We start from the raw sequence: 56,253 nt of genomic DNA, 5'->3' as shown, positions 1-56,253 counted from the left end.
CGATGGGAACGTAGACCAGTTTCGTCCCGACGACGGGAACGAGGCTGGCGACGCCGGTCAACAACCCCAGCAGGGTCGGCAGCGGGACCGAAAGCCCGGACGGCGCGAAGACGTTGGCGAGGTTGTACACCACCGCGGCGGCGAGTCCGACGACGAATGCGTTGAGGATGTTGCCGAAATACACCGTCTGCAGGCTCCGGTCAACCGCCTCGACGTAGGTGTACGCCGTGCTCCGTTCGCCGCCGATATCGCTGACGAACCAGCGAACCAGTTTGTCGTCGTCCCGAAGCAGGTAGAAGGCGAACGCGAGCGCGACGAACAACTGCAGAAGTCCGGTCCCGAACGCCGCCACCACGTTCGCGACGGTTGTGAGCAGTTCCGGACCGCCGAAGCGCATGAACTCCCCCTGACTCTGCTGGGCCAGTTCGAGGATTCGTTGCGGATGGACCGTCAGCGACGACAGGTCGAAATACGGCCGGAGCACGCCCTCGTACCCCTGTAACGACTCACCGGCGATTGCGGCGACCTCGACCGCGCTCACGGCGACCGCGTATGAGACGAGGAGCACGACGGGGAGCGCGACCGTCACCAGCGCCGCGGCCGCCGTCAGCCCCGGATGGCCGAGTCGGTGCTCCAAGCGGTCGTATATCGGCCGCGTCGCGTAGTACATGAACAGGCCGAGCACGAACGTCCCTTCGAACGAGTAGAATACGAACAGGACGACGACGCCGAGAACGAGGCCGACCACCCACCACGCGAGGCGCGACCGCCCTTGCAGTAGCGTTAGATTTTCATCCATCGTATCGTTGGGTCCCCACCCATTACCGTCCGTACGCGGGCCGACGCTATATCGGTCGGGGTCCCCGAAAGACCACCCCGACTTTTATCCGGGCAGGTTGTACTGCCACCGATGTACGAACGGATTCTGGTCCCGGTCGACGGGGGAAGCGAATCGCGGGAGGCGGTGAGCCACGCGCTCGACATCGCCGACAAATACGACGCGACGATGTACGTCCTTCACGTCGTCAGCGAACAGTTGGTCGGCGACGCGGAGGAACTCGAAGCGGCGGGCGAACAGGTCACCGACGAAATCGTCGAGCGGGCGACCGAACACGGCGTCGATGTCGTCGCCGACGTCACCGACGGTCGTCCCTCCGACCGCATTCTCGGCTACGCCGACGAACGGAACGTCGACCTCATCGTGATGGGGACGCACGGTCGAACCGGCGTCGGCAGGGTGCTCCTCGGGAGCGTCGCCGAGCGCGTCGCGCGCCACTCGGACGTTCCCGTCCTGCTGGTTCGGTCCGCCGGTGTGCGAACGGTCGAGTCCGCCGAGCAGGCGACCGGCGTCGCCGGCGACGCCCTCGCGGCCGAGGGGTACGACGACGTGTCCGTCACGGAGCAACCCTACCGGGCGGCCAACACCTGGATAGTTCGGGCGTCGGCGGAGGGTGAGACGTTCAACGTCCACGTGGACCCGGTGACGGGCGAGACGAGCGTGGCGCGCATCCGTCCGCGGGACTGAGCCGCTTCGTTCATTCGGTTCGTTCCCGTCCGGGCGTCGCCGGGTGCCTCCGTTTGTGATGGGTTTCGACGTGGCCGTTGACGATTTCCCAGACCGTTTCTATCGGGATGTCGAGTTCCTCGGCGACCGTCTCGGCGCGATACCGGCGGTCCACCACGTAGTGAAGCACGGCGTCGATGCGGTCGTACGAGGCCCCGAGTTCGTCTTCGTCGGTCTGTTCGGCCCACAGCCCCGCAGTCGAGGGTTTTTCGACGATACGGCAGGGAAGCCCGACGTGACGTGCGAGCGCCCGAACCTCCGTCTTGTAGAGGTTCGCCAGCGGTAGCAAGTCACAGCCGCCGTCGCCGTGTTTCGTGAAGTAGCCGAGCAGTCGCTCCGACCGATTGCCGGTTCCGAGGACGAGTTTGGACCGCGTGTTCGCCGCGTAGTAGAGACAGGTCATGCGCAGTCGCGCGGTGGCGTTGCCGAGCGCGCGAGTCCGTTCGTCGCGGTCCTCGTCGCCGACGAGGAGGTCCTCGAAACAGCGAACGAGCGGTTGGAGGTGGATTTCCCGGTAGTCGATGCCGAGCGCCTCGGCCACGGTCAGCGCGTCGTGACTCCCCGCCTCGGCGGTCAGGTTGCAGGGAAGCAACAGCCCGAACACGCGGTCGGGTCCGAGCGCGTCCACCGCGAGGGACGCCGCCAGCGTGGAATCGACGCCGCCGCTCATCCCGACGACGACGCCGTTCGCGTTCGACCGCTCGACGTACTCCTCGATGAACAGGGTGAGCTGTCGGTACGTCGCCGCCACGTTCTCCTCGTCGGTCAGCAGCTCGGTCGGTGGGAGGGTCGATGTCGTCACGTTTTCACCTCGTGGTAGCAGGGACACCCCCACATTCGTCCACGCCGAGCTGTCTTGTTGGGGAGATATTGTCTTTTGAGGCGAATTTTGGAAACGTTTGTGCTCGTATTCACATCTAATCGAAACATTCTGGCACTATAAAACGCTTCTCGTGTGTGAATTCATACTTTTTGGATTGTGTTTTAGGTGTTTAATGACAGCCCCATCCACCACTCAAAATCACTGTGCACGTCGAGGCGCACCCTCTCAATTAATGACAAAATAATTCTCTTTTCCTTTGTTGACGAACGTCCGGTTATTCACTTTTCAAACGCTCACTTCTGGACGCTTTATGACCTTATACAGAATATATATGATTGTAAACTGACTGCACGTCAACAACTATCGGTATAATCGGACATTTGTAAACGCTTAGGTTTATGTTCTTCTGAATCACGATTCTACACCGTGACTTGGATTACAAATGCGGCGGAAATGGGTGAAAAGGTAAACAATTCGGTTGTGTTGGTCCGTTCGGGACTGACCGAGGAGCGTGGTCGCTGATGGTCGATTTGAACGCCATCGCGTCGGGCGTCAACAGCGTGTGGGTGCTCACCGTCTCGTTCCTCATCTTCTTCATGCAGCCGGGCTTCGCCATGCTGGAGGCCGGACAGGTTCGTGCGAAGAACGTCGCCAACGTGCTGATGAAGAACATGATGGACTGGTGTCTCGGCGTCCTCATCTACTTCCTCGTCGGCTCCGGAATCGCCTTCATCGCCGGTGGACTCACCTCGCCCGGGGGCTTCTCGTCGGGGTTGTTGGAGTCGGCGTTCGCCTACGTCAACAACCCCAACGATTGGGTAAACTGGCTGTTCGGTGCCGTCTTCGCCATGACCGCCGCCACCATCGTCAGCGGCGCGGTCGCGGAACGGCTGAAGTTCAAGGCGTACCTGTTCTACTCCATCGCGCTAACGGCGGTCATCTACCCCGTCGTTCAGGGCTTCGCGTGGGGTGGCGGCCTGCTCTCTGCGGGCGGCTACCTCGGACAGGCCGTCGGTTCCGCCTTCGGCGTCGCGGGTGGCATCGGGTACATGGACTTCGCGGGCGCAACCGTGGTTCACATGCTCGGCGGCATCGCCGGACTCGTGGGCGCGTACATGGTCGGCCCCCGCCGCGGTCGCTTCGATAAGGACGGCAACAGCGTGCCGATTCCCGGCCACTCGCTGACGCTCGTGATGCTCGGCACGTTCATCCTCGCCTTCGGCTGGTACGGCTTCAACGTCGGGACGCAGGCGAGTGTTCTCTCCGTAGAGAACGGTGCCTTCCAGTTCGCGGGTGCCACGCTCGGCCGCGTCGCGCTCAACACCACCCTCGGAATGGGTGCGGGCGCGGTCGCCGCCGCGCTGACGACGACGTACCTCGAAGGCAAGCCCGACCCGCTGTTCACGGCCAACGGCCTGCTCGCTGGCCTCGTCGCCGTTACCGGCGCGGTTCCGCACGTCACGTGGTTCGGCGGCATCGCGCTCGGCCTCATCGCGGGCGTGCAGGTCCCGCTCGTCTACCGTTGGGTCGTCGATACGCTCAAAGTCGATGACGTGTGCGGCGTCTTCTGTGTCCACGGGAGCGCGGGTGCCATCGGGACGTGGCTCATTCCCGTCTTCGCCGTCTCGGGCTTCTCGCTCGCCCAGTTCACCATGCAGACCCTCGGTATCGCGGTCATCACCGTCTGGACGCTGGTCACGACCTACCTCATCTTCAAGCTCGCCGACGTGACCGTCGGCCTGCGCGTCGACGAGAAGGAAGAACACACCGGACTCGACAGCTCCGAACACGGCATCGTCGCCTACCCCGAATTCGTCGAATCGTTCGACGAAACCGGCGGCGGTTCCCCGACTGGGACCGCGGACGGCCCCGCACTGGCGGACGGAGGTGAGAACAAATGAGCGCCGACTCCGGAATCGAGATGGTCGTGGCCATCATTCGCCCCGCTCGACTGGAGAACGTCAAGCGAGCGCTGGTCGAAGCCGGTGCGCCGAGTCTGACCGTCACGAACGTCTCTGGGCGGGGTAGCCAACCCGCGACGAAGAGCCAATGGCGCGGCGAGGAGTACGTCGTGGACCTCCACCAGAAGGTCAAAATCGAGTGCGTCGTCGCCGACACCCCCGCCGAGGACGTCGTGGAAGCCATCCGCGAGGCCGCCTGTACCGGCGAACCCGGCGACGGGAAGATATTCGTTCTCCCCGTCAGCGACGCCTGTCAGGTCCGAACCGGGAAACGCGGCCCGGACGCGGTGTAGCCCGACCTTCGTTCCGAGGAACCGTTTTTCGACCGTGCAACCGTGCCCGCTCTCCGCCGTTCGTCGTCCGTCTCGTTTTTCGGTCCGTCGTCCGACACCGACGAGGTTGCCGAGGGGGTGAACTTTTACCCCGTCTGCTCCGTCTGTCCAACCATGCCGAACGCTTTCGCGGAACGAACTCGCCGGAGTCAACAGCGATTGGAGACGGCCGATGCGGACGCACTCGTCCTCTTTCCCAGTACGAACCTGTTCTACGTCTCCGGGTTCGATGAACACCCAGCCGAACGACACCTCTTCCTGTTCGTCCCGAAGGACGGCGACCCCGCCTTCGTCGTCCCCGATATGTACGGCGAGCAGATAGCCGAGGAGTCGTGGGTCTCCGACGTGCGGACGTGGAGCGACGGCGACGACCCGCTCTCCCTCGTGAAAGACGTCGCCGACGACTTCGACCTCCACGGCGGCCGTATCCTCGTGGACGACACGATGTGGGCGCTGTTCACCCAGGACCTCCGCCGCGCGCTCCCCGACGCGACCTTCGGACTGGCGAGCGAGGTGCTCGAACCGCTCCGAATGCGCAAGGATGAGACGGAAATCGAGGCGTTGCGGACGGCTGGCGAGGTCGCGGACCGAGCCAGCGTCGAAATCCGGGAACTCGGCGAGGACGCCATCGGCATGACCGAAACCGAACTCGCGGCCGAAATCGAGTCCAGACTCGCCGACGCGGGCGGCGACGACCCCGCCTTCGGCACAATCGTCGGATCCGGGCCCAACGGTGCGAAACCCCACCACGGTCACGGCGACCGGAAAATAGAGTACGGCGACCCCGTGGTCCTCGACTTCGGCGCGTTCGTCGGCGGCTACCCCGGCGACCAGACCCGAACCGTCGTGTTCGCCGGTGACCCGCCGGAGGAGTACGAACGGGTTCATCGGGCCGTCCTCGAAGCAGAACAGGCGGGCGTCGAAGCCGCGAAGCCAGGCGTCACCGCCGAGTCGGTGGACCGCGCGGCCCGCGAGGTCATCGAGTCTTACGGCTACGGCGAGGAGTTCATCCACCGGACGGGCCACGGCGTCGGCTTGGACGTCCACGAAGGGCCGTACATCGTCGAGGGCAACGAGTTGGAACTCGAACCCGGCATGGTGTTCAGCGTCGAACCCGGAATCTACCTCCCCGGCGAGTTCGGCGTCCGAATCGAGGATTTGGTCGTCGTCACGGAGGACGGTTGTGAGCGCCTGAACGACTCGCCGCGGACGTGGCAGGCGCTCTGAGGAATCGAGTTTCGCCGCGGTTGTTCACTCGTTTTCGCGGTAGTGCTGTGCGTACATCATGGCGAACACTCCGAAGACCGGAACGAGGTTCGCCACCGTCCCGGCGAACTCGTCCATCGGGACGAGTTGGTACAGCGCGCGACTGATACCGCCGAGTACGAACAGGGAACCGGCCACTAACGAGAGGGTGCTGTCTGTCCCGTGGAAGTACAGTTCCTTGACGCCGAAGAGAACGAACATGGTCGGAAACGCCCACCAGACCACGGTCCCGAACGGTGGATAGAGCACCATCCCTCCGACGAGGACGGCGATTCCGACGACGAGTATCGCTAAACGGCCGAAGGGATGGTCCGCGAGTCGGTCCGCATACTTCACTGCGCTCATGAATTCGTGCCGTTCCGTTATCTACCGGTACTCCTCCTCCGGTTAAAAATGTGCGTCAACCGATCGGTCGCCCGCCGACGACTTCGCCTCTCCGCTTTTCGTCTCGTTGCCCGAACTCATCCACGTCGCATTCAGAGCGGTTGCTGTGGGTTCACTATCGGCCCGTCGGGGCCGAGTCCGACCGTCGCCTCGACGCCGAACACGTCGGCGAGCAGTTCCTCGGTGACGACTTCGCTCGGCGGTCCCCAGTCGTACGGTTCGCCGTCGCGCAAGGCGACGAGGTTGTCGGCGTAGCGCGCGGCTTGCGAGATGTCGTGGAGAACGACGCCGATGGTCAAGTTCTCTTCGCGCGCGAGGGTTTGCACGACTTCGAGCACGCGCAACTGGTGGCGCAAATCGAGGTACGTCGTCGGCTCGTCCAGCAGGAGCACGTCGGTTTCCTGTGCCAGCACCATGGCGATCCACGCCAACTGTCGTTGTCCACCACTGAGGCTGTTCATCGCCTCGTCCCGGAGGTGGGTGACCCCGGCGCGTTCGAGGGCTGTTTCGACCGCTTCGTGGTCTTTCATCGTCTTCGACTCGAAGAACCCCCGGTGCGGATAGCGTCCGTGGTACGCGAGTTCCTCGACGGTCAACCCGCTGGGGGCTTCGTTCTGCTGTGAGAGGAGACCGAGTTTCCGCGCCAACGCCTTCGTTCCCAACGACTGGATGTCCTCGCCGTCGAGTTGGACCCCGCCGCTCTCGGGTTCGAGTTCCCGCGAGAGAGCCTTGAGCAGCGTGCTCTTCCCGCTCCCGTTCGGTCCGACGAGCGCGGTAATTTCGCCCTCCGGGAGGACGATGGAGTCACACTCGACGATGATTCCCGAGTTCGGGTAGCCGATTTCGAGTTCCTCGCCGAACAGCTCGCTGGCTTCGGGGTTCGGTTCGTCGTTCGCTTTTTCTTTCATTCCAGCGTCCGTTTGCTCGTTCATCGTGATTTTTCCTCCAGCAGGTGCGTTCGAAGCAGTTCGCGGCCCCGCTCGGCGCGCGCCGCCCGCTCCTCTTCGTCCAGTTCGAGCGACCGGTACTCCCGCTTGAGCCGCTCTTTCACGTCGGCCAACTCCGCGTCGGTCGCGTCCTCGGGTGCGCTCTCCGCCACGAGCGAGTCCATGCTCTCTTCCCACTTCGGGCCGCTGTAGCGGCCGGGTTGGACCGTCCAGTCGTAGTAGTGGTCCGCGATTCCATCCCACAGTTCCTCGTCCTCGCGGCGAACGTCGCGGATGAGTGACAGCGCGGTTCGCGCCCCGTCGCCCGCGTTGACGATGGCTTGATGTTCCGACTCGTCACCCAGACAGCCAGTCATGTACAGCCCTTCGACCGGCGTTCGTCCGTCCCGGTCCACGTCGGTCAGTTCGTCCTCGAAGTCGGACAGATAGTTGTCGTCGTACAGGGAGGCGGCGATAACCCGGGTCGCTTCCACCGGTTCCTCCTCGCCTTGCGCGTCGATTCGGAACCCGTCGTCGGTTCGCTCGACGTCGAGGACCATCGCGTCGCGCACCGTACACCCCTCCAACGTCGCCTGCTCGCGGCCCAGTTCGAGGAAGGTGTCGGGAGAAATTCCGCCGGGGAAGCCGAGGAAATTCTCCAGATGCACGCACTGACGAATCGCCGAGACGCCGCCGTCGAGGACGACCGTATCGAGACCGTACCGGGCGACGAACACGGCCGCCGAGAGGCCGGACGCGCCGCCGCCGACGATGGCTACGTCCCGCGGCATCAGAGTTCACCCACCTTATGGCGCTTCCGCATGAGATAGAGGAAGTACGGCCCGCCGAGCAGTCCGGTGACGATTCCGACCGGTACCTGTATCGGGTTGAGCGCGAGTCGGGCGCCCACGTCCGCGACGACGACCAGCGCCGGTCCGGCGAACAGGCTCCCGACGATGAGCTTTCGATAGTCGCTCCCGACGACGTTCCGGACGACGTGCGGGACGATGAGGCCGACGAAGCCGACGATTCCGGCGACGGAAATCGCGGCGCTGGCGGCGAGAATCGCCAGCGTCGAGAGCGCGAACCGGACGCGTTCGACGGACATCCCCAGCGAGCGGGCGGTTCGTTCGCCGAGCAGGAGGACGTTCAGTTGGCGGGAGGCCAGCAGCGAAAGGGGGAGTATCACCAGCGTCGGAACGAGGATGATTCGAACCTGCTCCCACCCGGTGCCGGTGAGCGACCCCGTGGTCCACGAGAGGGCCGTCTGCACCACGCCGATGTCCTGCGCGAAGAAGAAGAGGCCGCGCTGGAGCGAGGAGCAGATGGTGCCGACGATGACCCCGGCGAGAACGAGGCGGACGGGACTCGTCCCTCCCTTCCACGCGATGGCGTAGACGACGATGAACGCCGCGATACCGCCGAGAGCGGCGAAGACGGGCAGGAAGACCGACAGGCCGCTGAAGACGACGAGGGTGAGGAGCACCGCCAATCCGGCCCCGTGGCTGACGCCGAGGATGTAGGGACTCGCCAGTTCGTTGCGCGTGACGGCCTGAAATATCGCGCCCGAGACGGCGAGGTTCGCGCCGACGAAGATGCCGACGAACACGCGCGGCAGGCGGAGGCTCCAGATGACCGTCGTGGTGTTGTCGAGCGTCACGTTCTTCGGTATCTCGGAGCCGAGCAGAAGGGCCCCGAGCACGTCCGGGTTCGTGATGACCTTCGGGTCGAATACGGCGTTCCACGCCTGCGTGAGCGTCGTCGAGTACGCTCCGAAGCTGACCTGCACGAGCGCCGAAATCACGACGACAGTGATACAAGCGAGGACGAGCGCCGCCAGCGACCCGTCGAACCGCTCTTCGACCGTCGTTTCACTGTTCTCCATCATCCATGTCCCCTCGTTCTCGATTTTCCATTGATGTCACTGTCCGGCGAGCGTTACCGGGTTCGCCGTCTCCGTTCTATTTTTAGGTTAACCTAAAACAAGATAAGGACTTTGATTCTCGACACGGTTGCCGAGTCGTGGTGATATGGGACGACGCGGGCAGTTGATGCCTACCGTCCCCGCGTCGCACTGACTTCCTACTTCGTCGGGCGGTTCGTGTTCCGGTTCACGTTTCGGTTCGTATCTCGTCCATCTATCGGTCGGGTCCGCGCTTCGAACCCGCCGCTTCGAGCCGCGGGAGCGGCGGCGAACCCGACGGAAATCCGCGTATCCGACCGGGTATCGTCTCGGTTCGCTCGCTCCCGCGCCATTCTTTAGGCTAACCTAAACATACGTAAACCTTCCCCTTTTTCGGCCTACCTAAAACACCGTCGGTCGCCCCCCGATAAATTTTCGATCCGAGCGCGGAACCTGACGGTTCAGTTTCAAGTACGGGCCTGGCGTACTCCGATTCGAGAATGGGGAAACGATACGATGGGGGAACAAGACGACATCGGACAGCGACCAGCACTGCGTTCTCTGTCCGGCAGACGACTCGGAACGATGGGGAGACGGCGGTTCATCACGACGCTCGCGGGTGCCGGATTGGGTTCGATGGCCGCCCTGCTCACGCCGGACGACGTTCGCGCGGCCGGACGGGACGAAGTACCGCTCGTGTACGGCCACGGCCGCGATTTCGAACCGCTCACGACGACGGTTCCGGCGGACTGGTTCGCCGACCTCCGCGCCGCGTTCGACGCACACGACCGCCTCGACCTGCTATCTCGGTCCGGCGTCGTCGGTAGCGCCGTCGTCCCCGGGGAGTTCGGCGGCCGAAACGCCGCCCTCGCGGTGGACGTGACCGACGACGAAGCGACCGGTTCCGTGCCCGAGCGCGTCGGCGACGTCGCCGTCGAAGTGAACCGCGTCGAATCGACCGCGAACGAACAGCGCATCGAATCCGGCGACGCATCGTTCGACGGCAACCACATTCCGGGGAGCGTCGAATGCGGAAGCAAGGACGCGGCTGCGACGCTCTCACCGGCGATGTACGACGGCGAGACGCCGTTTTTCACCACGTCGAATCACCTCTACGGCGACGACGGCGAGCAGCATCGCGGCGAACCGTTCTACGTCAAGCGCCGCGACGGCTGGCGAAAAGTCGGCGAGGTGCGACGTGGTTACGCGTTGGACGATTTCGTCCGCATCGACCCCGTGAACGGTGCGGTTCCGGCGAGCGCCATCGACGGCAGTTCGCCGTCCGTCGTCATGGGACAGTTCACGCGCGCCGGCCTCGCGCGGGTCAAAGCACACGGGTCGAAACTGAAAAAGAGAGCAGTCGTCTCGGGCTTCACGTCCGGCGCGATTCAGTCCATCGACGGAATGACTTGCGCGTACGGCACCGTCTGCAAACACGGCCAACTGAAATGGGGGTCCCAATCCTCGTTCACCGACGGCGATAGCGGGAGCGTCAGTTACCATCCCGACCTCGAACGCCCGGAAGACGGCCTCCTCGTCGCCGGGATGAACAACGCCCGCACGTGGTGGCCCGGCGAAGATTACATCTGGGGGACCGCCGCCTACCGACTCACGGCCAACCACGGGTTCACGTTCTCGCCGCCGACCGCTGGCGCTCCGTGAACTCCAGTTCGACGACGGTCCGGCCGCCGAGTTCGTCGGAAATCCGCGCCGCAATTTCCTTCGCCAATCCGGGATACCGTTTTCCGGACGGGCGTGTCACGAGCACCGTCACGTGCTGTCTGTCGTCCACGAGTCCCATATCGTCGAACTCGACGTTCACCTTCACGAGGTCCAGCGATTTGTACTGCTCTCCCTCCAAGAGCTTCTGTACCTCCCTGTTCGCCGTGTTCTCGGTGTGGACCTGCTGGGCCATCAGCGCCCCCGCCCCGGCGAACGAGACGAGCAGGACGACGACCGCGACGACCGTCGGTGCGGCTTTCCGAAGGGTCGTCCCGTCTTTCGGTCGATAGCCGAGTCCCCAGAGAACGCCGCTTCCGGCGGCGTTGATGGAGACGACGTTCACCACGAGCAGGACGAACGCGCCGAACGCGAGCACCGGCGGTCCCCACGCCAAGCCGACGCCGACCGCGGCGGCCGCGGGGATGAGCGCCGCCGCGATCATGACGCCGACGAGCGACACCGGCAGGGCGGTTGCGAGTCCCAACGCCCCCGCCGCACCGGCACAGAGGCCGACCGCGAGCGAGAGGAACCCGGGCGAGGTGCGTTGACTTATTTGGTTCACCGTCGCCACGTTGAGCGCGGGCGGAATGAACTGAGCAGACTTGAGCGCCCATCCGAAAATCGTCGCGCTGACGACGGCGACCGCGAGTCCGAGCACTTGCGACCACAACCCGTCGCGTATCATGTCGCGGTCGTTCAACACGAGTCCGACGCTCGTCGTCATCGCCGACCCCACTTGCGGGGCGATGACCATCGACCCCACGACGAGCGCGGGAGAATCGAGCAACAACCCGGCGGTTGCGACGATAGCGGACAGCACGGTCATGGCGTAGTACGTCACCGGACTCGGGTTCATCCCGAGCGCCTTCGTCCGGATTTCCTCCGTGGCGATGCTGTCGTCCTCGTCGCCTCCCTTGACGAACCTATCTTCCAACTCCGCGATGTTCGGCGTCCGGGCCGTCTCCAGACTCCCGACGACGGTGTAGCCGTCCTCGTCCAACCCCGCGTCTCGAAGGGCCGTGAGAACGGCGTCCACTGCTTGCGTCGGAACCGGAAACTGAACGACCGCCGCCTCGTTCCCGTCGCTGTCCTCACGGGTGAGCACGTAATCGATGTGCTCGTCGTCGAGCACGGCAAGAACCTCGCTCCGGCAGTCGTCCGGAACGAGCACCTGAATGAGACGCATGCCCGGACCAACCGACCAGGGGATAAAAACCCCTCCGGCCGGAGCGGGTCGCTCACTGGTCGAAAAAGGTCTTCAGCAGTTTCGCCTGTGCGTGTCGGAGGTGCTGGTGGAACGTCGGTGCCGACACGTCGAGCAACTCGGCGACCTCCTCGCCCGTGCTGTCCCGCGGCCACTCGAAGAACCCGGCGAGATAGGCGGTTTCCAGCGCCGTCCGCTGCCGGTCGGTCAGCGACTCCGAAAGCTGCATGCGGAACTCCGTCGCCGTCTTCTCGGGTTTCTCCCGTTCGCGTTGGGCGACGACGCGAGCGCCCGGCGCGATGTTCTTCACCGCCTCGACCACCCCTCTGACGCTCGCGTCCATCGGGAGTTCGACCGTTCCACGGGTGCGGTTTTCGTCTGCTTCGACGTATCCGACCGCCGCCCCCCGGTCAACGAGCGCCTTGACGAACGACGGTCCCTCGTAGGTCACCTCGAAGACGCACTCGTCGTTGCGTTCGCGGATGAGTCGCGTGTTCGATATCCCTTCCGCTTGCGCGGTTCGTTCGATGACGACGCCCGACGACACGCCGGACGCGGTGATGAAACAGTGAATCTCTCCCGTCGGTGCCATCGTCGTCCCCAAGAGCGTGAACGTACAGTCGAGCTCCTGTGGAACGCGGATGAAGTAATGCTCGGCGCTCTCTATCTCCATCTCCACTTCGACCACGCAGTCGGACACCAGCGCCTTCCTGCTCTCTATGGCGGCAATCGCCATCCCCATCGTTTCCCCGAGTTCGACGAGCACTTCCCGCTCCCGGTCGTCGAACGCCCTACTCCTGTCCGCGTGAACCGTGAGAACTCCGTAACAGGTTTCGTCGTATCGAATCGGAATGGCGGCCATCGACTGTGTGTTCCCGACGAGCGATTCGTCCTGCCACGATTCGAACGCCGGGTCGGTCATCACGTCCTCGACAACCTCCGCTTGCCCCGATGTCTGCGCTTTTGCGACCGGACATTCTTGTCTGTCATCCGATGGTTCGAGCGATTCTAGATACGCGGCGTTGCCCGCGTTCGCTACCGCACGGATGGCTTCGACGCTCACCTCGCACTCGCCGACCCACGCGAATTCGTATAGCCCCGCCGACGCCAACCGATTTACGACCGTCTCCTCTATCTCCTCCCGGCTCGTCGCTTGCACCAACGCGCGGTCCACGTCACGGATGACCTCGTTGATTCGGTTCAGTTCTACCAGCTCGGCGCGTTGCGCCGAGAGCGTCTCCTCGCGCTCCGCCCGGTCGAGCGCCGACTGAACGTTCGTCGCCAATATCTCCGCGAAATCCCGGACGTACTCGTCCAACTTCGCCATCGAACGCGACCCCAGCAGGAAGACGCCGTGCTCGGCCAAGGGTATCACCATCTCCTGTTCGGCCGTCAACTCCCGGCCGTCCGCTCCGTACACCTCTGTTCTGTCCTCGAATACTGCAACTTCACCCGACTCGAACGCTCTCCACGCGGGTCCGTTCCCGTCCTCGGAGCGCGGAATCTCGTCCGGTATCTCCTCGGTCGCCTCCGTCACGGCGACCGGCCGGAGGACGTCCCGCTCGTCGTTCACGAGATAGATTCCCGACAGCGACAGTCCCAACTCTTCTCCCGCGGCTTCGACCGCTATTTCACAGATCTCGGTCTTCGTCTCGGCCGTCATGAGTTCCCGCGTCGCCGACCGCAAGGATTCGAGCGTCCGCTCGCGCGCCTTCCGTTCCGAAACGTCCTTGAAGATGCCGTGGATGACTTCCCGGCCACCGAGTTGGGTGCGATTCGCGCTGATTTCGACGGGAATTTGCTCGCCGTCCGAACGAACGACCGAGAGGTGCTCCGAGCTTCTGGATATCCCTCCCCCGTTCGCGTGCTTGTCGAAGATTTTCCGATACCGTTCGTGGTGCTCCGTGGGGTGTACCTCCCACTGATACATCCCGCAAATCTCGTTTCGAGGTCGGTCGAGGAGCTCCTCCGCCGCCGCGTTCGCGTCCACGATTTCCCCCGTTTCGGTGTCGGCGACGAGGATGGCTTCCGGACTCGCGGCGACCAGCTTTCGATAGCGTTCGCGCGACGCTTCCAGTTCCGTCTCCACCGTCCGCCGCTCCGAAATGTCGCGGATGGTTCCGGTTATCAACTCGTCACCGTTGCAGGCTTCACTCCGAAACGACAGCGTTACCGGAATCTCGTGGCCGTCTCGGTGCCGCGCTATCGTCTCCACGGACTCCCAATCGAGTCGTCGTTCACCCGTTTCCACGTACCGCTGCAGCGATTCCTCGTGCACCGGCGCCAGTCGGTCCGGGATGACCCGCGTCAACGACGTTCCGATCATTTCGTCCGGGTCGTAGCCGAGCACCCGCTCGAATCCCTCGTTGACGTAGCGAATTTCGCCCGATTCGTCTATCGTCACGACGGCATCCGCGAGTCCTTCGAGAACCGCCTCCGCCCGTGATAGCATCCGTTCGTTCCGATAGCAGGTGACGGCACGTTCTATCTTCTGTGAGAGGATGGTCCGACTGTCGGGACCAACACAGTCGGTCACATCCATCGAAAACGCTGCTTCGACCGTCCGTTCGTCGTCGGTCACGATGAAAAACGGAAGGCTCGCGTCGCGTTCGCGTACCGCCGCCAGCACGGCGAGCGCGTCGCATTCGGGTGGTCCGTGTTCACAGACGATGCAGTCCGCCGTTTCGAGTCGGTCGAGCGCCTCCTCGGCACTCGTCCTCTCCTCCGCAATCCCCTGGCGCTCACCGTTGCCATCGACGCCAATGTGGAGGATCTGTGGCGTCTCCGGATATCCTTCATGGAGGGGCATGATAACATAAAGTCACCGCGGCCTTCTCTATGTTTCGGTGGAACGCGAACGATTAATAGCCGTCCGTGTCAGCCGACAGGTATGAGGCTGGAGGATTACTGGGGCGTCGGGCCGAAGACGAGCGAACTGCTCGAAGCCGAACTGGGAGTCGAACGTGCGATTCGGGCCATCGAATCGAGCGACGTTCGCGCGCTGACGAACGCGGGACTGTCCCGCGGCCGAGCGACGCGAATCCTTCGACAGGCCAACGGCGGCGACGGGATGGCCGTGCTCGCCACCCGCGACGCCCGCTCGGTGTACAAATCCCTGCTCGATATCGCGAGCGACTACGCCGTCACGCCCGACGCTGGCGACCGAATTCGAGTGCTGACTCCGGTTCGCTCCCGCGAGGAGGCGACCGACCGGCTCGATTCGGTCATGGCCGCCGTCGAATCGTGGGACGCACTGGATGGGGACACGCGCGAGACCGTTCTCGACGCCTTCGACGCGTACGACGGCAGCGAACGAACAGCGGTCGAGACGGCCATTTCCCTCCAACCAACCGGCGTGACCGACGGCGCGTTCGCCACAGTCGCCGACATCGACGCCGACGACCTCGCCGTCGCGGTCGGCGCGCTCGGGAAACTCGACGACGGCTCGGTTGCCGAGGGAGCGGACGAGGAACTCGACCGACTTCGGTCGGCGTTGCGCGCGGCCGAACGCCTCGAAAGCGGTGCGCTGGACGTGATCGAATCCGTCCAGTCCGGCGACGTACGGACGCCCGACGAGTTCCGCGAGAGCTACGTCGAGTACGTCGCCCGCGAAACGGACATCGAACCGCAGCGAATCCGCGACGCGACGGTCGGCGAGGCCACCGACGCGACGGATTTCGTCGGCGGGTCGCTCCGCGAACTCGTCGCGGAGACCGAGAGCGCTGCCGAGGAACGCGAATCGAGAGTGGTCGAAGACCTCGAAACCGACATCGAAACCGCCCGCGACGCCATCGACGCCGCCGTCTCCGCCGTGAGCGACCTCGCGGTTTCGCTGTCGCTCGCCCGATTTGCCGACGCGTTCGACCTCACGCGTCCCGAGTTCGTCGATTCCGGCTTCGCGGTCGACGACGCGCGAAACCTCTTTCTCGCCACCGGGAACGGAGATGTCCAACCCATCACCTACGGCATCGGTGACCATCGAATCGCGGGACCGCCGAAAGGCGACCGGGTGACGGTGCTGACCGGCGCGAACAGCGGGGGGAAGACGACCCTGCTCGAAACCCTGTGTCAGGTCGGCCTGCTAGCACAGATGGGACTCCCCGTTCCCGCTTCGCGCGCGCAGGTGTCGATTTCGGACGCCATCGTCTTTCACCGCCGCCACGCGAGTTTCAACGCTGGCGTGCTCGAATCCACGCTCCGGAGCATCGTTCCGCCGCTCACGAACGACGGACGCACCCTCATGCTGGTGGACGAGTTCGAGGCCATAACGGAACCCGGAAGCGCGGCGAATCTCCTCCACGGGTTGGTGAGTCTGACCGTCGATAGGGGCGCGCTCGGCGTCTTCGTCACCCACCTCGCGGACGACCTGAACCCGCTCCCCGGACAGGCGCGCAAGGACGGTATCTTCGCCGAAGGGCTGAACGACGAGTTGGACCTGCTCGTCGATTATCAGCCGCGGTTCCAGACGGTCGGCAAGTCCACGCCGGAGTTCATCGTCTCGCGTCTCATCGCCTCCTCGGACGACCGGGCGGAACGCGCCGGGTACGACGTTCTGGGGCGCGCCGTCGGCGAGGCGCTGATTCAGGAGACGCTGGATTCGTGGGCGGACGCGGAGTAACTCACCCCTTCGGTCGTTCGAGCGATACCTCCATGCGGACGTTTGGTCCCGGTTTCGCGTATAAACCTTCGCACGTCGAAAATCGTGAGCGTCCCGCTCGTTTCGCGTTCAGTTCCGCTCCAGGTTCCGTTCGCCCCGTCCGAGACGGTCCTCCACGTCCTCGACCGTCTCGTTTTCCACCAGCCGTTCCAGTTTTCGTTCGAACTGCTCGTCCGTGAGTTCGCCGCGCGCGTACCTGTCTTTCAGCGTTTCGAGAGCATCGCGGTTGTTCTCTCCCGCGCCGTGGCGTTCCGTCGGTTCGGCCTTCGTCTCCCGACCGTCCTCCCACGATTCTTCTTCCTCGTCCTCCTCGTCGCCGAACAGCATCTCGACGATGGGAATGACGACGACGTAGCCGACCAACATCGCCGGAAGCCACCAACTCTGGTCGGTGAAGAGGGCGAGGAGCCAGAACCCCGTGACGAGAATCGACGTAATTTCCGTCGCGTTCTCGCGGAAACGCTCGCTCGGAGTGTCGCTCATATCGGTTCGTATCGTCGCCGGAACATAAAACGTCCTTTGTGTTCGTTCGAGTACCTTTTCGGCGAGACCACACGACCTTTGTTCCCGTTCTCACAACGATGGTGCATGGAACGTGACGACGATCCAACCGTTACGCGACTCACTCCCGACGAGGCGTTCGGGCTGCTCGGCGACGAGACCCGGTTCGAAATCCTGCGGGTGTTGAACGGGGCCGACGAGTCGTTGTCCTTCTCCGAACTTCGAACCCGCGTCGGTGCGGACGACCCCGGCGGGTTCAACTACCACCTCGGGAAGCTCACGGGACAGTTCGTGCGGAAGACCGAGGCGGGCTACGACGTCGCACCGCCGGGGGAGCGGGTCGTCGGTGCCATCCTCTCCGGCGGGTACACCGCGGAGTTCAGCGCCGATTCCGTTCCGGTCGGTGGGAACTGTCTCCACTGCGGGGGCCGATTGGAAGCGGTCTTCCGGGACCACGGAATCACCATCGACTGCTCGGACTGTGAGTGGATGTTTACTGACCCCGAAATTCCCGCGGGACTCATGGACGGAATGGACGCGGCGGCGGCACCGAACGTCGTCGCTCGGTGGCTCCGAACCGTGGACGAGGCCGCCGAAGTCGGTATGTGCACGAACTGCCACGGGCGGCTGGATTCGACGCTGTATCTCTCCGACGACGATGACGCTCCAGATTGGCTCGAAGGCAGCGGATTGGTCGGAATGGAGTTCTGCGAATGCACTCGCTGCGGTCACGTGTACAACAGGTCGGTTCAGCTGGCCGTTCTCTCGCACCCGCTGGTCGCCGCGTTCCACTACGAACACGACATCGACCTCCGCGAAACGCCGAGGTGGGAGCTTCCGTGGTTGGAGGCGGACAACGCGACCGTCGAGTCCACCGACCCGCTTCGTATCGCGGTTCCCATGACCCTCGACGGGGAAACGCGTACGTTCGTTTTCGACCGGGGGTTGGACGTCGTGGACCGATACGACGGGGAATAAATGACAACACAGGAGATGACAACCCATGAGTAGAACCGTGCTTCTGTAATCTCGTGCACAGAAATCTCATTCTACAAACACTTATTCCCGGCGCGTCGGTCGTTCCGGCCATGACGAACACGAACGAGAAACGAATCCTGAAGGGATGGCCGGAACCGACGCCCGAACAAGTGCAGGTGATGGTGCTCGGCACCTATCACATGGATAACCCCGGATTGGACGAGGTGAACGTCGATGCCGACGACGTGCTCGCCGACCGCCGACAAGCCGAGTTGCGCGACTTGGTGACCCGAGTTTCGGAGTGGGAACCGGACGTGGTTGCCGTCGAGCGCCCCTACGACCGAAACGAGTCCATAAACGACCGCTATCGGGAGTATCGCTCGGGCGACCGCGCCTACGACCGTGAAGAGACGTTTCCCGCGTCCCACTCGGAACGGAACGAACTGCCGACCGAATGCCGGAGCGAAATCGTCCAGGTCGGTTTCCGGCTCGCCGACCATCTCGACCACGATAGGGTCGCCGCGATAGACGAATATCCCGACGAACCCGATACCGACCCGTTCGAAGACCGTGACATCGATTCGGGTCGAAAGACGGAAGTAGAACTCCCCGACCGCGACGCGGTACAGCGTGAGAGCGATGACCGACTTTCCTCCTCGACGATTCCCGAGTACATCGACTGGATCAACCGGAAGGAGGAACGCAGGTTTAACCACGACTCCATGTTCGATGCGGGAATTCGTGCGGCGGACGGACCGTTCGGGAGTCCGGTCGCGCTCGCCTACTGGTACGAGCGGAACATTCGCATGGTTCACCACCTTTGGCGGGCGATGGATTCCGAAGACGACAGAATCCTGTTGCTCGTCAGGGCTGGCCACGTTCGCGTTCTCCGCCACCTCCTCACCGAAGCGCCGATGTTCTGCCCGGTCAGCCCGCTCCCGTATCTGCTCGCCAGCGGCTGACGTCGCGTCGAAGTCGCCTAGCTTTAACCTCTACAAACGTCTCGGTTGTGGCGTGTCTTTCAGGGTTCCTTCCCGGTCGGTTTCCGTCGCCATCCTCCTCGTCGTCGTGACGAGCGCGCTGGTCGCCGGGTGCACGTCGGTACAAGAGACTCCGACGCCGCAGTCGGGCGAACCGACCTCGAATACGGGGTCCCGGAGCCAGACCAGCCAGTGGACGGTCACCATCACCCGCATCGTGGACGGCGACACCGTGGAGTTCCGCTACGCGAACGGAACGACGGATACGGGGCGACTCCTCGGCGTCGATACGCCCGAGGTGCACACCGAGAACGACCCGTCGGAATTCGAAGGGGTACCGGACGACGCGAGCGGAGAGCGCTGTCTCCGCGACTGGGGGCACAAGGCGAGCGAGTTCGCCAGAGCGGAACTCGTGGACGAACGAGTGACCATCACGCTGGACGCGAACGAGGGACCGCGGGGGTACTACGGTCGATTGCTGATTTACATCCGCGAGTCGGACGGGACGCGGTTTAACTACCAACTGGTCAAGCAGGGCTACGCGCGGGTGTACGACAGCGAGTTCACCAAGCGCGACCGGTTTTACGCCGCCGAGGCGAACGCACAGCAGCACGACGTCGGTCTCTGGGAGTGCACGAACGGAGGGAGGAGTGCGGACGGGAAAGGGAACACGGACGGAACGGTGACGACGGACGAATCGACGACCCGAGTGGCGACCGACGGCGGCACGAGCGGCCTTTCCGTCGCTCGAATCCACGCGGACGCGGACGGAAACGACCACGAGAACCTGAACGACGAGTACGTCGTCCTGAAGAACGCGGCCGACGAAACGCTCGACCTCTCCGGGTGGACGGTTTCGGACGACGGCGGGCACACGTACCGCGTGCCGTCGGGCGTGACGCTCGCGGGCGGGGAGACGCTCACGCTCTACACGGGGAGCGGGTCGGACTCGGCGTCGGAACTCCACTGGAACGCCGACGCCGCGGTCTGGAACAACGGCGGGGATACGGTCGTCGTGCGGGACGCGACCGGAACGGTCGTCCTCCGACGGAAGTACGAGGGCTGAATCGGGTCGTTGTTCCCCGACACGGGCGGAGTAACAACGATTATCGCCGTCCCGCTCCGCCCCGCGTTTCGATAATACATCCTTGTGCGTCGTAGCGATACGACCTTGTGCGTCGTAGCGAGGAATTATCGGCGTGAAGGATGCTCCGGGCTTATTTCGTCTCCCGTGCTTCTCAATGGGGAGTCCATGACACGACCATTCGAACGCCACGGTTCACGGTCGGCGGGACGCGAACACCGCCGACGGTACACACGCCGCGACCTGCTCCGAACGACCGCGCTCGGCGGAACCGCCGCTCTCTCCGGGTTCGCGGGAATCGGCGTGGCGAGCGCGCAAGACGGTGGAAATGGGGAGACGGAGTTCACGGTGGAAATCCGCAACGTCTCCAGCAACGACACGCTCCAACCGCCCGACGGGGAGCGTCAACCGGTCCCGCTCTCGCCCGGCGTCTACGCCGTCTACCGCGGTGGCGACCCCATCTTCACCGCCGGGAAGCAGGGCGGCGCACGGGGACTCGAACGGCTCGCCGAGGACGGCGACCCGACCCGACTGGAGCGGTCCCTCGACGACCAACAGGGGGTCCAAAGCGACGTTTTCGACCGACCGGAGGGGAGTGACCAACCGGGGCCGCTCGAACCGGGGCAGACGTATCGGTTCGACTTCGACGCCCAACCGGGCGAGCGCCTGTCGTTCGCCACGATGTTCGTCCCGTCGAACGACCTCTTTTTCGCGCCGGGCGGCATCGGCATCCCGCTCTTCCGGAGCGGCAACCCCATCAGCGGCAACGTGACGTCGCAGGTGCTCCTCTGGGACGCGGGCACCGAACGGAACGAACAGCCCGGAACCGGGCCGAACCAAGCCCCGCGACAGTCCGCGCCGAACACGGGACCCGACGAGAACGCACCGGTACAGCCGATATCGAGGGTCGACGACGGATTTCGGTATCCGGCGGTCGCCGACGTGATTCGGGTCACGGTCGCATCGAGGAACGCGTGACGGCGTGGGGACCGCGTGACGACACGCGTTCTTTGCGACGTCGTGCGGGTGACGTGAGCGGTCGGCCCGAAGGCCGACCGACGAACTTCCTCTTTCCGGAGCTTTACTTGTACGGGAACGGTGCGTTCGAACATGGAGTACAGAACTCTCGGCTCCACCGGCACGAAAGTTTCAGAACTGTGTTTCGGAACGTGGCGATTCGCCATGGAGTCGGACGGGACGGTCGAAACGGACCGCGAAACGGCCCACGACCTGCTCGATACGGCGTGGGAGAACGGCATCAACTTCATCGACACGGCGAACGTCTACGGAAGCCCGAACGGCACCAGCGAGGAGTGGATCGGCGACTGGCTCGCGGACCACGACCGCGAGGATTTCGTCATCGCCTCGAAGGTGTACTTCCCGTTCGACGGGTGGGGCGAACCCGGCCCGAACGACTCCGGTCTCTCGCGCAAGCACATCCGAGCGCAAATCGAGGGCACGCTCGACCGCCTCGGGACGGACTACCTCGACGTCTACTACATCCACCGCTGGGACGAGGAGACGCCCATCGAGGAGACGCTCTCCACGTTGACTGAACTCGTCGAGGAGGGGAAGGTGAACTACCTCGGCGCGAGTTCGATGGCCGCGTGGCAGTTGACCAAGGCGCTCTGGCAGAGCGACGTGAACGGCCTCGAACGCTTCGACGTGACACAGCCGATGTACCACGCGGCGGCGGGCGACGAAGTGCAGGACTACCTCGACGTCTGCGCGGACCAGGACCTCGCGGTCTGCCCGTACTCGCCGCTCGCTGGCGGGTTCCTGACCGGCAAGTACGAACGCGACGGCGACACGCCGGTCGGGTCGCGCGCGGACCTCGTGGACTACTTCGAGGACTACTACATGTCCGAGGAGGGCTGGGAGGTACTGGACGAGATTCGGGCCATCGCGGACGAACTCGACGCGACCCCGGCACAGGTCGCGCTCCGCTGGCTCATCCAACAGCGCGACTTCTCGTGTACGCCCATCGTCGGCGCGCGAACGGTCGAGCAGCTGGAGGAGAACGTCGGCGCGGCCGACATCGAACTCTCGGCGGGACAGTACGACCGCATCGCCGACGCGAGCTAAGGGTATCTTCCCGGCCGGTCGTCAGTGACAGCGTGGGAAAACATCATTATTCTTCGTCCCGTCTCTTTCCCGAGGTGTGTCCGAGTGGGGGAACGGACCGGCACACCGAATGGGGGATTCAATGTCAGATACGTATGTCGGCGCTATCGACCAAGGGACGACCGGAACGCGGTTCATGCTGTTCGACCACGACGGTCGCGTCGTCGAAAGCGCCTACGAGAAACACGAACAGAAATACCCGGAACCGGGATGGGTCGAACACGACCCGCTCGAAATCTGGGAGAACACGCAACACGTCGTCACGACCGCACTGGACGAGGCCGACGTCGCTGCCGACCAGTTGGAGGCCATCGGCATCACGAACCAGCGCGAGACGACCCTGCTGTGGGACGCCGATAGCGGCAGTCCGATACACGACGCCATCGTGTGGCAGGACCGCCGCACGACCGACCGGGTTGAGCAGTTGGAGTCGGAGGGCAAGGTCGAGGATATCCGGGCGAAGACGGGGTTGGAACCGGACGCGTACTTCTCGGCGACGAAAGCCGAATGGTTGCTCGACAACACCGACCCGATAAAACTCCAACGCGCCCGCCCGGCGGACATCCGGGAGCGCGCCGAGGAGGGCGAAATCCTGTTCGGAACCATCGACTCGTGGTTGATATACAACCTGACGGGCGAACACATCACGGACGTGACGAACGCGTCCCGAACGATGCTGTTCGACATCCACGAGATGGATTGGGACGACGAACTCTGTGAGGAGTTCGGCGTCCCGCGCGAGATGTTGCCCGAAGTCCGCCCGTCGAGCGACGACGAGACCTACGGCTCGACCGACCCCGACGGGTTCCTCGGCGCGGAAATCCCGGTCGCGGGTGCGTTCGGCGACCAGCAGGCGGCGCTGTTCGGCCAGACCTGTTTCGACGCCGGAGATGCGAAGAACACCTACGGAACGGGCAGTTTCTTCCTGCTCAACACCGGCGACGAGGCCGTCGAGAGCGAACACGGCCTCCTCACGACGGTCGGGTTCCAGCGCTCGGGCGAACCGGTGCAGTACGCGCTCGAAGGCTCCATCTTCGTCACCGGCGCGGCCATCGAGTGGCTCGCGGACGTCGGCTTCATCGACGACGCGGCGGCCACGGAGTCGATGGCTCGAAGCGTCGATTCGACGGACGGCGTGTACATGGTTCCGGCATTCACGGGCCTCGGTGCGCCCCACTGGAACCAGCGCGCCCGCGGCACCCTCGTCGGGATGACCCGCGGAACGCGAAAGGAACACGTCGTTCGGGCGACGCTCGAAGCCATCGCCTACCAGACCCGCGACGTGGCCGAGGCGATGGAGGCCGACAGCGGCATCGACATCGAGTCGTTGAAAGTAGACGGCGGCGCGGTGAAGAACAACTTCCTCTGTCAGTTGCAGGCCGATATTCTAGGGGCGGACATCGTTCGCCCCGTGGTGGACGAGACGACGGCGCTCGGGTCTGCCTACGCCGCCGGACTCGCCGTCGGCTACTGGGACTCGACGGACGATCTCCGAACGAACTGGCAGGTGGACCGCGAGTTCGAGCCGAAGATGTCGGAAGCCGAGGCCGACGAGATGTACGACCGCTGGGAGGATGCCGTCGAGCGCTCCCTCGGTTGGGCGCGCGAGGGGGGTGCCTGAGATGACGAGCGACGCGGAAACCGAGGACGTCGAGGCCGTTTCCGGCGATAGTGAAATCGCCACCGACGGCGGAGAAGTCGCCACCGACGGCGGAGAGATGGAGGAATATTGGGGTGCGAAGTACGTCAACGAACTCGTCGGCACGTTCATCCTCATCCTCCTCGGCGACGGTGCGGTCGTCGTCTCGGTGTTGACGGGCGGATTCGACCTGTTCGGCGTGGCCGTCCTGTGGGGATTCGCCGTGATGTTCGCCGTCTACTGGGTCGGCGGCGTCTCGGAGGGTCACATCAACCCCGCGGTGACGATTGCGAACGCCGTTTGGCGCGACTTCCCGTGGAAGCACGTTCCGGGCTACATCGTCTCCCAAATCGTGGGGGCGTTTCTGGCGGCCGGAACCCTGCTCGTCACGTGGTCGGGCTACTACCAGCAGTTCAGTCAGGCGAACAACGTCGTCCGCGGCCAGCCCGGCAGTTCGATAACGGGGATGACCCTCTGGACGTTCTTCCCGAATCCGGCGTTCGCGGGCGTGAAGGTTGGCGACTTCAACACGCTGAAGGAAGCCGCCTTCCTCGTCTCGTTCCCGCAAGCGTTCTTCAGCGAGGTGGTCATCACGGCCATCCTCGTCGGCGTCATCTTCGCGCTGGTGGACGACGACAATCCGATGGGAACGCGGGCGTCGCCCGGCATCGCGGCGTTCCTCATCGGACTGACCGTCGCGGCGCTCGTCCAGTACGAAGCGCCCATCAGCATGGCGGCGTTGAACCCCGCCCGCGACCTCGGTCCGCGGATTCTGGGCTATCTCGCCGGGTGGGGGAGCGTCGCCTTCCCCGGACCGCGCGGCGGCTGGTGGCTCCCGTCCGTCTCGACCATCGTCGGCGGCATCATCGGCGGCGGCCTCTACGACTTCCTGACGCGTCGGTACGTCATCAGGCTGGAAGCCGAGGATATAGAACCGGAGGAACCGGCGGTCCACGACGAGGAACAGGAACGCCCGGCGGGAGGGAGCTAGACGGCCGCCGTGACGACTTCGGACGACCCGGAGCGTTCGACGGGTGCCTACCTCAGACTTGTGTTCCTCGACCCGGTGAGTCTCGTGGGACTGGCGGTCCTCGCGTCCGGGCTGGCGCTCGTCGCCATCTCCGCGCCCGGAACGTCGGTTCACGAACCGCTGCTCGGCGGGTCGCTGATGCTGGTCGGCACCGTGTTGTTCGCGCTCGGCTACACCCGTGCACAGTGGGGGTTGCGGAAATGGCGTTGATGACAGAAATGACGGCGGCGATAGCATGAAGCGGGTTCCGCTCCAATTGTCGGCAATGAGCCGGATGGAACGTACCGTCACCATCGTCCCGGAGGCCGGACTGCACGCCCGACCAGCCGCGCGGTTCGTCACGACCGCGAACGAGTTCGACGCCGACTGTACCGTCTCTCTCGTGGACGGCGACCCGGTGGATGCCCGAAGCATGTTGTCGGTTACGACGCTCAACGCGCGGAAGGACGACGACGTTCACCTCGTCGCGGAGGGCGACGACGCCGAGGAGGCCCTCGACGCGCTGGCGGACGTTCTCACGACCCCGGAGGACGAAGAATCGTGACGACCGAACTTTCGGGAACAGGGGTGACGCCGCGCGCCGGCGTCGGCCGGGTCGTCTGGTATCGCGGGACGACCGACTTGGGCGACCCGCCCGACCCGACGACCGTCGACCCCGAGGAGGAACTCGCGGCGTTCGAATCGGCCCAGGAAGCCGCCCACGAGGAACTCGAACGGGAGCGAGAACGAACGCGCGACCGCCTCGGCGAGGACGAGGCCGAAATCTTCGACGCACACCGGGCGTTTCTGGACGACCCGGAGATAACCGGCGGCATCGAGGCGGCCATCGAGAACGGTCTCCCCGCGCCGCACGCGATTCGACGGGCGTTCGAGGACCCCATCGCCCGCTTCGAGAACTTGGAGGGGTCGATGGCGGAGCGGGCGGACGACCTCCGCGACGTGCGCGACCGACTGCTTCGACTCGTGACGGACGGCGACCGTACCGACCTCGGCGACCTTCCCAACGGCTCGATTCTCGTCGCCGAACGACTCACGCCGAGCGACACGGCACAGCTCGACCCCGACGTACTCGCCGGATTCGCAACCATCTTCGGCGGTCGAACGTCGCACGCCGCGATTTTCGCCCGGTCGCTCGGCATTCCCGCCGTGGTCGGCGTCGGCGATGAACTCGCCCAAGTCGGCGACGGGCGGGAACTGCTGGTTGACGGCGAGGACGGAACGGTCGTCATCGACCCCGACGACGACGCCCGGAGCCGGATTTCGGACGCGGAGGCGGCCGTCGTCGCAGAGCACGTCTCAACGGCGGACGGACGCGAAATCGAAGTCGCGGCGAACGTCGGGACGCTCGCGGAACTCGACGCGGCCGCGGAGCAGGGAGCCGACGGCATCGGTCTCTTTCGAACCGAGTTCCTGTTCCTCGACCGCGACGCTCCCCCGGACGAGCAAGAGCAGTACGAAGCCTACACCGCGGCGCTGACCGCGTTTCCCGGCGAGCGGGTCGTCGTCCGAACGCTCGACGTCGGCGGCGACAAACCCATCCCGTACCTCGACGCGCCCGCCGAGGAGAACCCCTTCCTCGGCGTGCGCGGGATTCGACGCTCGCTCGCTTCCGATTCGGACCTGTTCGACACCCAGTTGCGCGCCCTGCTCCGGGCCGCCGGTGACGACGAGGACGCGGACGGCTCCCTCGCCGTGATGTTCCCCCTCGTCGTCACCGTCGAGGAACTGGACGCCGCGCTTTCCCGCGTCGAATCCGTCGCCGAGGAACTGGCCGCCGAGGGCATCGACTACGCGATTCCCGAACTCGGCGTGATGATAGAGACGCCGGGGTCCGTGTTCGCGGCCGAAGCCCTCGCACAACGGGTGTCGTTCCTCAGCATCGGGACGAACGACCTCACGCAGTACGTGATGGCCGCTTCACGCGAGAACGACCGGACCGCGGACCTTCACGACCCGCTGTACCCCGCCGTCCTCCGAGCGATTCGCCGGACGGTGACGGCGGCCCACGACGGAGACGCGTGGGTCGGCATGTGCGGCGAGATGGCCGGCGACCCCGACCTGACGGAACTGCTCGTCGGCTTGGGACTGGACGAGTTGAGCATGAGCGCCATCACGATTCCCGACGTGAAGGCGAACGTCGGAAACATCGACACCGAGGCGGCACGAGAACGCGCCGAGCGCGTTCTCGACGCAGAAACGCGCGAAACGGTCGTCGAGTTGTTGTCGGCGTAAGTTTGCACGTCGTTCCGTCACCGCCGCGGAACGTATCCCCAACCCACCAGACTAATGTCAATTCTTCATTTACATGTCTGCATGCGGCCTCACCTCCACCGACGACGGGTCAGACAGTTGTTGACCACCATTGCCGTCCTCCTCGCGCTTGCTATCCTTGAGATTCGGGAGTTCACTGACTTCCAATACGGCTTCCGCCGTGGACTGTTGTCCTTTCTCATCGTCATTTTCGGCTGGGTAGTGGTCATCGTCGGTTTGTTTTGGCTCGCCGTCACTTTCGGTCGGGAGGCACAGAAATGGTTGCAGGAACAGGAAACGACCGACACGGAAGGATGAGCCGAGCGACATTCTATAATTTCGAAATCTCAGCCGCTTCTTCGGCCGCCTTCAACACCGACTCCACGGTCGCCTTCGGACTCGTGGCCGCGACCGCCGCGTTGACCGCGCCTTCGAGAATCGGTGCGTCGGCGATTTCGGCCTCCACGTCGGCCATCTCGATGGCGAGTTCCGTGTTCATCACCGCGCTTCCCAAATCGACGAGGACGACGACGCCCTCCTCGTCGGCGAGCGCGTCCAACGCCTCCTGAATCACCGGCGTGCTCGTTCCCAGGCCGCCGTCCGGGTCGCCCCCGACCGCCTCGATGGATACGTCGCCCGCCATCTCGGCCGCGACCTCTCGAATTCCTTCCGCGGCGCGTTCGCTGTGGGAGACGACGACGAGGCCGACCATTCAGACCCCCTCCGGTCCGTCGTCGCCGGGCGTCGGTTCCTCGTCCGGCACCGTCGGCGACGTCGCGTCCGCTTCGAGACTCCCGTCGCCGAGGTACTCGACCGCCGTTTCCTGCAGTTCCTCGACGATGCACAGGGTGCTCGTCGCGCCGGGGTCCTGATGGCCGACCGACCGCCACCCCAAGTACGACGCCCGGCCCTTCTTCGCCCGGATGGGCGTCGTGAAGTCCACGCCGCGCTGGCACGCATCGACGGCCTTCGTCAGCGCCTCGACGGGTTCGAGGTCGTCTTCCTCGATGGACTTCTTGTAGGTGTGGACGGCGGGCGTCAGCGCGTCAACCATCGTCTTCGCGCCGACCGGCGCGTCGCCCCTGTCCTGCACTTTATCCAGGAACGCCTCGGCGAAGGCCACCGTCGATTCGGCCGTAATGCCGTCTCCTAACTCCGCGCTGGCGCTCATGAACGACCCGCCGTATAGCGGTCCGGCGGCCCCGCCGACCTCCGAGATAAGCGTCACGCCGACCGTTTTCACGAGTTCGGCGGCGTCGGCGTCGTCCATCCCGTCCGTCTTTTCGAGGACGGCCTGAAACCCGCGGTCCATGTTCGCGCCGTGGTCGGCGTCGCCGATGGCCGAGTCGAGGTCGGTCAAGTACTCCTTTTTTTCTTCCATCCGCGCCGCGACGCGCTCGATTGCGGAACGCACCGCCTCCCGCTCCGTTGCTGTGTCAGCCATTGCTTGCTGGTAGCACGCGGCGAGATGGGGTAAAGCTTCGCTCGGGGACGGATGAGTGAGGGCGGTTTGCGACCCTCCCGACGAAAACGACCCGTTCTACGTCACCGTCAGCGCGGGCGTCTCCACCGGATGCGCCAGCAACTCCTTCAACTCGTCGTCCAGCACCAGCACCGTCACGGAACAGCCCTGCATGTCGAGCGAGGTCATGTAGTCGCCGACCCACGCGTCCCACGTCTCCAGTCCCTCGTCTTCCAGCATCGACTGGAGCTTTCGGTTCACGATGTACAGTTCCGACAGCGGCGTCCCGCCCATCCCGTTGACGATGGTAGCGACTTCGGCACCCTCGTCGGGGTCGAGGTCGTCGAGGACGTTTTCGGTCAGTCGCTCCGTTATCTCGTCCGCGGACATCATCTCGACGCGTTCGACGCCCGGTTCGCCGTGAATCCCGATGCCGAGTTCGATTTCGTCCTCGCCGAGGTCGAACGTCGGTTCGCCCTTTTCCGGCGTGATACAGGAGGTCAGCGCGGTGCCCATCGTCGCCACGTTGTCGATGACCTTCTGGGCGACGCGTTGTACGTCGTCCAAATCGCCGCCCTCGTCGGCCATCGCGCCCGCGACCTTGTGGACGAAAATGGTACCACAGACGCCGCGCCGTCCGGAGGTGTACAGCGAATCCTCGACCGCCACGTCGTCGTTGACGACGACTTTGGCGACGTCAACGTCGGATTCCATCTCGGCTAGCTCCCCCGCCGTCTCGAAGTTCATCACGTCGCCCTCGTAGTTCTTGATGACCATGAGGACGCCCTCGCCGCCGTCACAGGCCTGTACCATCTCGCTCACCTCGTCGGCGGTCGGCGAGGTGAACACCTCGCCCGCCGCCGCGCCGTCCAACATCCCCGGCCCGAGATACCCCGCGTGCGTCGGTTCGTGGCCGCTCCCGCCGCCGCTCACGACCGCTACTTTCCCCTCGACCGGCGCGTCGCGTCGAACGAGCACGTTCGAGTCCTCGAGCCGTCGCACTTCGTCGGGATGTGCCGCGACCATCCCGTCCAGCATCTCGTCCACGACCGCCGACGGTTCGTTGATGAGTTTCTTCATGTGTCGTGTTACCATCTACTCCAGGGCGCATAAGGATTCCCTCGAATCGCGCGGCACGCGCGCCGGAACGGGTCTTGGTTCCAACTTCCGTCCCCACTACTCCTTCCGATAGAATCCGAGGCGCACCCAACGCTTATACTATGTCCGAACTTCGATAGGTAAACTAGGGGACACTCATGGCACGGTTCGACTCCGACGAGCGCGAAGTGCGGGTACGGCAGGAGCGTGAGCGTGCGCCCGTGCATTCGGTACGGGACGTTTCCGACCTCATCGTTTCGCTCGGTGCCGACGATGCGAAACGACGCGCGAGCGCCGCGTGGACCCTCGCGGAGGTCGCGGCCAACGACCCCGAACGCGTTCCCGTTCCGGACCTCACGCAGGCCATCACCGACGACGACCAGTGGGTACGACGCGGTGCGACGTGGGCGCTCGCGGAGGTCGCACAAGCGGACCCGAGAAGCGTCAAACCGACCATGGAGCACGTCTCCGGTTTGGTCGAAGACGGTGACCCGCTGGTGCGCGAAAACGCAGTCGTCGCCGTTGCGAACGTCGCCGAGGAGTATCCGCGGACCGCGGAACCGGTGTTCGATTCCCTGCTCGAACTCCGGGACGAGGGGAACGGGACCATCCGTCGGTACGCGACCGAGGCGCTACAGCACATCTCCAACGCGCTCTCGGGGGCGACGTTGGACGGCGACCCGGTCGTCATCAGCGTGGCCGACCCGGACGTGGCGGCGCTGTTCCCGCCCGGTGCCAACGTCGTCCAGTTCGGGACGGCCGACACGGAATCCGGGAAACTCCGCATCGACCCCGCCTCGGCGATCGACGAGGACCCGACGCCTCATCAGACGTCCCAGCGAACCGTCGGTTCCGGGTCCGGGCCGCCGTCTCCCGACGACATCGAATCGCCGCGTTCGCTCCCTGTCGAGTACGAGGACTTCGAGAAACTGCGGTCGGTCGGTCGCTCCCCGCTCGTCACCGCGCATCACGCGCGCGCCGCGACCCCCCGCGAGCAACACGCAATGACGACCCTGTTCACGCTGCGCTCGGACCGCAGGGAGGAACCGCTGGTCGAGTCGTTCTTCGACGCGATAGACCGCTGGGAGGCCATCGACGACCACGACCACGTGCTGACGGTCCGGGCACGCGGCGACGAACCGCCGTGGGTCGCGACGGAGTTCACGGGCGGCGGCACGCTCGCCGACCACTTCGACGCCGGACTGGACGCCTCGCTTTGGTTTGCTCACAGCATCGTCAGGACGGTTTCACACGCTCACGCGGTCGGCGTCGTTCACGGCGGCCTCTGTCCACCCTCGATTCGGTTCACGAGGACGTTCGGTTCGACGTGGCCCGTCCCGAAAGTCGGGGACTGGGGACTCGCCGACGTGATGACCGAGTTCGACCTGTCGCCCGTCCCGCCGACCTATGCGACACCGGAGCACCTCGACCCCGAGTCGTTCGGCGGTATCGACCACTCGACCGACGTGTACGGTCTCGGGGCGGTTCTGTACGCCCTTTTCACCGGCGATGCGCCCTTCGCGGGCGACCCCCATCTCGTCGTGAAACGGGTCACCGCGGACGACCCGCCGACGCCGACCGACGTGAATCCCGACCTTCCGACGGAACTGGACGGTCTCCTCGAACGCGCGCTGGCGAAACGGAAACCGAACCGCTACGAGACGGTCGACGACGTTCGAGTCGCGCTCGAACACGTCATCGACGCTACTTCTCCAGAATTGATGGGTCGAATATATTAAATAATCGCGCGCTCATATCGAGGCACGCAGATGGTCATCTCACTCGCCCAGGTCGGCGCTGACGCCAGCGGGAGCGTCGTGCGGTTCATCGGTTCGGGGCTTCTTTCCGTCTCGGCCGCTATCTTCGGTTTCTACGCGTTCCGCAATCTCCGGTTGAACCGCTTGGAATCTCAGCGACCGTTCTGGCGGTATCTCGTCTCCATCGGCGTCGCCGGGGTGCTGTACGGCGCGCTCGGAATGGTCGGCGTGCTCTCTCCCGGTCGATGGCTCCTCGCGCTCGGTCACGCGGCGTTTCTGTTCTGCACCGTCTTTCTCTCGTTTGCGATGCGCGAACTGTACTACAACAGCACGTTGGCCCCGCCGTCGGACGAACGACGGATTCCGCTCTCGCAACTGCGCCGAATCGAGGTCGGTTTCGTCGGTATCATCCTTCTCGAACTCGTCGTCGTCCTGCTCCTCGGTCACGGTTCGGTCGTCTCGCTCGTCAAAGGTCTCGGAAGCCTCTCGTTTGCGGTCTACGGCCTCGTCTTCGCCGAGCGGTTGGAGTCGCTCGCACGCGGAACGTCCATCGACACGCTCCGTCGTCACCTGCTTCCGGTTCTCGTCTGCTCCGGCCTGCTCGGACTCGCCGACCTCGGCGTCGTCGTGGGCGTCGAATCGCTGCTCGTCAGTAGCGTCGAGAGCGTCTTCGTCGTGATGATCGGCGCGTTCCTGCTCACCGCGACGATTCGGCTCCAGCAAAACGTTCGGGGTCTTTCGACGCGGTAGTCCCCGTTTTCAATCGAGGCGCGCCATCTCGTCGTCCGTGAGGTCGATGTGCGACGCCGCGACGTTCTCGTGGAGGTGGTCCACGCTCGACGTGCCCGGAATCGGCAGCGTGACCGGTGAGTGATGGAGGAGCCACGCAAGCGCTATCTGTCGGTCCGAGGCGCCGTGGTCCGCCGCGATGTCGTCGAGCACGTCGGCTTTGTCGCCGAGGTCGCCCGCCCCGAGCGGGAACCACGGGATGAAGCCGATGTCGTACTCCTCACAGGCTTCGAGCACGTCCTCGTGTTCGCGGTTGCCGACGTTGTACCGGTTCTGTACCGTGGCGATATCCACGATGTCGCGTGCTTCCTCCAACTGCTCGACGGAGACGTTGCTCAGCCCGACGTGTCGGACTTTCCCCTCGTCTTTTAGCTCCGCGAACGTGTTCACGGTGTCTTCGAAGGGGACGTCGGGGTCCGGGCGGTGGTACTGATACAGGTCGATAGTGTCTACGTTGAGCCGGTCGAGGCTACCGAGGATGGCGTTTCTGATGTATCCCGGCTCGCCGCACTTCGGCCACGAGCCGTCGCGCTCGTCGCGCCAGAGGCCGCCCTTCGTGGCGACCACGAGGTCGGACGGGTAGGGGTGGAGCGCCTCTCCGATGAGCCGCTCGCTCACGGCCGGGCCGTAGGAGTCCGCGGTGTCGATGAAATTGGTCCCGGTCGAGACGACCTCGTGCAGAACGCGGCGCGCTTCCTCCTCGTCGTCGGGTCGTCCGATGATGTCCTCGCCGGTGAGACGCATCGCGCCGTAGCCGAGTCGGTTGACCGTCAGTTCGCCGCCGATGTCGAACGTGTCGCTTTCGTTTTCGAGTGTCACGTCGCTAGCTGTGGATTCGAAGGAGGTAACGTCTTTTGGCGAACGATGCGGGGCCGTTGTTTCAGGGACGTGGCCCGTCCGCGAAAACGGTTCCATTCAGCGGCCGATGAGGGAATACCTATAAACCGCTTCCGCTCATGCCTGCTAGTATGTCACAGGAAGTCGCCGGATTCGACGACGATTCCGGTCTGCCGCCCGCCGTCGTAGAGGGGATTCAGACGTTCAAGGCGGGAGTCGTGAGTACCGCTGTCATGCTGTTCATCTTTCTCGTTTCGGAGGCGGAAACCGACTTCAATCTGGGCGTTCCGGCCGCGATAGCGAAGTTCGTCGGAATGGACGGCGAACCCTATCTCGGATTCGCCGTCTTCGTCGTCGCCGGTGTCGTCGTTTGGCCCCTGCTGTTCGCGGCGATAGAGGACCGGTTCAAAGCGATTCCGGGCGGCGACGACATCGGCGTTCGCGGCATCTTGTTCGCGCTCCTGCTGTGGGTGGCGTTCCTCGGCCTGGGGTCGGCGGGACTCCAACTGGAGGGCGCGTTTTTCTTCCTCTACATCGTCTTCAGCCTGCTCGCACACCTCGCCTACGGCTACTCGTTGGGGGTCTTCTACGGCCGATTCACGCGATAAGCAAAAGTCGTGATTTGACTACTCCAACCGTTCCTCGAACCACTGCCACTCGCGGGAGAAGAAGCCGTACTCCTTCAGGTTCCACACGTCCGCGTCGGTGACGATGGGTCCGTTCCGGTAGGACTGGAGCATGTTCCACACCCAGACCAGCGTGCCGAGCGCGATGATGAACGCGCCGACGGTGGCGACTTGCTGGAGGAACGCGAACTGCGGCGGGTAACTCGCGTAACGACGCGGTAGCCCCATCATGCCGAGGACGATGATGGTGTTGAACGTCAGCATGACGCCGACGAACGTGATCCAGAAATGGACCTTTGCGAGGAACTGATTGTACATTCGACCGGTGAAGATGGGGAACCAGTAGTAGACCGCCGCGAACATGGCGAACGGAATCAGCCCCATGATGATGAGGTGGAAGTGGCCGACGACGTAGTAGGTATCGTGGAGCATGAGGTCGATGGGAATCGAGGCGAGGAAGACGCCCGTCACGCCCCCGATGATGAACGTCGCTATCGACCCGATGCAGAACAGCATCGGTGCCGTCAGGCGGATGTTCCCGTTCCACATCGTGGAAATCCAGTTGAAGACCTTGACGGCGCTGGGCACCGCGATGGCCAGCGACACCGCCATAAAGCTCGCCCTGAGGCGCGGGTCCATCCCGGTCGTGAACATGTGATGCGCCCAAACGCCGAACGAGAGAACGCCGATAGCGAGCGTCGAGTAGACGACGAACTTGAACCCGAACAGCTTCCGGCCCGCGAAGCGCGGCAGGATGAGGCTTATCAACCCCATCGGCGGGAGGACGAGGATGTACACCTCCGGGTGCCCGAAGAACCAGAAGAGGTTCTGCCAGAGGAGCGGCCCGCCACCGCTCAACGCGAAGAACGTCGTGCTGAACACGCGGTCGAACAGCAGCATGATGATGGCGCTGCCGAGCAGCGGGAACGCGAACAGGATGAGGCCGCTCATCGTGAGGAGCGTCCACGAGAAGATGTCGAGTTCGGCCCACTCCACCTCCTTCTGCGTGAACGTCGTCGCGATGATGTTGATGGCTCCCATCGTGGTGCTGAGGCCGGAGAGGTGGAGACCGAGGAGCATCACGTTGATCATCGGATTCGTCTGTTGGCTCGAAAGCGGCGTGTACATCGTCCACCCCGTCGTCGGCGGTTCGAGCCTGAAGAACGGCTCTGCGGCCGCGTTTCCGAGTACGGGTTGAATGACGTTCCCGAAGATGTCGGAGATGAGGCCGAATCGGACCAGCAGGAACGCCGCCGGGAGGAGCCAGAAGGCGATGGCGTTGATGCGCGGGAACGCCATGTCGTCCGCGCCGATGAGGAGGGGAAGGAAGTAGTTCGCAAATCCGAATAGGATGGGCGTGGCGAAGAAAAACAGCATCGTCAGGCCGTGCATGGTGAACAGGCCGTTGTAGGTCGTGGCGTTCCACACGTCCACTTCCGGCGTGAACAGCTCCGTCCGAATCATCATCGCGTCCATGCCACCCCAGAAGAACGCGACGCTTCCGAACAGCAGATAGAGCAGGCCGATATCCTTGTGGTCGACGGTCGTCAGCCACCGGACGAGACCGGTCGGTTTTCCGTACCCGGCCGGAAATCCGCTGACGTAGCCGCCGTCGGTCTTCGGCGTCTGCTTGGGTTTGATTGCTTCTTTGATGTTTATCGAACGAGCGAGCAAGAGCGCGGCGGCGACCAGTGTGAGTCCGAGTCCGACACCGGCCGCGGCTTCTCCGAGGAGATTCATTGTGGTCGTGTCTCTACCAAATATCGGTAACTGTCGGTCGTGATTTTACGGTGCGATGCGGCTCGTAATCCCACTTGGGACGGACGTGTCTTAACCGACTGGGCCGTTCCCAGTCGATGAAAACGGTCGTCGATATTTATCTGGACTTTCGAAGCGGGACGCCGACGACCGGATGCCGGGTCTGCATGAGAACGGATTGGGTGTTGCTACCGAACAACACCTTCTGAGCGGGGCTCCGTTTCTGGGTCAGGCCGAGCGCGATTTCGTCGGCGTCGGTCTCGTCTGCGGCGGTGAGCAGGTCGTGGGCGGGGTCGCTCGCGTTCGTGTTCTGCTCCGTCTCGACGTCGAACGTCTCGCCGAGGCGGTCCTCGAATACCGAGAGCGCCTCCCGTCCCTGTTCGACCATCTCCTCGTCGTTTCCGCCGTGGAGGGAGTTCAGGACGTGAACCTCGTCGGCTTCGGTAAGCCGCGATTCGAGGTAGTCACAGAGCTTCTCGCTCGTCTCGGCGCTGTCGGTTCCAGCGACGATTCGGGTCATACGTGCACAGATACGCGGGGGAACCATAAACCGGTTGGCAGGCGAAATGACGTGATTCGGTCGGTACACGATTCTTTCACCATCGTTTTGGAACTATCGCGGTTGGCTCACCCGCGGATTTCCACAACTATACAATCCCGCCGCCACTGACACAGTGACATGAACGACATCGCTCGGCTCGCGGACCGCATCCGCGACGCCGAAACCGTCGTCGCGTTCACGGGTGCGGGGATGAGTACCGCGTCGGGAATCCCCGACTTCCGAAGCGATTCGGGTCTTTGGAATCGGTTCGACCCGGAAGATTTCTACTACCAACGGTTTCGCGCCGACCCCGCCGCGTTCTGGTCCGACCGCCTCGCGCTCCACGAGACGATGTTCGGCGACGACATCGAACCCAACGAGGCCCACGACGCGCTCGCCGAACTCGCCGACGATGGGCAGCTAGACGCCATCATCACGCAAAACACGGACGGCCTCCACGCGTGCGGCGGCCGCGGCGATTCGATAGCCGCGGAACTGCTCGAACTACACGGCAACGCCCACCGCGTCGTCTGTGAAGAGTGCGGGCGGCGAACGGACGCCGCCCCGGTTCGTCGTCGCATCGAATCCGGCGAACTGCCACCTCGATGTGGCGACTGTGGCGGTCTCTTCAAACCGGACGTGGTGTTGTTCGGTGAGCGGTTGGACGAGGACACGCTCTATCGCGCTCGCCGCTACGCACAACGGGCGGACGTGTTCCTCGCCATCGGGTCGTCGCTCACGGTCGAACCGGCGGCGTCGCTCCCGCGAACCGCCGACCGCGGCGGAGCGACGACGGCCGTCATCAACTTCGACGAAACCCCGTTCAGTCCCACCGCCGCGTTCGACGTTCGCGGGGACGTGACCGACGTTCTCCCCGACCTCAGGGCGAGCGTCGTGGAGTGACGGATACGCCTCGCATCACCGGCATCGCTCCGTATCACCGGCATCGCTCCGCACCACCGGCACCGCTCCGCACCGTTCGAACGCGTCTCCGCGCCCCGACCTCTCGGATTCGTGACGGAAGAACGGTTTTTGATGGTGCGGGTCGTACGCCCTATCATGGTTGATAATGACACACAAGCAACCGTGGAGGTCGAGGTCGGCGAGGACGTCGCGGAACCCGATTTCGACAGTCTCTCCGGCATCGTCACGGACGGGTTCATCGGTGCCATCGGCGGCCTCGTCGGCACCGCCGTCATGACGGCCGTGTTGCTGGTCGGGACGACCCTCGGCGCGTTCGACCTCAACTCGTTTTCCGTGCTGGCGCGGCTCACGGGTGCCGACGTGCTCCTTCCCTCGAATCCAGCGGCCGTCGGGTACGTCATCTTCCTCGGCGGCGGGATGATCACGTGGCCGCTCCTGTTCGTCTCCATCGGGTCCTACCTGCCGGGCGAGACGTACGCGGCGAGGGGGATTCCCTACGGGTTCGTCCTCTGGACGGGGTTCGTCCTCGCGTTCTACGACGGCTACACCGGGGTTCTGCTCGCGTTGTACCTGCTGTTGACCCTGCTCGCGCACTTCGCGTACGGCTTCGCCCTCGGCTCCGTGTTCGATTATCTCTCCAAGCGCCCGACGACGCTCGTCTGATTTTTGCGAACGACTCGTCGGGAGAACCCATCGACGTCGAGTACTCGTGTTCGGGTCGCCGTTCGTGTTTTTGAAAAAACGTCGTGGCGAACGGGACGAAATATCCACGACTGCGAACGGGTCGGGTCGGAGACGTGTCGCCGATAACTGAACTACTATTTCCCGTCGGCCCCTAGATGTCGTATGGACATCCCTGACGAGAGTCACGCGGGGGCGAGTCAAGCGCTCTCCCGACTTTCCACCCCCCTGCTCGCGCTCGATTCCGACTGGCGGGTCACGTATCTCAACGACCCGGCGCGCGAACTGCTCGGCGTCGGAATCGACGAGCGCCTCCCGTCGGCGCTGCCGACCGCGGTCGGGGAGACGATTCTCGACCACGCCGAGACGGCGATTCGCAACGACCGAACCGAATCGTTTTCCGTCGCCACGGACCCCCGATACGAGGCGACCGCCCATCCCGACGCGGACGGCGTAACCGTACTGTTCCGTGAGCCGACCCCGGCCGCGACCGAGGACGTCATCGCGGAACTCGACCTGAAGGAGCGAGCCATCAACGAGGCACCGGTCGGCATCACCATCGCGGACGCGGAATCGGGAGACCAGCCGCTGTTGTACGTCAACGAAGCGTTCGAGGAACTGACCGGGTACGACTTCGACGAAGTGCAGGGACACAACTGCCGGTTCCTCCAAGGGGAACATTCGGATGCGGATGCCGTCGCCGCGATGCGCGACGCCATCGACGCCGAGGAACCCGTTTCGGTCGAACTGCTGAACTACCGCAAGGACGGCACCGAGTTCTGGAACCGGGTGGACATCGCGCCGATTCGTGACGAGACGGGGACCGTCACCCACTTCGTGGGCTTCCAGACGGACATCTCGGAGCGAAAGCGCGCCGAGGAGGCCGCCCACCACCGCGCCACCGAGCTCGAACACCTGCTCGAACGAATCGAGGGACTGCTCGGGGACGTCACCAGCGAGGTCGTGGAAGCGCCGACCCGCGAAGCCATCGAGACGGCCGTCTGTACGCAAGTCACGCAGGTCGAACCATACAACTTCGCGTGGATCGGCGAGCGCGACGTTCGAACCGACGCCGTGGAGGTGCGGACCGTCGCCGGGGAGTGTGACCCCGACCCCGACCACCCCATCGTCACCGAGGCGCTGGAGACCGGCGAGCTACAGGTCGATACCCTCGGAATCGAGGGCTGTGCCGCTGTCGCCGCCCTTCCGATTTCCTATCACGACACCGAATACGGCGTTCTGGCAGTGTGTGCGACGAAAGCCGACGCGTTCGACGAACGCGAACAGGTCGTGCTTCGCTCGCTCGCTCGCGCCATCGGCAGCGCCATCAACGCCCGCGAAACGCGCCGCATCCTCATCGCCGACAGCGTGGTCGAAGCCGAGTTCTCGTTCCGCGGTTCCGACCTCTTTTTCGTCGATATCGCGGACCGCGCCGAAGCCGACATCAGCTACCTCCAATCGACCAATCGGGAGGACGGGTCGGTCGTCTCGTTCTTCTCGGTCCGCGGGGCCGCCCCGGACGACGTGCTCGATATCGTGGACGACCGGGACGACGTGCTCGACGCGCGACCGGTCGCTGAACAGGACGACGAAACCGTGTTCGAGTTCGTCCTTCCTTCGGGGACGCTCGTCTCCACGATGTCGGATTACGGCGGTAAGACGCAGACCATCACGGCGACGCCAGACGAGTCCCGCGTCCTCGCGGAGTTTCCACAGGATGCCGACGTTCGCGGACTCATCGAGCGACTGAAGGAGTCGTATTCCGGCACGGAACTGCTCGCCTATCGACACCACGAACGCCCGGCGAAGACCAAACAGGACTTCATCGAGAGCCTGACCGACACCCTCACCGAGCGGCAGTTGACGTCGCTTCAGAAGGCCTACGTCAGCGGCTTTTTCGACTGGCCTCGACCGGTGACGGGCGAGGAACTCGCCGAGTCGATGAACATCTCCCGCTCGACGTTCCACGAGCATCTCCGGGCCGCCGAGCGGAAACTGTGCGCCGAGTTCTTCGGCGACGGCTCGCAGTAGGGTGTGGCCGATTCCGTTTTTCTCACCCTACGAACTGGCGTATGCACCGCTTACTTCCGCGGCAGGCGTCTCATAACAATATAGGCTGTCGTGAACATCTCTGCTATGCCCGGCGTAATCGGTGGTACCGTCAGCAGTCGAGCACTCGGTGAGATGTTCGATGCAATGGACGACGAGGAGTGGTACGAGACCGCGGAACGCTCCGTCGGTGACTGTCGAATCGGACTCGTTCATCACGGCGACCGCGACCCGAACGGATGGACGACGTGGCAGGACGGCGCGCGCGTCGGCATGCTCCACGGTGTGGTATCGAACCGCGCCGAACTGGGCTGTTCGACCGCCGACATCTTCGAACGGGTGCTCGCAGACCCCGACCGAACGCTTCCGAAACTCAGCGGTCCGTTTCTGCTCGTCGCCGCCGACCGCACGACTACCATCGTCGCGAGCGATAAACTCGGGACGCGGCCGTGTTACTACTCGTCCGTCGATGGGTTCCTGTTCGGCAGTCAACTCTCCTCGCTCGTCACACGGCTCCACGACCCGCGGGTCGACGAGCGGGCGGTGAGCGACATGCTGTTCATGGGCTACGTGTTCGGCCGCAAGACGCTCGTGAGCGACGTTCGGTCGCTCCGCCCCGCGTCGTACCTCCGGTACGAGGACGGTAACGTCGAATCGCATCGATACTGGGAACCGGACTTCGGCATCGCTCCACAGGAGGGGTACGTGGACGAGGCCGTCCGTCGCTACCGCCGAGTGGTCGGCAACGTCGCCGATACTATCGACGGGCGAACGGGGGTGTGGCTCTCCGGCGGACTCGACAGCAGGACGCTCGCCGCCGCCTTGAAACGAGAAATCGGTTCCGTCCGAACGTTCACCTACGACAACTCCGCGACGCAGGAGGACCGCACGGGTGCCGAGCGCGTCGCAGAGTCGCTTTCCCTTCCCAACAAGTTCTGTGAGTACTCCGCCGGGGAGTTCGTCGATACCATCGAACGCGGTGTCGACATCATGGACGGGATGTTGCAGTGGTCGTTCTTCGTCAACCTTCCGCCCGTCTTAAACGACGTGTCGGGACAAGTGGACGTGCTGTTCGAAGGAAGCAGCCAAGGCGAGTTCTTCGGCGACGTGCTCTATCGGTCGTATCTGACCGGCAAGTCGTCGGTCGATGCGCTGGTCGCCCAGAAAGGACAACTCCCCCCCGCTGACGTTCGAACCCTCCTCTCGTCGGACATCTCCCCCACGCAATCGCTCGGTCGCGTGGTCGAGGAGAGCACACAACCTCGGCGAGAACATCGCACGCTCGACGCGCTCTGGGAACTGTTCGCCGATTCCCACTTCCGGTCGAATCGACTCTACCGCAGTCAGGCCGGAACCCGCGTCCCCTTCGCCGACGGCGAGTTCATGAATCACGTCGCCCGGATGCCCTATCAGCGATACCGAATCGGCTCGATTCCCGGCACGCGCGGCCGAATTCCGTCGGCCGTCGCGCCCCTCAAACTCGAAGTGGCGCGGCGAGTCGGTGGACCGTCCGCCACGGTTCCGTACAACCGGACGAACCGACCGCCGACGTCGCCGTTGGCGCTCCACGCCGCCGGTTTCGTCGCCGATAACGTCAAGAAACGACTTACCGGGCCGGACACCTGTTTGATGGGTCGGTGGTACCGGACCAATGCGACGATGCGGTCGTTCGTCGATGGCCTGTTGGACGACGCCTGTAGCCGCGAGGTCTTCGATTCGAACGCGATTCGGAATCTCCAACACGAACACCTCGACGGGCACACGGACCATTTGAAGCCGATTTCGGCGATCACGACGCTCGAACTCTGGCTCCAAAAGCACCTCGACGCCGCCCGTCCCAGTGCGGGTCAGCGCGTTCAGGTGCGCGAAGCGAAATAGTATATAAACTATTTTGTATACATTGAATCTGAATAGCAACGTTCAATAGTCGCCGATTGAACGATTCGAACGCATGGTACGCGATGAGACGGTACGTGGCGTCCGGTCGCGGAACAGTCTTCGTGCACCCTTCGCCCCGTCTCTCGTCAGGTCGTCTCGATGCTGTCTCTCGTTTGGCTCGTCTCGCGGATTTCGATGGAGACGCGACGACCGCCGTTTTCTGAATATAATTATCGGAACCATTACACCACACTATTTTTGATAATTTTGAAAAAACGGGCTTATATTCGGGTAATCTAATAAATACTGGCCGTTCTAACAGTAACGTATAAGCATTCAGGCTGTGATGCCGACACAGGTTGGTCACGAGTGGCTCAACAAACGGACGACAAATCGACAACCGAAACTCCAAAATCCAAACTTGCAGCTCTGCTCCTCCCCGTTCTGGGTGTCTGCTGGGTGGTGTTTATGGCGTTCCCCGGATTTCTCGGTGAGGAGACGACCATCGATTACGCCGCGATGGCGCTCGGTGCCGGATTGATGGTCGCCGGTGTGTTCCGATTCCTCTACTCTCCCTCGGAGACGGACGAATAGCGCCGAAAGAGGGAGGACGCTGTGGCGCGTATTGGCGGCGATGACGCTCGGCGTATTCCTGCTCGTCGAACTGGGTATCGCCATCGTGTTCCTCTCGGTCGGCATCGCTCTCATCTCCCGCTGCCGGGCGGACGACGAGTGGCAACCCCGCGGCCTCGTGGACATGGAACGCGACGCCGGAATCGACGAAGAGTGGCGCTAATCTCGCCACTGCGAGTGAAGCTCGCTGTGATGTGCCCGCTCGTCGGGGTCGGTGATGATGGAAATCATCTCCCTCCTGTCGAGGCCGTACTGACGGTCGTCGTTGCGCGTGACGAGTGACCGATTTCGCAGCTCCGTCAGAAGGCTTTGAATCTGTTCGACGGACGCCGTTACCGCGGCCGCGATTTCGTGGACGGTCATCGGTCCGTCCGTTGCGAGCGTCTCGACGATATCCCACGTGTGGTCCTCGTTGCACAACGATTCACGTCGTGCAGCGTCGATTCGTACCGCAACGGGGTCCGCGTTCGCTAACTCCACGAGCGAGGCGGTTTCGGAAACCGAATCGTTCGAGACGGCGCCCCCGAGTCGCCGCCCGCGCTCCCGAAGCGCCCGTTGGTAGGCCTCTATCGAGCCTTTGTCGTCCGGGCTTTCCCGTCCCTCCGAATCGTTTGCTCCCCACGTCTTCCCCGCCGTCGCGGTTCCGTCGGTGGTTTCGAGACGTTCGTCGGTGGGTTCGGAGGATTCGGCGGATTCGACGGTAGACTCGTCGGATTCGGCGGTGTCCGTTCCGTCGGCGTCGGTCGGCGCATCCGATTCGACCGATTCGAAGTCATCGTAATCGTCGTGGTCGTCTCGGCTCTCCGGTTCCCCGATGTCCTCGATATCGCGGTTCCACTCGCCGAACGAGCGGAGTTCCGTCTGCTCGTTCTCCAGTTCCTCGACGCGCTCTCTGAGCTCCCGGATTCGCTCGTTTTTCTCCCGGAGTCGTTCCTCGAACTCCTCGGGGCCGCCGAGGTCGCCGTGGGCGAGAGCGTTCGCCATCTTTCGCGCCGCGTTTGACACGTCTCGCGCCGTCTGCAGCTCGTTTTCCAACTCGGCGATTCGTTCCTGCTTGCGCTCCAGTCGGCTTTCGAGTTCGGCAACGCGGTCGTGTTCTTGTTCCTGTAGTTCCGTGATTCCCTCCAAATCCTCCATCAGCGCGTCGCTGACGGATTTGAGCTCCGGTCGCTCGAAGTCGTCCAATCCCGGCGTCGCGCCCGCGTCGAACGTCCGTTTGCGGTTGAACTGCACGCGTCGAATTCCGCTGTCGGTCCAGTCCGTCTGCACGAAGGCCTCCCCGGCGTTCAGGTTTGGAACCTCCTCGCCGTACTCGCTGCCGACGATTCGGCTGACGACTTTCGTGTCGTTTTCCCACGTCAGGCGGTGCCAGACCAGCCAGTTCGCCTGCGTGATGAAGTCCTTTTTCACGTCGGCCGGGCGCTGGCTGATGCCCATGATTCCGAGTCCGTGTTTCCGCCCGCGTTTGCCGACCTTGATGAGCATCTTGCCCGTCTCGCCCATCCCGCCGCCCTCCGGGATGTACTCGTGGCACTCCTCGACCACCAGCAAGAACGGCTTTTTCAGCTTCTTCTCCTTGGCGAACAAGTGGCGCGCCGTCTCGCGGATGAGCGCGTCGGCCTCGTCCTCGTCCAGATATCCCGACACGTCGATGATGATGGGGACGTTCTGTTCGAGCGCCAGCGACGCGACCTTCTCGGCGTGTTCCGCGCCGACTTGGATGTCACACTCCTCGTCAGCGCCGACGTGGAGGAGTTCGTACTCCTCTTTCAGGCCGTAGTACTCGCCGTCCGCGTCGATGATGGCCACCGGATAGCCGGCGTCCAGCAGTTGCTCGACGACGACGGACGCCGTGTTCGACTTCCCGCTTCCCGACTTTCCGGTGACGAATCCCCGTCCTGTCAGGATTTCGACGACCGGAATCGCCACTTCGGTGTCGTCGGCGACGAGATGACCGACCGGCAGTTGTTGTTCGTTGTCCATTCTCTTACATCCCGATTCGACAGAGATTCCTTCAATTTTTGCATCAGGGGTATTTTGCGTCGATGCGGGTCGAAACACCGACGGATGGTCGTGTCTGGTCGCGGCTTCCGGTATAAACGTTCGGACGGTTCGAGTTTCGAGTACCGACGGCTCGATTGTACCGTCTCTCACTCGTGTACTATCGTAAACTGTGAAATACTGAATCGTATCTGATTTTACTGAACGACTGTTCTCAATACTGAATTTTCTCGTATGACACTAAAATATACTAGAAGACACTGACTCTTACTGAAATATACTATCCGTCGAACTGGAAAGTGAATAGACGAGCGAGGCGGAGTAGCCTGCACGCCGCGCCGTAATCGCTTTCCCGCGTGCGGTCGAACGGTCGGCTAGCATGGCGATTCTGGGCAACGCGACGTTCATCGAGGGGTCCCTGACGTGAAACGCATCGCCGTCGTCGGCGGCGGTGTCGCCGGGTTCGGCGTCGCGCTCGCCGCCGGTGACGACGCGGACGTGACGGTTTTCGAGCGCAACGAGCGCGTCGGTGGCCGCGCCGCGACGCACGAGCGGGCGGGCTGCGTCTACGACGTCGGCGCGAACTACGTCAAAAGCGACGACGAGCGCGTCTCCCGGGTCGTTCGGGAACTCGGGGACGGCTTGGTCGAAACCGACGGTCCCGTCTGGACGTTCGACGCTGACGGCGAGATTTCCGAAGGGCGCGACGAGGAGACGCCGAAGTGGACGTATCGGAACGGCCTCGGGACGCTCGGGAAGCGGTTGTGCGAGGCCAGCGGCGCGACGGTCAGGACCGACACCCGTATCGCCGGTCTTCGCCGTCACGACGCGTGGTACGTCGAGGACGACGACGGCGACGAGTACGGGCCGTGGGACGCGCTCGTGCTCACCCCGCCAGCGCCGATAACGGCGTCCCTCCTCGACCTCGCGGCGTGGGACGACGAGGCGCGTCGGGAACTCCGCGAGCACGTGGGTCACGTGCCCTACCGTCCGATACTCTCCGTCGCGCTGCACTACTCGTTCGACATCGAGCGACCGTACTACGCGCTGGTGAACGCGGACAAAGAACACGAAGTCGGATGGGTGGCGCGCGAATCCTGCAAGCCGGGTCACGTCCCGGACGGCGAGAGTCTGCTCGTCGTGCAGATGGCCCCCGACTGGTCGGCGACCCACTACGATGACGACGATTTCGAGGTCGCCACCGCGGTCGCGGACCGGGCGGCCGACCTCCTCTCCGAACACTCGCTCGCGGCACCGGACTGGTACGACGTGATTCGCTGGCGGGATGCGCTCCCGGACGACGGGGCCGACAGGAACGTGCTTCGACAGGGAGCCGCGGCGGACCTCTTTTTCGCCGGCGATTGGGTGGCTGGAGAGGGTCGAGTCCACCGCGCGCTGGCGAGCGGACTCGAAACGGGCGACGAGATTTCGGACTGACGGCGTTACCCCGCCCAGTTGTCGTGCTCCCGAATCGACGTTGCTTTGTTGTGGTACTCCTCGTAGAGCGATTCCGCCCACGACCGGACTTGGGGGGAGTCGGTGTCGGCGAAGACCCGGAGGACGCCGGTTTCGTCGTAGCCACCGACGCCCACGCGGTCGTCGAAGATGGCCAGTCCGAATGGCAACTCGTCGTGGATGTACAGGTCGAGTTGTCCGCTCTCGATGGCCGCCTCGGTCGCATCGTGGTGGTCGTCGAGGATTTGGTCGATAACCGGGGGGAGATAGATGATCTCGGTTCGCATGCCGTCGAGGATGCTGTCGCGGATCTCGTCCACGTACATCGGCGCGATGGTGGTCGTATCGAACCCGCGGAGCGTCCCGGAGTCGCGTAACAGAGAGACGAAACGGCGGACCGGCCGGTACGGGTCGCCCGACTCCTGGACCGTGATGGTCGCGTCGGCGAGCAGTTCGACGTCGATGTCGGTTCGGTCGAGGGACGGCAACAGCGCCCCTAACTTCTCCGCGGCGGTAACCGTGTCCTGCAAGTGTTCGACTTCCCGAGCCACGATTCGACCCAAGGGGGTGAGTTCGTACGTGCCACCGACGCGACGGATGAGCGTTTTATCTGCCAGCTCCCGGACGATTCGATGTGTCGTAGTCCGTGACACGTCGATTTCGTCCTGTAGCTCCGCACGCGTCAGCGACCGCCCCGCCAACGCGTGCAACGTATCCGCCCGCTTGACAGCGGTGACGACGATTTCCGAGTTCCCACTGTCACTCATCGACTGTCACATGGTCCTTCTCCGGTATAGTGTTTCACTCTGCGAACCGCGTTTCGCGTTCCGGGACGGTTCCGTAATGCGGCAGTATTCCGCTCAGTAATTATATCATTCCTGGATTCCATTTTCGTTCATGGCTGTCGAACCAAAAACGACGACCGACGTTACCGAATCGGCCAGTTCGAGTTCCGGAACGGGACTCGACGAAAACATCGCCGGAGCGCTGGCGTATCTGTTTAGTCCCCTGACGGGTATCCTGTTTTTCCTCCTCGAAGGGGAAAACGAGTTCGTCAGGTTCCACGCGGCACAGAGCATCGTCTTCGGCGTCGGCCTGTTCGCGGTGTACGTCGGGATGACCGTCTTCCAGATGATGTTGCTCCTCGTTCCCCGTCTCGGCGGGTTGCTCTCCCTGTTGTTCTCGCTGGCGTATTTCGTCGTCGGCTTCGCCGCCTTCCTGACGTGGCTCTTCCTGCTGTACAAGGCGTACTCGAACGAGCGCTTTGCCCTCCCCGTGTTCGGCAAACTTGCGGCCCGACTCGCGTAACATGCGACGGATAGCACTTCTCATCGTCGTCGCGGTCGTCGTCTCCGCCGGATGTTCCGGTGTTTCGAACCAACTCGACGACTCCGCCCCGGACGGGTCGTCGGGTGGCGACGGCGCGGCGGGAACGACCGTGGATGACGCGTTCCTCCCGTTCGCGTTCGAGCGCCCCGGAACATACACCTACGAAACCTACGAGAAGGATGCCGGGACCGGGACGATAGTCTGGGACGTCCAGTCGGTCGATGGCGAAAACATCACCATGCGCGGTTCGTTCACGCACGACGGGAAGACCGAAGAGCGGACCGCCACGTTCACGCGGGAGGAGGCGCTGGTGCAGGTCGCGTTCCTGCCGGGCGGTGAATACGCCAGCATGACCATGTTCTCGCCGTCGATGAACGGCGTGTACGGCAACGACTTCCGCGTCGGCAACACGTGGACGGTCCCGTCCTCGAAAGGGACGATGACGTACGAGATAACGGGGACGAAGACGTTCGCCGGTATCGAGTGCTACAACTCGGAGATCAGGGTCAACGGCTCGATTTTCACCGATGCCTGCTACTCGCCCGACCACGGCACCGCGATGTACGGCGTCATCTACGACGAGGACGGGACGAAAGTCCGAGAGATGAAACTGGTGGACTACGAGCGAAACTAACCCTTCTTCACGGCCTCTCCACCTTCGGTTCACGTTCGTATCGCTGAACGCCACCAGAAGAGCGATAATCCCCCGGTGCACACACCGCTTCTCGAAGAACTCGAAGAAGGTAAACCATGAATTCCTCCCGTCATCGAACAGTCGTGGTGTTGACTGCCTTGCTTCTCGTCGCGACCGTCCCCCTCGGGTTCGTCGTCTCGGCGAGTGCGGGCGAGCCGATGCACCACGCGACACCAGCACAGCCGGAGTCGAACGCGCCGACGCTCGATTCGCCGGTTTCCGTCGGTCCCTACGGCCGACCCACGTCGCAAAGCGTCTTCGCGGCGGCGGAGTACGCCGACATCGACGAGGCACCCGGTTCGACCACCGTTCGGAGCTACAGCCGATACGACGGGTCGAATCCCCTCGAAAACTCGACCCGGGCGAAGATATACGACGCTATCGCAGATGAACCCGGACTCTCCCTCTCGGCGTTGAGCGAGCGGACCGAAATCCCCCGCTCGACGGTTCGATACCACGTTCGAATCCTCCAAGAGGAGGGGTTGGTCGAGACGACCACGGTCCGCGGGAAACGTCGCGTGCATCCGGCCGGGGACGAGAACCCCGAGCTAGCCGCCTCGCTCTCGGATGATTCGACGGCGACCCTGCTCGAAACGGTGGCCCGCGACGGTCCCGCGAGCGTCTCCGACCTCGCGGACGCGCTCGACCGAACGCCGGGAACCGTCTCGTATCACTTGGAGCGCCTCGCCGACGACGGGCTCGTCGAGCGGGAACGTGCTGGTAACGCGGTCGTCACGACGCTCGCCGACGACGTTGCGGCCGCCATGGATACCGGGAACGCCATCGACGCCGACTGAATCGGTTTTGAAGGACTGGTCAAAACCTCCTTTTAACTGCCGTGACTGGTCGTAGGTGCGGACGGATGCGGGGCACCCGAGAAACGAGACAACCTGACACGCGGACCGTGCCGTCTCCGAGTGACGTGCGTCACTCCCAACCCAGAGACGTTCCCTGCACCGCACCGCGACAGCAGTACCCTGACAACCGACTGTCATTCCCGTGGTAAACGACGGGTATGCGGGCGACGCGCCCGACACTCGTCTTCGTGCTTCGGCCTTCCCAACCCCTACCCAGACTGCCGTCTCCGTTTCCACGCACCGAGCGCGGCGTTTCCCACGGTATTTCACTTTCACTCTACTCCGGTGAGCTTTTTGTCTCTCACGTTCGAAACGCGATGCATGAGGCTGATGCGACGGTTCGGCGTGGCCGAAAAGTCGGACCGTCCGTACGAGTGCAAGCGGTGTGAAACGGCGTTCTCGGTACAGTATCAAGTGTGTCCCGAGTGCGGCAGTTACTCCGTCGAGCGAGACGAGTGGGACTGACGAACGAACAGTTCGTCGCCCGCTTCCACGTCGTCGGCCACGTCCCTCGAAAACTCGAACACGGCATCCCCCGTTCCGCGGGCCGTCCCCGTCCATTTGGGCAGCCGGGCGACGCGCGTCACCCGTCCGCCCGTCGTCCAGACCACATCGAGCGCGAGCGGTGTCAGTACCGTCGACGCCCGATGGTCGCCGACCGAATCGAACTCGAACACCAGCGCGTGGTCGCCGGACGCGGCGAGTCGGACCAGTCCGCCGACCCGCGAACCGAGGTCGGTGACGTATTCGCCCCGTGAAACGAGTCGCCGCTCCGCCCCGTCCCGTCGATGAACGACGTGCACGGTCATCGTTCTCGCCGAGTCGTTGTCACGTTTTCTGTCCTCGATAGCCGTGACCGAGAAGCAGCGTACAGACGTGCAAGGCGAGCAACCCGACGAATATCGGGAGGATGTTTCCACGTACCCCGTTGAGAAGGAGGGGGAGGTAGACCAGCGGAAGCGATACCGATAACCAGAAGCTGACGAGTTGAACGGGTGGGGTGACGAACTGATGACTGACCGTGGAGAGTATTTCGACCAACGACATGATAGATTCCACACCCCTCAGTATGAATACTATTGGCCGGATAATCGCGTCTAACCGGTGGTTAAGTCGCTCGGTGGGTGCGGGCGCGAACCCATTTTCCCCGACGTAACCGAACCCCACGTGCCCCGTTTCGACTCGATTCCGTCTGACTCCGCCATCATTCGATTCGCTCCGAGAGCGGTGGCTGTGGACCGTAAGACAGCCGATTTCTGCGAACCGTGCTCACGTCTTGCCTTTCTTCCGCTGAGGCGTATGACTGATGTTCATGATTGTCTGACGATGATTTATGATTTCGCGGGGTGTATGTGAGACACAGAGTCCCGTGCCCCACGGGAGGATGTTCCAATGTCCAACTCAGGTAAGCACACGCACCCCGCGGAAACGGCCCCCGAAACGTATCACACGTGCCACGACTGGACCGACTCGAAACAGCTCAGTACGACCGTCATGACGGCCATCGCCGAGGCGATGGACGCCGACCCGACCGAAATCGGTCCGCTGTACGACCGATTCGACCCCGACGCGCTGGACGGGTTGTTCTCCCCGCGCAGCGACGGGGCTCCGCGAACCGGCGGTCGCGTCGGATTCACCTTCGAGGGGTATCACGTTTTCATCAGGAGCGACGGACACATCTCGGTCCGTCCGTTGCCCGACGTCGGCGACGTCATCGACGCCCCCGATGTCATCGACGCCTCCGACGCCCCTGACGCCAGCGAAGGGACGTAGATTTTTGTCGCTCCCGCTCCCACGGGACGGTAATGCGATGATTCAGCTACCGATACGGCGGTGTCCGTCCTGTGGCTATCTCGGCCCGGTCGGACGCTTCGTCGACGACGAATCGAACGTGACGTGTCCCCGATGCGGCAACGAACTCGGGGGAATCTACGACCCTCGACTGGCATGAGCGACAAGAAACTCGGCGACGCGATAGCGGAATATCTCACCAGCATCGAGGCGGGCAACTACCGCGCCAACGCCGGGTCCGCACTGAAGGGATGGGAGCACTGGCTGGCCCGCGAGCGCGACGTCACCCACCTCGATTCCGTTGACGTCATCGACTGCCGCCGCTACGCGCGACATCTCAAGCGACAGGTGCGCGACGGCGAGGTAAAATCGTCCACGGCACACACCTACTACGCCTACGTCCGGGCGTTTCTCGGCTTCTGTGAGGCGGACGAACTCATCTCCCGAAACCCGGCCGCAGTCTCGCGGGCGACGGCCGAACTGCCGGAGGACACCGCCGACGCCGACCGCCAGTTCTGGTCGGCCCGCGACCGCAACGCGATACTCTCGTTCATGGACCGCCGCGTCGAGGAGGCGCTGGACGGCGAGGCCGACGTCTCGCGCGAACGCGCCTACCGCGACCGCGCGCTCGTCCGACTGCTCGCGCTGACCGGCGTCCGCGGCGCGGAGGTGTTCCGCGACCCGGCGGACGACAAGCGGAGCGGCATCGCGTGGGACGACGTGGACATCGAGGGCGGTTCGGTTCGCGTCTTCGGCAAATCGCGCGAGTACGAGTACGCCCAACTGCCGCGGAAGGCGGCGGACGCGCTGGAGCGCTATCATCGGGTGTACGACCCGCCGACACCACGGTTTCCGGTGTTTCCAACCGACCACGCACCCTCGAAGTACCGAGTCGCGCGGGAGGCGTTAAGCGAGGAGTTTTCGGAATCGCGCGTCGAGAAATTACTCGACGAAAACGACATCGACGACGTGATACGCGACCACGAAATCGTCCTCCCCGCGATATCCACCCGCGGCGCGCGCAACCTGATGAAACGCCTCTGCGAGTCGGCCGGACTCGACATCGACGGCGAGTACCTGAAACCGCACGGCGCGCGGCGCGGACTGGGCCACCAGTTGTACAGCGAAGGACACGCCGAACTGGCCCAGTCGGCGCTCCGTCACGCCTCTATCACGACGACCCACGAGAGTTACTCGAACATCCGCGCCAGCGAGACCGCGGAGCGCGTGGACGACGTACTGGACGAGGGCTGACTCGCGCCGACGTCTGCCCGGTATCGCGTTTTCTCGACCCTTTTCGACGGGTGTACCAGAACCCCTTTTCTCGCCGACTCGCTAGTGTCGAACGATGAGCGAATCGACGCGAGGAATCCCCCGGCGCGAGTTCATGAAAGCGGCCGTCGCCATCGGCGGGTCGGCGGCGCTGTCGGCCTGTCTCGACCGGGGCGGAATGCCGGACGTACCGAAGGGACCGTCCGACCTCTCGACGCTCCCGGAGCGACAGCACGCGTGGAATCGGTTTCTCGCCACGGACGACCACGGCAACAACGTGGCCGCCCGTCACAAAATCCTGCTCTTCCTGAACTACCGTGGCGACGGCACGCCGACCGACGCCGAGCGTGAGACGGTCGAACGGTCGCTTCGGAGCCTCGAACGCGCCTACAAGCGCGGCCACGACGGGTTGTTGTTCTCCATCGGCTACTCGCCGTCGTACTTCGAACGGTTCGGCGCGACGGACGTGCTCCCGAAACCCAAGGCGCTCGCGTCGTTCGAGGACCCGAAACTGGACGAACAGGACGCCGTGGTGCAACTCGAAAGCGACCATCCACAGCTCGTCCTCGCGGCCGAGGAGGCGCTCCTCGGAAACCGCGACGAACTGAACGGCGTGGACGTGAGCGGCGTCACGGACGTGTTCGAGAAGGCGGACCGACGGACGGGATTCGTCGGGGACGGCCTGCCCGCTGACCATCAGGACGTGAACGGGATTCCCGACTCGAACCCCGTCCCGGAAGACGCGCCGCTCTACATGGGGTTCAAGTCCGGCTTCAAGAAGAATCAGGCGAGCGAGGACCGAATCACGATTCAGGACGGACCGTTCGCGGGCGGGACCACCCAACACATCTCCAACATCGAACTGCACCTTGACCAGTGGTACGAACAGGACAGCCGCGACCAGCGCGTCGGCAAGATGTTCTGTCCGGTGCACGCCGAGGAGGGGAAAGTCGAAGGCGTCGGGAACAATCTCGGCGATTCGAGCGAGATGACGGACGAGTGTATCGACCACGTGGAGGACCACGCCCGAGAGCGCGGCATGGTCGGCCACTCCCAGAAGGCCGCCGGAGCTCGAAAGGACGACTCACCGGTCATCCTCCGACGGGACTTCGACTCGACGGACGGCGGCAAGGCGGGTCTCCACTTCGTCGCCTTCCAGCGCACCATCGAGGACTTCGAATCGACGCGCACCGCCATGAACGGCGACGACCTCGCCGGAAACTCCTCCGTGGGTCAACGGCTGAACAACGGCATCCTCCAGTACATGACCGTGACTCGACGCGGAAACTTCCTCGTCCCGCCGCGCTCGCTTCGCTCGCTTCCGACGCCGAACCCGACATAACCGCATCGGGCGACTCGGGTGGCGTTCTCCCCTTTTCGACGGGTGTACCAGAATCCCTTTTCGCGGGGAGTGGTAATTCCGAACCAATGAATCGCCGTAGCGTTTTGCGGACCGCCGGCGTCCTCGGCGTCTCCTCGCTGGCAGGCTGTTCTGGGCTGTTCGAGACACGGACGATGGCACGAGCGCCACCGCTCGTCAAAAATCGGCCGGACGCGGTGTACATCCCGACGCACAAGGAGGGCATGGAGATGGCGGGGATGGCGAAACAGGGTCGATACCGCCTCGCGCTGTTTTACTCCTACCCGCACCGCTTCTGGTTGATGGGCGGCGGGACGGCGAAACAGGAGAAGAAGGTTACCATCAAGGACGCAGACGACCTGCACCTGATGGCGTCCGTCTGGGATTCGAAGACGAAGACGGTGCTCCCAACCGGAAACGTCCAGGCCGAACTGTCGAACGGCGACTGGAGCGACAGGAGATCGCTATGGCCCATGCTCTCACAGAACATGGGTTTTCACTTCGGGGACAATATCGGGCTGAACGGAGAGGGGAAATACACCGCAAAGATACGCGTTTCCGGGTTGGACGTCCGCCGGACGGGTGCGCTCGCGGGTCAGTTCGGCGACGGCGCGACGCTCACCACGGAGTTCGAGTTCGATACGGACACGGTGGAGCAAATCTCGTACGAAAAGCTCGACGGCAGGAAGGGCCAGAAAGACGCGATTCAGCCGATGGAGATGAACATGCCGATGAGCCACGTTCCTCAAAAATCGGACCTTCCGGGCCGACTCGTCGGCGAAGAATCGAGCGGCGACGCGAAGTTCCCGGTTACGGCGGTCGAAAACTCCGACTTCGCCGAGGACACGTATCTGCTCGTCTCGCCGCGAACGCCGTATCGCCGCTATCCGATTCCGAACATGTCCCTGTCGACGACGCTGAAGCGGGACGGAGAGGCGGTGTTCGACGACGCGCTGAACGCCACCCTCGACCCGGACGTCGGACTGCACTACGGGGCGAACGTCCCGAGCGTCCGGACGGGAGACGAACTCACGGTTCGGGTGGACTCGCCGCCCATCGTTTCACGTCACGAGGGGTACGAAACCGCGTTCCTGAAGATGCCGAAAATGCAGCTCTCGGTTTAGAAGGCGTCGAATAGCGGCCAGACGAGGACGGCGATCCACATGACGAGACCGGCCTGTACCAACGTGTTCCAGCGTCCGTCCGTCTCCTGATACGAACCGCCGACCGCGAGCACGCCGACGACGCCCAGAACGGCGAGTCGGTGTAACACGACCGCGATGGGAAGCACGTTGACGCCGATGCTCCGATAGTCGAAGAGGAACCCGAGACCGAGGGCGAGGATGGCGACGGCGAACCAGTCCGTCGATTGCCGTCCGTTCGGAAGGGAAACCGCCGCCAGCGGAAGTCCGAGACCGAGAACGAGGTAGCCCACACCGGCGATTGCCTTTATCGGGACGGACGGGACGGTCGTCTCCACGGCGATGCTCGCGCTGCGCACGAACAGCGGCAGTCCGAAGAGAGAGACGCTGAAGGCGATGCCGCGTTGCACCGTCTCCCTCGTCAGCCGCGAAGCGAGGTCCCGAATCGTATCTTCCATGGAGTCCCTCAGGTTAATCGAGCCGAGGAGTAAGACCGCTATCAACGCCCCTGGAACCGGTCCCATCTCCGCCTTCGGTCGCAGGTCAACGACGGAGACCCACCCGTTGGAGTCGATGATGCCGCCGTTCGCGTACCGTTGGCGGGAGACGCCGTCGACGTACCACTTCCCGTAGTACTGTCCGTCGAGGTGGTACTGTGCTTTTTCGAGCGATCCGACCGTGTGCCGGAGTCGAAACCAGTCGAAGTATTCGTGGTGGGCCTGGATGGCGGTCCACGTTCCGTTCCCCTTCCCGCCTTCGTACAGTCGAAGGTGATAGCGCGAGCCGAAGTACGCGCCGTCGTGGAGTTGGGCCGTCTCCGTCATCCATCCGCCGCGCGGACCCGGCGCTTGGACGTACGTGTACCGAACCGCTCCCGTCGTGTTGTGCCACTCGACAGCGCCTTTGCCGACGCCAGCCGTCTCCTCGTCGCTGGCGACGCCCTGCCACTCGTTCGAGTCGTTGTTCCACTGTGCGTCCCGTCGATGTCTGAGTTCGCTCACCACACGCGACGCGGGTCCCTCGACGACGACGTTGATAGGAAGCGTCAACGAGTCGTATTGTTTGTGGCGGCTCGTGAACGGCCACAGTTTCGCCGAACTGTTCGGATTCGGCGAAACGAGTCGAACGTCCCTGGTACGCTTCGGGTGCGGTTCGTCTCTCGGATTCGGGCTGAGGAATCCGGGCTGAACGACCAGGAGACTGAACAGTATGAGAAATATAAGACTGGTAGCAACTCGCCTGTTCAACCCGATGCGAGAGCCGGGCATGGTTGCCCGGAAATTAAAAACCGTGTAAAATTAGTGTATCGGCCATTTCGTCACACAAAACCCTGAATGGTTCAAAAACCGTTCATACTGCGAATGTGAGTCGAGTTCAGGACGGTCGCCGGAAACGAAAGGGAGTCCGGTTCGCTTAGGCGGTGACGCCGCCGTCTTGGCTCGCTTCGAGCAGTTCCTGATACCGGTTGCGGATGGTGACTTCGCTCACGTTGGCGACGTCGCTGACCTCGCTCTGTGTCACCTTCTCGTTGCTGAGCAGGGATCCGGCGTAAACGGCGGCGGCCGCGAGACCGACCGGCGATTTGCCGCTGTGGACACCCTGTTCCTTCGCGGTCTTGAGCAGGTCCTTCGCCCGGCGCTCGGATTCGTCGCTGATGTCGAGGTCCGAGGCGAACCGCGAGACGTAGCTCAGGGGGTCGGCGGGTTGGATTTCGAGGCCGAGTTCGCGCACGATGTAGCGGTAGGTGCGCTTGAACTCCATATCGTCGATGCGGCTGACGGCGGCCACTTCGTCCAGACTGCGCGGAACGCCGGTCTGACGTGCGGCGGCGTACACCGCCGAGGTTGCGACGCCCTCGATGGACCGTCCCGGAAGGAGGTCGTCGTCGAGCGCGCGGCGGTAGATGACGCTCGCGGTTTCCCGGACGTTCTTCGGAAGGCCGAGCGCGCTGGCCATGCGGTCGATTTCGCCGAGCGCCTGTTTGAGGTTGC

At 63.7% G+C, this 56,253-nt stretch carries 58 protein-coding genes (1 of these 58 only partly in view); 36 read left to right on the top strand and 22 right to left on the bottom strand.

Annotation, left to right across the window (positions count from 1 at the left end):
- Positions 1–799: the 5' portion of an AI-2E family transporter gene (locus OPC11_RS20735; protein WP_264783239.1), read on the bottom strand. The gene continues 551 nt to the left of window position 1, outside the view; only the first 799 of its 1,350 coding nucleotides appear in the window; it begins with the start codon at positions 797–799; its stop codon lies off the left edge, out of view.
- Positions 800–910: 111 nt separating this feature from the next.
- On the opposite strand from OPC11_RS20735, the gene OPC11_RS20730 reads away from it, so the two are divergent.
- Complete coding sequence (locus OPC11_RS20730; RefSeq protein WP_069452098.1) at positions 911–1,525, top strand: universal stress protein; 615 nt, start codon at positions 911–913, stop codon at positions 1,523–1,525.
- 10 nt (positions 1,526–1,535) lie between these two features.
- Here the strand turns inward: OPC11_RS20730 and OPC11_RS20725 are convergent, their stop codons facing one another.
- Entirely contained in the window at positions 1,536–2,366 is an 831-nt protein-coding gene (locus tag OPC11_RS20725) for an NAD+ synthase (protein WP_264783238.1), read from the bottom strand.
- A 542-nt stretch (positions 2,367–2,908) separates the two neighbouring features.
- On the opposite strand from OPC11_RS20725, the gene amt reads away from it, so the two are divergent.
- The 3 genes from amt to OPC11_RS20710 all read left to right on the top strand — a co-directional run bounded on the left by amt (position 2,909) and on the right by OPC11_RS20710 (position 5,907).
- A complete protein-coding gene (amt, locus tag OPC11_RS20720; protein WP_264783237.1) occupies positions 2,909–4,288 on the top strand; it encodes an ammonium transporter in 1,380 nt (459 codons plus the stop codon).
- Complete coding sequence (locus tag OPC11_RS20715; protein WP_007980604.1) at positions 4,285–4,641, top strand: P-II family nitrogen regulator; 357 nt, start codon at positions 4,285–4,287, stop codon at positions 4,639–4,641. Before amt ends, OPC11_RS20715 begins: the two co-directional genes overlap by 4 nt.
- A 153-nt stretch (positions 4,642–4,794) precedes the next feature.
- On the top strand, positions 4,795–5,907 hold the full coding sequence (locus OPC11_RS20710; RefSeq protein ID WP_264783235.1) for a Xaa-Pro peptidase family protein: 1,113 nt from the start codon (positions 4,795–4,797) through the stop codon (positions 5,905–5,907).
- A 24-nt stretch (positions 5,908–5,931) separates the two neighbouring features.
- Here OPC11_RS20710 and OPC11_RS20705 read toward each other — a convergent pair whose 3' ends face one another.
- The 5 genes from OPC11_RS20705 to OPC11_RS20685 form a co-directional block, all read right to left on the bottom strand.
- Positions 5,932–6,291: a hypothetical protein gene (locus tag OPC11_RS20705; protein ID WP_264783234.1), complete on the bottom strand. Its 360-nt coding sequence runs from the start codon at positions 6,289–6,291 to the stop codon at positions 5,932–5,934.
- A 131-nt stretch (positions 6,292–6,422) separates the two neighbouring features.
- Entirely contained in the window at positions 6,423–7,262 is an 840-nt protein-coding gene (locus OPC11_RS20700) for an ABC transporter ATP-binding protein (protein WP_264783233.1), read from the bottom strand.
- Positions 7,259–8,047, bottom strand: coding sequence for an NAD(P)/FAD-dependent oxidoreductase (locus OPC11_RS20695; protein WP_264783232.1), 789 nt, complete (start codon positions 8,045–8,047; stop codon positions 7,259–7,261). The genes OPC11_RS20700 and OPC11_RS20695 overlap by 4 nt, the downstream gene beginning before the upstream one ends.
- On the bottom strand, positions 8,047–9,144 hold the full coding sequence (locus OPC11_RS20690; protein WP_007980609.1) for an iron ABC transporter permease: 1,098 nt from the start codon (positions 9,142–9,144) through the stop codon (positions 8,047–8,049). Before OPC11_RS20690 ends, OPC11_RS20695 begins: the two co-directional genes overlap by 1 nt.
- Before the next feature lie 194 nt (positions 9,145–9,338).
- Positions 9,339–9,512, bottom strand: a complete 174-nt coding sequence (locus OPC11_RS20685; RefSeq protein WP_007980616.1) for a hypothetical protein — start codon at positions 9,510–9,512, stop codon at positions 9,339–9,341.
- A 163-nt stretch (positions 9,513–9,675) separates the two neighbouring features.
- Here OPC11_RS20685 and OPC11_RS20680 point away from each other — a divergent pair, with 163 nt between their 5' ends.
- Positions 9,676–10,821 carry a hypothetical protein gene (locus OPC11_RS20680; RefSeq protein WP_264783231.1) on the top strand — a complete coding sequence of 382 codons (1,146 nt, stop codon included), beginning with the start codon at positions 9,676–9,678 and terminating at the stop codon, positions 10,819–10,821.
- On the opposite strand, the gene OPC11_RS20675 is transcribed toward OPC11_RS20680, so the two are convergent.
- Together OPC11_RS20675 and OPC11_RS20670 are read right to left on the bottom strand one after the other, a co-directional pair.
- Positions 10,787–12,067, bottom strand: coding sequence for a TIGR00341 family protein (locus OPC11_RS20675; protein WP_007980620.1), 1,281 nt, complete (start codon positions 12,065–12,067; stop codon positions 10,787–10,789). The two genes, OPC11_RS20680 and OPC11_RS20675, sit on opposite strands and share 35 nt — an antisense overlap.
- 52 nt (positions 12,068–12,119) lie before the next feature.
- Entirely contained in the window at positions 12,120–14,894 is a 2,775-nt protein-coding gene (locus OPC11_RS20670; protein WP_264783230.1) for a PAS domain S-box protein, read from the bottom strand.
- A gap of 81 nt (positions 14,895–14,975) precedes the next feature.
- Here OPC11_RS20670 and OPC11_RS20665 point away from each other — a divergent pair, with 81 nt between their 5' ends.
- Positions 14,976–16,703 (top strand): DNA mismatch repair protein, encoded by a 1,728-nt coding sequence (locus tag OPC11_RS20665; RefSeq protein WP_264783229.1) that lies wholly within the window; start codon positions 14,976–14,978, stop codon positions 16,701–16,703.
- A 108-nt stretch (positions 16,704–16,811) separates the two neighbouring features.
- On the opposite strand, the gene OPC11_RS20660 is transcribed toward OPC11_RS20665, so the two are convergent.
- Positions 16,812–17,225, bottom strand: a complete 414-nt coding sequence (locus OPC11_RS20660) for an SHOCT domain-containing protein (protein ID WP_264783228.1) — start codon at positions 17,223–17,225, stop codon at positions 16,812–16,814.
- Positions 17,226–17,330: 105 nt separating this feature from the next.
- Between OPC11_RS20660 and OPC11_RS20655 the strand changes: the two genes are divergently transcribed.
- The 11 genes from OPC11_RS20655 (at position 17,331) to OPC11_RS20605 (ending at position 27,646) form a co-directional block, all read left to right on the top strand.
- Positions 17,331–18,221, top strand: coding sequence for a helix-turn-helix domain-containing protein (locus tag OPC11_RS20655; RefSeq protein WP_264783227.1), 891 nt, complete (start codon positions 17,331–17,333; stop codon positions 18,219–18,221).
- Positions 18,222–18,331: 110 nt separating this feature from the next.
- Positions 18,332–19,183, top strand: coding sequence for a DUF5694 domain-containing protein (locus OPC11_RS20650; RefSeq protein ID WP_264783226.1), 852 nt, complete (start codon positions 18,332–18,334; stop codon positions 19,181–19,183).
- Between the two features lie 52 nt (positions 19,184–19,235).
- Positions 19,236–20,267, top strand: coding sequence for a lamin tail domain-containing protein (locus OPC11_RS20645; protein WP_264783225.1), 1,032 nt, complete (start codon positions 19,236–19,238; stop codon positions 20,265–20,267).
- 186 nt (positions 20,268–20,453) lie between these two features.
- A complete protein-coding gene (locus OPC11_RS20640) occupies positions 20,454–21,263 on the top strand; it encodes a spondin domain-containing protein (protein WP_264783224.1) in 810 nt (269 codons plus the stop codon).
- A gap of 132 nt (positions 21,264–21,395) precedes the next feature.
- Entirely contained in the window at positions 21,396–22,370 is a 975-nt protein-coding gene (locus OPC11_RS20635) for an aldo/keto reductase (RefSeq protein WP_007980634.1), read from the top strand.
- A gap of 121 nt (positions 22,371–22,491) precedes the next feature.
- The gene (gene glpK, locus OPC11_RS20630) at positions 22,492–24,030 is read left to right on the top strand and encodes a glycerol kinase GlpK (protein ID WP_007980635.1); all 1,539 of its coding nucleotides are present in this window, start codon (positions 22,492–22,494) and stop codon (positions 24,028–24,030) included.
- A gap of 1 nt (position 24,031) precedes the next feature.
- Positions 24,032–25,039 carry an MIP/aquaporin family protein gene (locus OPC11_RS20625; protein ID WP_264783223.1) on the top strand — a complete coding sequence of 336 codons (1,008 nt, stop codon included), beginning with the start codon at positions 24,032–24,034 and terminating at the stop codon, positions 25,037–25,039.
- A 9-nt stretch (positions 25,040–25,048) separates the two neighbouring features.
- A complete protein-coding gene (locus OPC11_RS20620) occupies positions 25,049–25,288 on the top strand; it encodes a hypothetical protein (RefSeq protein ID WP_007980639.1) in 240 nt (79 codons plus the stop codon).
- Between the two features lie 64 nt (positions 25,289–25,352).
- Entirely contained in the window at positions 25,353–25,622 is a 270-nt protein-coding gene (locus tag OPC11_RS20615; protein ID WP_007980641.1) for an HPr family phosphocarrier protein, read from the top strand.
- Complete coding sequence (gene ptsP / locus OPC11_RS20610) at positions 25,619–27,310, top strand: phosphoenolpyruvate--protein phosphotransferase (RefSeq protein ID WP_264783222.1); 1,692 nt, start codon at positions 25,619–25,621, stop codon at positions 27,308–27,310. The genes OPC11_RS20615 and ptsP overlap by 4 nt, the downstream gene beginning before the upstream one ends.
- A gap of 81 nt (positions 27,311–27,391) precedes the next feature.
- Positions 27,392–27,646: a hypothetical protein gene (locus OPC11_RS20605; RefSeq protein ID WP_264783221.1), complete on the top strand. Its 255-nt coding sequence runs from the start codon at positions 27,392–27,394 to the stop codon at positions 27,644–27,646.
- A gap of 13 nt (positions 27,647–27,659) precedes the next feature.
- On the opposite strand, the gene dhaM is transcribed toward OPC11_RS20605, so the two are convergent.
- From dhaM to dhaK, 3 genes are all read right to left on the bottom strand, one after another.
- Positions 27,660–28,040: a dihydroxyacetone kinase phosphoryl donor subunit DhaM gene (gene dhaM, locus OPC11_RS20600; protein WP_264783220.1), complete on the bottom strand. Its 381-nt coding sequence runs from the start codon at positions 28,038–28,040 to the stop codon at positions 27,660–27,662.
- Positions 28,041–28,772 (bottom strand): dihydroxyacetone kinase subunit DhaL, encoded by a 732-nt coding sequence (gene dhaL, locus OPC11_RS20595; RefSeq protein WP_264783219.1) that lies wholly within the window; start codon positions 28,770–28,772, stop codon positions 28,041–28,043.
- A 96-nt stretch (positions 28,773–28,868) separates the two neighbouring features.
- Positions 28,869–29,870, bottom strand: coding sequence for a dihydroxyacetone kinase subunit DhaK (gene dhaK, locus OPC11_RS20590; RefSeq protein ID WP_264783218.1), 1,002 nt, complete (start codon positions 29,868–29,870; stop codon positions 28,869–28,871).
- Between the two features lie 176 nt (positions 29,871–30,046).
- Here dhaK and OPC11_RS20585 point away from each other — a divergent pair, with 176 nt between their 5' ends.
- On the top strand, positions 30,047–31,627 hold the full coding sequence (locus OPC11_RS20585; RefSeq protein ID WP_264783217.1) for a protein kinase: 1,581 nt from the start codon (positions 30,047–30,049) through the stop codon (positions 31,625–31,627).
- Between the two features lie 30 nt (positions 31,628–31,657).
- Positions 31,658–32,395, top strand: coding sequence for a hypothetical protein (locus tag OPC11_RS20580; RefSeq protein ID WP_264783216.1), 738 nt, complete (start codon positions 31,658–31,660; stop codon positions 32,393–32,395).
- Positions 32,396–32,404: 9 nt separating this feature from the next.
- Here OPC11_RS20580 and OPC11_RS20575 read toward each other — a convergent pair whose 3' ends face one another.
- Entirely contained in the window at positions 32,405–33,253 is an 849-nt protein-coding gene (locus tag OPC11_RS20575; RefSeq protein WP_264783215.1) for an aldo/keto reductase, read from the bottom strand.
- 149 nt (positions 33,254–33,402) lie between these two features.
- Between OPC11_RS20575 and OPC11_RS20570 the strand changes: the two genes are divergently transcribed.
- The gene (locus tag OPC11_RS20570) at positions 33,403–33,879 is read left to right on the top strand and encodes a DUF6789 family protein (protein ID WP_007980650.1); all 477 of its coding nucleotides are present in this window, start codon (positions 33,403–33,405) and stop codon (positions 33,877–33,879) included.
- An 18-nt stretch (positions 33,880–33,897) separates the two neighbouring features.
- Here the strand turns inward: OPC11_RS20570 and OPC11_RS20565 are convergent, their stop codons facing one another.
- Together OPC11_RS20565 and OPC11_RS20560 are read right to left on the bottom strand one after the other, a co-directional pair.
- Positions 33,898–35,637 (bottom strand): cbb3-type cytochrome c oxidase subunit I, encoded by a 1,740-nt coding sequence (locus tag OPC11_RS20565; RefSeq protein WP_007980652.1) that lies wholly within the window; start codon positions 35,635–35,637, stop codon positions 33,898–33,900.
- A 136-nt stretch (positions 35,638–35,773) separates the two neighbouring features.
- Positions 35,774–36,175: a universal stress protein gene (locus OPC11_RS20560; RefSeq protein ID WP_018129076.1), complete on the bottom strand. Its 402-nt coding sequence runs from the start codon at positions 36,173–36,175 to the stop codon at positions 35,774–35,776.
- Between the two features lie 159 nt (positions 36,176–36,334).
- Here OPC11_RS20560 and OPC11_RS20555 point away from each other — a divergent pair, with 159 nt between their 5' ends.
- From OPC11_RS20555 to OPC11_RS20530, 6 genes are all read left to right on the top strand, one after another.
- Entirely contained in the window at positions 36,335–37,099 is a 765-nt protein-coding gene (locus tag OPC11_RS20555; RefSeq protein WP_007980656.1) for a Sir2 family NAD-dependent protein deacetylase, read from the top strand.
- Between the two features lie 156 nt (positions 37,100–37,255).
- Entirely contained in the window at positions 37,256–37,783 is a 528-nt protein-coding gene (locus OPC11_RS20550) for a DUF6789 family protein (protein ID WP_264783214.1), read from the top strand.
- A gap of 183 nt (positions 37,784–37,966) precedes the next feature.
- Entirely contained in the window at positions 37,967–39,832 is a 1,866-nt protein-coding gene (locus OPC11_RS20545) for a bacterio-opsin activator domain-containing protein (RefSeq protein WP_264783213.1), read from the top strand.
- Between the two features lie 105 nt (positions 39,833–39,937).
- Entirely contained in the window at positions 39,938–41,728 is a 1,791-nt protein-coding gene (locus OPC11_RS20540) for an asparagine synthase-related protein (RefSeq protein WP_264783212.1), read from the top strand.
- Positions 41,729–42,196: 468 nt separating this feature from the next.
- Entirely contained in the window at positions 42,197–42,322 is a 126-nt protein-coding gene (locus OPC11_RS20535) for a hypothetical protein (RefSeq protein WP_007980665.1), read from the top strand.
- Between the two features lie 40 nt (positions 42,323–42,362).
- Complete coding sequence (locus OPC11_RS20530; RefSeq protein WP_007980666.1) at positions 42,363–42,524, top strand: hypothetical protein; 162 nt, start codon at positions 42,363–42,365, stop codon at positions 42,522–42,524.
- Here the strand turns inward: OPC11_RS20530 and OPC11_RS20525 are convergent.
- Positions 42,521–44,344 (bottom strand): DUF87 domain-containing protein, encoded by a 1,824-nt coding sequence (locus tag OPC11_RS20525; protein WP_264783211.1) that lies wholly within the window; start codon positions 44,342–44,344, stop codon positions 42,521–42,523. The two genes, OPC11_RS20530 and OPC11_RS20525, sit on opposite strands and share 4 nt — an antisense overlap.
- Before the next feature lie 441 nt (positions 44,345–44,785).
- Here OPC11_RS20525 and OPC11_RS20520 point away from each other — a divergent pair, with 441 nt between their 5' ends.
- Positions 44,786–45,799: an FAD-dependent oxidoreductase gene (locus OPC11_RS20520; RefSeq protein ID WP_264783210.1), complete on the top strand. Its 1,014-nt coding sequence runs from the start codon at positions 44,786–44,788 to the stop codon at positions 45,797–45,799.
- A gap of 5 nt (positions 45,800–45,804) precedes the next feature.
- Here the strand turns inward: OPC11_RS20520 and OPC11_RS20515 are convergent, their stop codons facing one another.
- Positions 45,805–46,584 (bottom strand): hypothetical protein, encoded by a 780-nt coding sequence (locus OPC11_RS20515; RefSeq protein WP_264783209.1) that lies wholly within the window; start codon positions 46,582–46,584, stop codon positions 45,805–45,807.
- Between the two features lie 130 nt (positions 46,585–46,714).
- Between OPC11_RS20515 and OPC11_RS20510 the strand changes: the two genes are divergently transcribed.
- The 4 genes from OPC11_RS20510 (at position 46,715) to OPC11_RS20495 (ending at position 49,162) form a co-directional block, all read left to right on the top strand.
- Positions 46,715–47,125, top strand: a complete 411-nt coding sequence (locus OPC11_RS20510) for a hypothetical protein (RefSeq protein WP_069452944.1) — start codon at positions 46,715–46,717, stop codon at positions 47,123–47,125.
- Position 47,126: 1 nt separating this feature from the next.
- Entirely contained in the window at positions 47,127–47,780 is a 654-nt protein-coding gene (locus OPC11_RS20505) for a hypothetical protein (protein WP_264783208.1), read from the top strand.
- Between the two features lie 116 nt (positions 47,781–47,896).
- On the top strand, positions 47,897–48,637 hold the full coding sequence (locus OPC11_RS20500) for a helix-turn-helix domain-containing protein (protein WP_264783207.1): 741 nt from the start codon (positions 47,897–47,899) through the stop codon (positions 48,635–48,637).
- A 381-nt stretch (positions 48,638–49,018) separates the two neighbouring features.
- Entirely contained in the window at positions 49,019–49,162 is a 144-nt protein-coding gene (locus OPC11_RS20495; RefSeq protein ID WP_154652464.1) for a hypothetical protein, read from the top strand.
- On the opposite strand, the gene OPC11_RS20490 is transcribed toward OPC11_RS20495, so the two are convergent.
- Together OPC11_RS20490 and OPC11_RS20485 are read right to left on the bottom strand one after the other, a co-directional pair.
- Positions 49,132–49,506, bottom strand: a complete 375-nt coding sequence (locus OPC11_RS20490) for a DUF192 domain-containing protein (protein WP_264783206.1) — start codon at positions 49,504–49,506, stop codon at positions 49,132–49,134. The two genes, OPC11_RS20495 and OPC11_RS20490, sit on opposite strands and share 31 nt — an antisense overlap.
- 19 nt (positions 49,507–49,525) lie before the next feature.
- Complete coding sequence (locus tag OPC11_RS20485) at positions 49,526–49,744, bottom strand: hypothetical protein (protein ID WP_007980682.1); 219 nt, start codon at positions 49,742–49,744, stop codon at positions 49,526–49,528.
- A 345-nt stretch (positions 49,745–50,089) separates the two neighbouring features.
- Here OPC11_RS20485 and OPC11_RS20480 point away from each other — a divergent pair, with 345 nt between their 5' ends.
- From OPC11_RS20480 to OPC11_RS20460, 5 genes are all read left to right on the top strand, one after another.
- Positions 50,090–50,470 carry a HalOD1 output domain-containing protein gene (locus OPC11_RS20480; RefSeq protein ID WP_264783205.1) on the top strand — a complete coding sequence of 127 codons (381 nt, stop codon included), beginning with the start codon at positions 50,090–50,092 and terminating at the stop codon, positions 50,468–50,470.
- A gap of 37 nt (positions 50,471–50,507) precedes the next feature.
- On the top strand, positions 50,508–50,648 hold the full coding sequence (locus OPC11_RS20475; RefSeq protein WP_018129072.1) for a hypothetical protein: 141 nt from the start codon (positions 50,508–50,510) through the stop codon (positions 50,646–50,648).
- A complete protein-coding gene (locus tag OPC11_RS20470) occupies positions 50,645–51,742 on the top strand; it encodes a tyrosine-type recombinase/integrase (RefSeq protein WP_264783204.1) in 1,098 nt (365 codons plus the stop codon). Before OPC11_RS20475 ends, OPC11_RS20470 begins: the two co-directional genes overlap by 4 nt.
- Before the next feature lie 94 nt (positions 51,743–51,836).
- Positions 51,837–53,102: a Dyp-type peroxidase domain-containing protein gene (locus OPC11_RS20465; protein ID WP_007980687.1), complete on the top strand. Its 1,266-nt coding sequence runs from the start codon at positions 51,837–51,839 to the stop codon at positions 53,100–53,102.
- Between the two features lie 86 nt (positions 53,103–53,188).
- Positions 53,189–54,244, top strand: coding sequence for an iron transporter (locus OPC11_RS20460; protein WP_264783203.1), 1,056 nt, complete (start codon positions 53,189–53,191; stop codon positions 54,242–54,244).
- On the opposite strand, the gene OPC11_RS20455 is transcribed toward OPC11_RS20460, so the two are convergent.
- Together OPC11_RS20455 and OPC11_RS20450 are read right to left on the bottom strand one after the other, a co-directional pair.
- The gene (locus OPC11_RS20455; protein WP_264783202.1) at positions 54,241–55,263 is read right to left on the bottom strand and encodes a hypothetical protein; all 1,023 of its coding nucleotides are present in this window, start codon (positions 55,261–55,263) and stop codon (positions 54,241–54,243) included. The two genes, OPC11_RS20460 and OPC11_RS20455, sit on opposite strands and share 4 nt — an antisense overlap.
- A 412-nt stretch (positions 55,264–55,675) precedes the next feature.
- Positions 55,676–56,253: transcription initiation factor IIB family protein (locus tag OPC11_RS20450; RefSeq protein ID WP_264783201.1), on the bottom strand; the 578-nt coding region annotated here is incomplete at its 5' end.

The sequence above is a fragment of the Haladaptatus sp. T7 genome (assembly GCF_026008575.1).
GTDB classification, from domain to species: domain Archaea; phylum Halobacteriota; class Halobacteria; order Halobacteriales; family Haladaptataceae; genus Haladaptatus; species Haladaptatus paucihalophilus.
Note: the sequence above shows the minus strand (reverse complement) of the source record. Positions and strands in the feature narration are given on the sequence as shown.

Excerpts from the sequence above, each read along its gene's own strand:
- OPC11_RS20730 (WP_069452098.1), top strand. The coding sequence starts at position 911 with ATGTACGAACGGATTCTGGTCCCGGTCGACGGGGGAAGCGAATCGCGG.
- amt (WP_264783237.1), top strand. The coding sequence starts at position 2,909 with ATGGTCGATTTGAACGCCATCGCGTCGGGCGTCAACAGCGTGTGGGTG.
- OPC11_RS20715 (WP_007980604.1), top strand. The coding sequence starts at position 4,285 with ATGAGCGCCGACTCCGGAATCGAGATGGTCGTGGCCATCATTCGCCCC.
- OPC11_RS20710 (WP_264783235.1), top strand. The coding sequence starts at position 4,795 with ATGCCGAACGCTTTCGCGGAACGAACTCGCCGGAGTCAACAGCGATTG.
- OPC11_RS20705 (WP_264783234.1), bottom strand. The coding sequence starts at position 6,291 with ATGAGCGCAGTGAAGTATGCGGACCGACTCGCGGACCATCCCTTCGGC.
- OPC11_RS20700 (WP_264783233.1), bottom strand. The coding sequence starts at position 7,262 with ATGAACGAGCAAACGGACGCTGGAATGAAAGAAAAAGCGAACGACGAA.
- OPC11_RS20695 (WP_264783232.1), bottom strand. The coding sequence starts at position 8,047 with ATGCCGCGGGACGTAGCCATCGTCGGCGGCGGCGCGTCCGGCCTCTCG.
- OPC11_RS20690 (WP_007980609.1), bottom strand. The coding sequence starts at position 9,144 with ATGATGGAGAACAGTGAAACGACGGTCGAAGAGCGGTTCGACGGGTCG.
- OPC11_RS20685 (WP_007980616.1), bottom strand. The coding sequence starts at position 9,512 with ATGGCGCGGGAGCGAGCGAACCGAGACGATACCCGGTCGGATACGCGG.
- OPC11_RS20680 (WP_264783231.1), top strand. The coding sequence starts at position 9,676 with ATGGGGGAACAAGACGACATCGGACAGCGACCAGCACTGCGTTCTCTG.
- OPC11_RS20675 (WP_007980620.1), bottom strand. The coding sequence starts at position 12,067 with ATGCGTCTCATTCAGGTGCTCGTTCCGGACGACTGCCGGAGCGAGGTT.
- OPC11_RS20670 (WP_264783230.1), bottom strand. The coding sequence starts at position 14,894 with ATGCCCCTCCATGAAGGATATCCGGAGACGCCACAGATCCTCCACATT.
- OPC11_RS20665 (WP_264783229.1), top strand. The coding sequence starts at position 14,976 with ATGAGGCTGGAGGATTACTGGGGCGTCGGGCCGAAGACGAGCGAACTG.
- OPC11_RS20660 (WP_264783228.1), bottom strand. The coding sequence starts at position 17,225 with ATGAGCGACACTCCGAGCGAGCGTTTCCGCGAGAACGCGACGGAAATT.
- OPC11_RS20655 (WP_264783227.1), top strand. The coding sequence starts at position 17,331 with ATGGAACGTGACGACGATCCAACCGTTACGCGACTCACTCCCGACGAG.
- OPC11_RS20650 (WP_264783226.1), top strand. The coding sequence starts at position 18,332 with ATGACGAACACGAACGAGAAACGAATCCTGAAGGGATGGCCGGAACCG.
- OPC11_RS20640 (WP_264783224.1), top strand. The coding sequence starts at position 20,454 with ATGACACGACCATTCGAACGCCACGGTTCACGGTCGGCGGGACGCGAA.
- OPC11_RS20635 (WP_007980634.1), top strand. The coding sequence starts at position 21,396 with ATGGAGTACAGAACTCTCGGCTCCACCGGCACGAAAGTTTCAGAACTG.
- glpK (WP_007980635.1), top strand. The coding sequence starts at position 22,492 with ATGTCAGATACGTATGTCGGCGCTATCGACCAAGGGACGACCGGAACG.
- OPC11_RS20625 (WP_264783223.1), top strand. The coding sequence starts at position 24,032 with ATGACGAGCGACGCGGAAACCGAGGACGTCGAGGCCGTTTCCGGCGAT.
- OPC11_RS20615 (WP_007980641.1), top strand. The coding sequence starts at position 25,353 with ATGGAACGTACCGTCACCATCGTCCCGGAGGCCGGACTGCACGCCCGA.
- OPC11_RS20605 (WP_264783221.1), top strand. The coding sequence starts at position 27,392 with ATGCGGCCTCACCTCCACCGACGACGGGTCAGACAGTTGTTGACCACC.
- dhaM (WP_264783220.1), bottom strand. The coding sequence starts at position 28,040 with ATGGTCGGCCTCGTCGTCGTCTCCCACAGCGAACGCGCCGCGGAAGGA.
- dhaL (WP_264783219.1), bottom strand. The coding sequence starts at position 28,772 with ATGGCTGACACAGCAACGGAGCGGGAGGCGGTGCGTTCCGCAATCGAG.
- dhaK (WP_264783218.1), bottom strand. The coding sequence starts at position 29,870 with ATGAAGAAACTCATCAACGAACCGTCGGCGGTCGTGGACGAGATGCTG.
- OPC11_RS20585 (WP_264783217.1), top strand. The coding sequence starts at position 30,047 with ATGGCACGGTTCGACTCCGACGAGCGCGAAGTGCGGGTACGGCAGGAG.
- OPC11_RS20580 (WP_264783216.1), top strand. The coding sequence starts at position 31,658 with ATGGTCATCTCACTCGCCCAGGTCGGCGCTGACGCCAGCGGGAGCGTC.
- OPC11_RS20570 (WP_007980650.1), top strand. The coding sequence starts at position 33,403 with ATGTCACAGGAAGTCGCCGGATTCGACGACGATTCCGGTCTGCCGCCC.
- OPC11_RS20565 (WP_007980652.1), bottom strand. The coding sequence starts at position 35,637 with ATGAATCTCCTCGGAGAAGCCGCGGCCGGTGTCGGACTCGGACTCACA.
- OPC11_RS20560 (WP_018129076.1), bottom strand. The coding sequence starts at position 36,175 with ATGACCCGAATCGTCGCTGGAACCGACAGCGCCGAGACGAGCGAGAAG.
- OPC11_RS20555 (WP_007980656.1), top strand. The coding sequence starts at position 36,335 with ATGAACGACATCGCTCGGCTCGCGGACCGCATCCGCGACGCCGAAACC.
- OPC11_RS20550 (WP_264783214.1), top strand. The coding sequence starts at position 37,256 with ATGGTTGATAATGACACACAAGCAACCGTGGAGGTCGAGGTCGGCGAG.
- OPC11_RS20545 (WP_264783213.1), top strand. The coding sequence starts at position 37,967 with ATGGACATCCCTGACGAGAGTCACGCGGGGGCGAGTCAAGCGCTCTCC.
- OPC11_RS20540 (WP_264783212.1), top strand. The coding sequence starts at position 39,938 with ATGCCCGGCGTAATCGGTGGTACCGTCAGCAGTCGAGCACTCGGTGAG.
- OPC11_RS20535 (WP_007980665.1), top strand. The coding sequence starts at position 42,197 with ATGGCGTTCCCCGGATTTCTCGGTGAGGAGACGACCATCGATTACGCC.
- OPC11_RS20530 (WP_007980666.1), top strand. The coding sequence starts at position 42,363 with ATGACGCTCGGCGTATTCCTGCTCGTCGAACTGGGTATCGCCATCGTG.
- OPC11_RS20525 (WP_264783211.1), bottom strand. The coding sequence starts at position 44,344 with ATGGACAACGAACAACAACTGCCGGTCGGTCATCTCGTCGCCGACGAC.
- OPC11_RS20515 (WP_264783209.1), bottom strand. The coding sequence starts at position 46,584 with ATGAGTGACAGTGGGAACTCGGAAATCGTCGTCACCGCTGTCAAGCGG.
- OPC11_RS20510 (WP_069452944.1), top strand. The coding sequence starts at position 46,715 with ATGGCTGTCGAACCAAAAACGACGACCGACGTTACCGAATCGGCCAGT.
- OPC11_RS20505 (WP_264783208.1), top strand. The coding sequence starts at position 47,127 with ATGCGACGGATAGCACTTCTCATCGTCGTCGCGGTCGTCGTCTCCGCC.
- OPC11_RS20500 (WP_264783207.1), top strand. The coding sequence starts at position 47,897 with ATGAATTCCTCCCGTCATCGAACAGTCGTGGTGTTGACTGCCTTGCTT.
- OPC11_RS20495 (WP_154652464.1), top strand. The coding sequence starts at position 49,019 with ATGAGGCTGATGCGACGGTTCGGCGTGGCCGAAAAGTCGGACCGTCCG.
- OPC11_RS20490 (WP_264783206.1), bottom strand. The coding sequence starts at position 49,506 with ATGACCGTGCACGTCGTTCATCGACGGGACGGGGCGGAGCGGCGACTC.
- OPC11_RS20485 (WP_007980682.1), bottom strand. The coding sequence starts at position 49,744 with ATGTCGTTGGTCGAAATACTCTCCACGGTCAGTCATCAGTTCGTCACC.
- OPC11_RS20480 (WP_264783205.1), top strand. The coding sequence starts at position 50,090 with ATGTCCAACTCAGGTAAGCACACGCACCCCGCGGAAACGGCCCCCGAA.
- OPC11_RS20475 (WP_018129072.1), top strand. The coding sequence starts at position 50,508 with ATGATTCAGCTACCGATACGGCGGTGTCCGTCCTGTGGCTATCTCGGC.
- OPC11_RS20470 (WP_264783204.1), top strand. The coding sequence starts at position 50,645 with ATGAGCGACAAGAAACTCGGCGACGCGATAGCGGAATATCTCACCAGC.
- OPC11_RS20465 (WP_007980687.1), top strand. The coding sequence starts at position 51,837 with ATGAGCGAATCGACGCGAGGAATCCCCCGGCGCGAGTTCATGAAAGCG.
- OPC11_RS20460 (WP_264783203.1), top strand. The coding sequence starts at position 53,189 with ATGAATCGCCGTAGCGTTTTGCGGACCGCCGGCGTCCTCGGCGTCTCC.